This is a genomic window from Steroidobacter denitrificans (genome assembly GCF_001579945.1).
GTDB lineage: Bacteria > Pseudomonadota > Gammaproteobacteria > Steroidobacterales > Steroidobacteraceae > Steroidobacter > Steroidobacter denitrificans.
In genome coordinates, this window is record NZ_CP011971.1 from 1749289 (window position 1) to 1806959 (window position 57671).

Sequence of the window (57671 nt, forward strand, 5' to 3'; positions counted from 1 at the left end):
GCCGATCGCTTCAAGCGTTGCGTCGTTCTGAGTCTGAATCGCCTGATCCGAGAAGTCCTGCACCAGCGGTTCGTTGCCTCGGGCAAGATCGAAGCCGACACGCTGCGTCCGGGTTGCCAGCTCCTTTCGGCGCTGTAGTAGCGCTGCGCGTACTTCCTCGAGTGATGACGCCTGCGTCATTGCATCGCTCCTCGTGCCCGGTCGGGCCATCCCAATCCATGAAAATCAGTCATGTTCGTCGACGCACGTTCCGGGTTGATTCCGATTGGTTAGATTTTTCGTGTGCGCCACTCGCGCTGCTGTTGATGTCGAATCGATCCGGAGACATCGGCCAGCAGCCCGGCGATGACCTCTATGGCATCGTCGACGGAGATGATGCCAACGAGTGCACCTTGGGAATCCACCACGGGAACGCGGCGAATACCCGCCAGGCGCAGGCCCTGTAGCAATTCACCCAGATCATCTTCCTCCCGTGCGATCATGGGCTCTCGCGTCATGATATCCCCCACCGTCAGCGCTGCAGGATCCACGTTCTTGGCCAGCACCTGCAAGACGATATCGCGATCGGTCAGTACCCCCACCGGCTCCCTGACGGTCTGTCCAGGAACCACTACGATGAGGAAACCGACATGGTGATCGCGCATCATATGCGCTGCCGCCGTAAGATCGGCGTCCGAGTCGATCGTGATGACCGCCCGGCTGCAATACTCACCGACTTTCATGATGACTCAGGCTCCGTTGGCGAGATGGAGACACTCGATTGAAGGCATTCTTTACTTTGAAATTCATGCCAACAATGCGGGGAAGAACGTAGCTTTTAAGGGATTCAGCCGCCTTGCAGCGATTACGGATCTTGCGGTCCGCTCAGTATCCTTTGCGTCCGAGGATTCGCACCTCCTGCAGCCTTTGTTCGCGTTTCTCCGCCGGCAGCGTGCCGATGCTGCCGATGAGGGTGGCTCGCGTACGTCTGAATCCCACGAAACGAAGAATGCTGCGCAGGGCCCGCAGGCTGTGCGCCCTGAAGTACCAGCGATAGACGAATACCGGCATCCCCATGGTGACGATGATGCGTGCGCTCTTGCCGGTGAGGAACTTGACCGGCGCACGCCCGGGCGTCTCGGTACTGAAGGCGAATCCTGGACGAAGCGTTTGCTCCAGCAGCGCTTTCAGCGCGGCAGGCGGAGACATCAGCCATAGTGGAAACAGCAGCACGACATGATCGGCCCAGTCAAAGGCATGCTGTACTTGGCGCACCGCCTCGGAAGGTTCACCCCGTTCATAGTCGGCCTGCGTGCGCAGCAGCGAAAATTCGATATCCGCGAGGCGGATCGTCAATATATCGTGTCCAACCTGCGCCGCGCCGGCATGATAAGCTTTGGCGAGCGCATGAATGTAGCGCTCCTCGTCTGCATCGGGGTGCCCATCGAGAATCAGGATATTCCGGGTCATCGTGTTTCCATGACTGTCTATCGGGCGACTGTTTTATCGGGGCTGTTCATGGGGCAATACAGTATTCTCGCGACTTCCCGGCCAACTCCTCCTCTATGCTACCGCATGGGCAAAAGACTATGAATCGGCATCTCCCACTGATCGCAATGCTTTCCTTGGCCTTGCCGCTGGTTGCCTGCCGGCAGGCGGATAACCATGCCAACGAGCCTCTTGCGACGCATCAAAACGATACCGCAGCGCCGGACTTCAGACATCATGATGATGCCCATGATGAAGACCACGATGTTCATGCCCATGGAGATGCTCATGAGCATGAGCATGAGCATGCATTGACTCATGATGCATTGACTCATGGCGAACAGGCGCATGAGCATGGCATGCCTCCGCAACTCGCTGAAGGACAGTCATGGGCAACCGATGCGCCACTGCGCGCGGCCATGATGCGTATCCACACCGCGGTCGCAACGAATATGCCGGGCTACCGGCAGGGAACACTTCAGCCTGCCGATGCACAGACGCTGGCAAGCGCGATCGAAACCGATATCGCCTACATGGTGGCCAACTGTAAACTCGAGCCCGAGCCGGATGCCGCATTGCATGGACTGATCGCTCGCATGATGGCTGCGGCAACCGTCCTGAAGGCCGAACCGATGTCCGAGACGGGACTGCCTCAGGTCGTATCGGCCCTGAGCGAGTATGGAGCGACATTCGATCATCCGGATTGGAAGCCCATTCCATAGCTACCGAATCGTGGGCGCCCATGTCCCACGTGCCGGCTCTTGAACCCGGACGGGTATGAAGGTGTTCATGTCCGACACGAAGTCCCTATGTATGCGGCTGCATCAGCCCGGTACGCCGCTGGTGCCGGAAACCCGCGAGTTGCCATATCCCGGTCCCTCTCAGGTTCTTCTCAAGGTGCGAGCCTGCGGCGTGTGCCGTACAGACCTGCATGTGGTGGACGGTGAATTGCCCGGAATCTCTCTGCCCATCATCCCCGGTCATGAAATCGTCGGCGAAGTCGTCGAGAGCGGCCTGGGCGTACGCTGGCCCCGCGGCACCCGCCTGGGAGTACCCTGGCTCGGTCTGACCTGCGGTCAATGTGCGTTTTGCATGACCGGACAGGAAAACCTGTGCGATGCGGCTCGATTCACCGGCTATCAGCTCGATGGCGGGTATGCCGAGCATGTCCTGGCGGATGCGCGTTATTGTTTCGAACTGCCCGAGGCGTTCGATGATGCTCATGCTGCGCCGCTGCTGTGCGCCGGGCTTATCGGCTATCGTTCCCTGCAAATGACCGGATCGGCGCAGCGCATCGGTCTGTATGGCTTCGGCGCCGCTGCACATATCGTGGCGCAGATCGCCCGTTGGCAAGGCCGGCAAATCCATGCCTTCACCCGGCCCGGGGACACGCGGGCACAAGCGTTCGCCTCCAGCCTGGGGGCATCCTGGGTGGGTGGGAGCGATCGCTCGCCGCCGGTCGCCTTGGATGCGGCGATCATTTTTGCACCGGTCGGCTCGCTGGTTCCTGCCGCCTTGCAGGCGGTGCGCAAGGGGGGCGTCGTCGTCTGCGGCGGCATCCATATGAGCGATATCCCCGCGTTCCCCTACTCCCTGCTGTGGGGAGAGCGAGTCGTTCGATCCGTGGCCAATCTTACGCGCCGCGATGCAGAAGAATTTTTGCCTCTAGCCGTCCAGGCTGGTGTCGAGACCGAGATCGAGCGCTTCGCACTGCGCGAGGCCAACACTGCGCTGGAACAGCTTCGCGCCGGCCGGCTGACGGGCGCCGCGGTGCTGATTCCCTGACGGCTTGTTTCTTGACGGCTTGTTTCTTGACGCCGCACCGGCCGCGATCGATCCGGCGGCGCGCGGCAGCCCGATCGATACCGCGCTCGCCGGATAAACGTCCGGATCGGTTGACCCGATCAAATCCAGGTCGTGATACCGTCCTCGGGTGCCGTCACCAAGGGTCCCGGAGTCTCGATCGCGCCCAGATGCAAAAAGGCCACGATATGATCCTCCGGCGCCAGGCCCAGCACCTGCTTCACACCCGCATCGTGAGCCGCCGGACCCGTTTTCCACATGGCTCCCAGACCCATTGCATGAGCGGTCAGCAACATATTCTGTACGGCGGCGCTCACGGCACACACCTGCTCGATCTCCGGCACCCTGGTCTTGGTGATTTTTGCAGCAACTACGATGATCAGCGGTGTGTGCAACAGCCTGGTCCGTTCGGTCTCGAGCCGCTCCGGGGCGATGTCGGGGTTTTTCTCGCGCAGCAGCTGCACCACCGCATCACCGAACTTGGCCCGCCCCTGTTCCTCCAGCACCACGAAACGCCAGGGGCGCAGGCGGCCATGATCCGGCGCGCGAATGCCGGCCCGAATGATCTGCTCGACCTGCGCACGCGTCGGCGCCGGGGCCTTTAGTTTGAAAGCAGACGTTCGGGATTCAATTGCAGTCGGAAGATCCATTATTTACCTCGAAATTCAACGGTCATCTCTAGACTAGAGCCTGCGCACCTGCATTGCCAGGTGCAGCCGGTCGCCACGCGTGGTGCACATCGAAATATCCACTCCATCGTCAGTCGACCAGATTCTCGCCAGTGCTTGCGATGGAATATAGACAGGCAGCTTGAATTGAGTATCGATTTGCATGGGTGCCTGCGGCAACTGCGCCGCGGCGGCCGACAAGCATCGGCCCAGCGACCACATACCATGGGCAACCGCCTGTTTGAAGCCGAATACTTTTGCCATGCGCGTCGTAAGGTGGATGGGATTGACGTCTCCGGAGACGCGAGCGTAGCGCCAGCCGATTTTTTTCGGCACTTCCAGGACCGTCGTGCTGACGCCCGATGACGGATGCATCGAGCGTTCGATCACCGGACGCTTGCTGCCCTCCTTCGGCACCGCCTCGCCACGAGCGAACATGGTACTGATCTCCTCCCATACCACCTCGCCATCCTGCTCATAACGCGTCGTGAAATCGTATTCCTGCCCGAAATCGGTCAGCCGTATCGTGTCGAAGAATATGCTCAGGCGCAGCGGCCGATGCAGTTCGATTTCGCGCATGACCCGGATCGTATTGCGCAGGTGAATGAGTCCAAGCACCTTGACCGGAAAGTCCTTGGCGATGAACAGTTGCATGTGCATGGGCATGGCCACGACATGCAAATACGCCGCTGGCAAGCCTGCCGAAGGAGGTACAGCACAAAGTTCACAATAGCGGGCGAGATGGGCGGCGGACAGCTTGACCTGCTGTGCCTCCAGTTCGATCGGGCGGGTTCCGGAGTGAGCCAGCGCTCGATAAGGCTTGCTGCCCAGCATGACGCGAGCATAGGCCGGCACCGTCGAAGGCAGACCGGAGAAAGAAATCCTGGTGGGAGCAGGCGTCAAGTGCAGATCTTCCTAATGATTCAAGGAACGGCGTCGAGCTGCTGGTCCAGACTTTGAATCTGCCGCTCGATCACGCCACGCAGTTCATCCGGCGGATTCTGCGCCAATAGTCTTTGCAGCCGGTCGCGGCCCAGGCGCAATTCGTCGGCCTGCAGCGCGGCGATACTCCCATACCACAGAGCCTTGGGATGATCCGGGGCCAGTCGCAGCGCCTCTTCGAACAAGACACGCGCACGATTCGCCAACGTAGTCTCGTCGCTCAATACCAGGGCTTCACCCAGACCGACCAATGCTTCCACATTGCGGCCCTGGGAAAGTTCATAGGCGCGTTGATAGGCATCGACGGCGCGCCGATAGTGTCCCATACCGGTATGCGAGCGTCCCAGCAACAACCAGCCCTGTATGTCCGAGGGATTCTGCGCTAATTTTTGTTCCAGTTGCTGCAGCAGATCATCCATTTTTGCAGTGTGCTGCTCAGCCTCCTGTACACCGCGCCAGTCCCATTGGCTCAAAGAGGCATACATGAGGATGGCGAGTATCGGCAGCAGCCCGACCACGATCCCCGCGATCAAACGCTCGTGAGCCGGCGGCGTCCCAACCGTTGCATCGGAGGAGGCTGCAGATGCCGCCGCCGCCGCCGGGGCGGCCGCCGATGGACGCCAGAGCGGTACCAGGAGCCACAGTGCAGCCGCCGTCAGCATCGCGGCACAAGCCAGAATGAACCCGGTCACGATGCACCCAGGCCGGGATCGGAGGGATCCGTGTCGGGCAATCGGGACTTGCGTACGATCACTGCAACCGCCGCCGCTGCGCCGCCGAACAGCAGCAGGAACGGTGCGCCCCATAGCAGCCAGGTGCGCGGCACCAGCGGCGGCTTGTACAACACGTAGTCTCCATATCGATCCGTCATGTACTGGAGGATCTGGAGATCGCTTTGGCCGGCCGCCATCAGCTCCCGCAACTGCCGACGCAGGTCGGTCGCCAGCGGCGCGTTGGAATCGGCGATCGTTTCGCTGCGGCACACCAGGCAGCGCAACTCTCGCGCCAGGCGCTCGTAGCGGGCCTGCAGAGCTGGATCCTGAAATGCCGGCGCCTCGTCGATGGCGTATGCCGGGCTCAGCGCCAAGGTCATGCCGACGATCATTAGACACGCCGTCAGACAGACCATCCACGGGCGCATCGAAGCGCACTGAAATGTCTTCATGGATTCGCCACCCCACCAGCGGGGCGCCCGGAACGAATCAGCGGCATGAAGTCGCGCTCCCAGATCTGCAGGTCCAGTGGTCCGATCTGCTTGTGAATGATCCGGCCGGTCGCATCGACCAGGAAGGTTTCCGGTGCGCCGTAGACGCCCCAGTCGATCGCGACGCGTCCCTCATCATCAAAGGCGGAGGCGATATAGGGATCGCCCAGAGTCTGCAGCCAATGCAGCGCCGCCTCGCGCTCATCCTTCCAATTCAATCCCAGGATAGGAATTTCTGCGCGCCGCGCGAGTTCGACCAAGGTCCCATGCTCTTGCCGGCAGCCTACGCACCAGCTTCCCCAGACGTTCAGGATGTACATCCGCCCCGCCAGTTCGCGATTGGCGATCATTCGGGCAGGATCTTCCAGGCTCGGCAGTTCGAACTGCGGTGCCGGCTTGCCGATCAGCGGCGAGGGCAAGGTCTGCATGTCCCGGCCCAGACTCAGATAAAAGAACACAATCAACCCCAGCAGGGCTGCCACCGGCAACAGATAGCGCCACAGGCCGCGCGGGGGATTCGGCGTCGAAATCATCGTTGTTCGTGCATCATTCGTACTGGGCGTGCCCTTTTCATGCCGTCTTGGCGACAGCCTCCGGCGCTACGGGGACTTTGTCACGAACGGTGACACGCTGCCGGTAGCGCCGATCGAAACAGGCGACCAGACCACCCAGCGCCATCACCACCGCGCCCAGCCAGATGAATCGCACCATGGGTTTGTATTGCAGGCGCAGGCTCCAGGCTCCATCGCCCAACGGTTCCCCCATGGCGACGAACAGATCTCGATGCCAGTCGCCGGCGATCCCCGCTTCGGTCATGGGGTTCGTTTGTACACGGTAGGTACGTTTTTGAGGATGCAGGATTGCGACCGGCTTGTCCGCGCGGGTAATCACGATCTCGCTCTGGATGGCCTCATAGTTCGGTCCGGAAACCGGACCGAGCTTCGTCATCGTAAAGTCGAAGCCCGCCAGTCTCGTGCTTTGGCCGGGCTTGAGGCTCAAATCCGTCTCCTGGTTCCAGGACTCAACCGTCGTCGCACCCAGAATGAACAGAGCCAGGCCTAGATGCGCCACGCTCATGCCGACGATGCTGGCTGGTAGCGAGTGTCCCTTGCGCAGTCGCGAGAGCGGCTCCACCAGCGAAGAGAACGCCAGCCATAAAGCGATGACGATCCCTACGGTCGCAAGCAGCGAATGCCAGCCGTAGGCCACAAGGGTCACGCCCACGCCCAGCACCAGCGCCAGCAGCCCTAGCCAGGCCAGCAGCACCTTCCGGCGTTCGAAGGCAGCGCGTTTCCAGGAAGCATGCATGCCGATGATCAGCAGGAACGTCATCGGCAGCATCGGAATCAGGAAGGTCACAGTGAAGTACGGCGGGCCAACCGAGATTTTTCCCAGATTCAGCGCATCCAGGAACATCGGGTACAAGGTTCCCAGCAGAATCAATGCCGTGGCGGCGACCAGCAGAATATTGTTCAGCAACAGGAAGGACTCGCGCGATACGGGAGCAAAGCCTGCGTTGGAGCGAAACTGCGGTGCCCGCCAGGCGTACAAACCCAATGCGGCGCCGACACACAGGGCGGTGAAAATCAGGATGAACAAGCCGCGGGACGGATCGCTTGCAAACGCATGGACCGACTCGATGACGCCGGAGCGTACCAGAAAGGTGCCCAGCAACGACAAGGAGAAGCCCGTGATCGACAGCAGCAGGGTCCAGCTCTTGAACAAGCCGCGCTTTTCGGTAACTGCGAGCGAATGAATCAACGCCGTGCCGATCAGCCACGGCATGAATGAGGCATTCTCGACCGGATCCCAGAACCACCAGCCGCCCCATCCCAACTCGTAGTAAGCCCACCAACTGCCCAGCGCGATCCCCAGCGTCAGAAACATCCAGGCGATCGTCGCCCAGGGGCGCACCCAGCGCGCCCAGAGCGAATCCAGCTTGCCTTCCAACATGGCGGCAATGGCAAAAGCAAAGGGTACAGACAGGCCGACGTAGCCGATATAAAGCATCGGCGGATGCAGCGCCAAGGCCGGATCCTGCAACAAAGGATTGAGATCACGGCCATCCAGTGCCGCCGGCCACAGGCGTTCGAAGGGATTGGAGGTCGTCAGGATGAAGAGCGCGAATCCCGCGCTGATCACGCCCAGCGTGCCCAGCACGCGGCTGGTCACAGTCCGCGGCAGATCGGCGCTGAAGGCCACCACCGCCAAGGTCCAGGCCGCTTGCGCCAGCAGCCACAACAGCAGCGAGCCTTCGTGCGCTCCCCATACGGCGGCGAAGCGATAGAACGTCGGCAGCTCGGAATTGGAGTTCTGCGCGACATACAGCACGGAAAAATCATTCTGGTAAAAAGCCCAGGAAAGACAGCCGAAAGCGATCGAAGCGAAGACGAAATGTCCGACGACGGCGCGGACCGCCAAGGCCATCCACGAGGGCCGCCGCCAGGCGGCGCCCGCCAGACCGAAACAAGCCTGCGGCAGGCTCAGGCAGAACGCCAAAATCAGTGCGAAATGTCCCAGTTCGGCTGCCATCATCGCTCCTCAACTCGTCGGCAGCGGTGCGGCGGCCTGCTCGTCGCGCGGTTCGCGCAGACTATCGGCCACGCTTGGCGGCATGTAGTTCTCGTCGTGTTTGGCCAGCACTTCCTCGGCGACGAAGGTGCCGTCAGCGCTCATGCGTCCGCGCGCCACGATGCCCTGCCCCTCCCGAAACAGATCCGGCAGGACGCCTGTATAGCTCACCGTGATCTCATGGGCATAATCCGTCAGCACGAAGCGCGCCTCCAGGCTCCCGGCGGCGCGCTGAAAACTGCCTTTCGGGACCATGCCGCCGACCCGGAATACCCGATCCGTCGGTGCCTCGCCGGCCGAGACGTCCGAGGGCGAATAATAATAAAGAAGATTTTCCTGGAACGCGGTCAGGGCGAGCGCCACGGCTCCACCCACTCCCAGGAGAATCAGTCCCACCAGTACCATGCGCCGCCGTCGTGGTGTCATGACGGGCCCTCCACCACCTGCGTCCCGCCCGGTGACGCGGACTGCTGCGCCAGCAGGCGCCGCTGTGCCTGTCGGAATTGTTTCTGCAGCTGAGCGCGTGCCGACCATAGATTCCAGCCGAGCACCAGGGCGGTCAATCCATAACAGGACCAGACGTATGTGGCGTAACCGCTCATGTAAAAAAAATCTTGTAAATACATGATTCAATTAATATTTACTAACCAGCTTGCAGCGCGCTCCCGCCTCAGGATCTCGCTGCGCAGACGATCGCACATGATGGCGGCAAAGTAGAGCGCAAAGGCGAGCACCAGTATGTACAGCGGCCAACCCATGGAAAGTGTAATGGACGGGGTACCGATCTTCGAGATCGTCGGCGCCTGATGCAGGCTGTTCCACCAGACCACCGAGTATTTGACGATCGGTACATTGACCACACCGACGATGGCCAGCAGCGCACCGGCCCGATCGGCACGCTGCGTATCGTCGAAGGAACTGCGTAGCGCCATGTAGCCCAGATACAAGAACAGCAGGATCAGCTCGGAGGTCAGCCGCGGATCCCATTCCCACCAGGTGCCCCACATCGGTTTGCCGTAGATCGATCCGGTGAGCAGCGCCAGCACCGTGAACCAGGCCCCCACCGGCGCACAGGCCGCGGCGAAGGCATGCGCCAGCTTCATACGCCAGATGAGTCCGATCGCCGCGGCGACTGCCATCGCTACATACACCTGCAGGGACAGGATGGCGGCGGGCACATGCACATAAATGATGCGAAAGGCGTCCTTTTGTTGGTAATCCGCCGGCGCCAACACCAACCCTCCGTAGACCCCCACGAGCATCAGCAGTAACGCCGTCCAGAAAAACCAGGGTCGCAGCCGCCCTGCCAGTCGATAGGCATGCGGCGGTGATCCTAATTTATGAAACCACAGCCAGCGCGAGGCAGGCCGCCTCTGTGGGGTGGAATCGCGGCGGATGGACGTTGAGTTCATGATTCGACGCTGATACGCATGGCGGCCGCCATCGCGAACGGCCCCAGACTGATGAAAAACAGCAGCAATGCCCCCAGCAAGTTCAAGGGGCCTGCCACGGCATCGCCGTGCATGGCCAGATCGACGGCACGCGCACCGAAGATCAGTACCGGCATTTCCAGCGGCAGTACCAGCAGCGCCAGCAGCACATTGCCGCGGCGCACGCCGACCGTGAGTGCCGCACCGATCGCCCCGAGCATGCTCAGTGAGCCCGTCCCCAGCGCCAAGGTTGCCGCCAGTACCGGCCATACAGACTGCGGCATCCCCAAGGCAGTTCCCAGGATCGGCGCCATGAACACCAGCGGCAGGCCCGACACCAGCCAGTGCGCGGTGGTTTTGGCCAATAGCAGCACTGACAAAGGCTGCCCAGACAATACCCATTGTTCCATCGTGCCGTCCTCCACATCCGGCCGGAACAGGGACTCCAGCGCCAGCAATGAAGACAGCATCGCCGCCACCCACAGCACCCCCGGTGCGATGCGCCGCAATTCATCGAGGGCGGGACTGATGGCCAAAGGGAACAAAGTGGTGATGATCACGAAAAAGATCAGCGGCTGTATCACTTGATCCCAGTGACGCAGCGCCAGGCGCAGGTCGCGGCCGATGACCAATCCGAAAATTTGCCACAGACCGGTATCCCGGGTGTCCGGGCCGGCGCGATCACCATCACGACCGGCGGTGGCCGCACCTTGGATGCCGATCCAAGGGTCTGGACGACTCGTCCCGGTGCCAGGCGAAATCTCGTTGTGGCGCGCGCCGCCGTGCGCCGAACCGGCCTGCATCAGTGCAACTCCAGGGCGCGCGTGCCGGGATGGCCTTGCAGCAGCCGTTGATGTGCCGCGGCGATGATCATGCCGCCGCTGCGCAAATGTTCATCCATGCAGCGTTCCACCAGGGAAACGCCTGCCGCATCCAGATTCGTGATGGGTTCATCCAGGATCCACAGCGTCGCGCGCAACAACAGGATGCGCGCCAGGGCGACGCGGCGTTTTTGGCCGGCGGACAGGACACGTGCCGGCAGCTCGGCGCAGGCGCCGATGCCCAGCCGCTGCAGCATATCCAGCAGTTCGGCATGGGGACGCCTGCCCTTGATCACCGTGCCATAATGCAGGTTCTCGAGGGTGGTCAGCTCGGACTTGATCGCATTCGCATGTGCCAGATAGGCCAGTTGCCGGTGGAATTCATCCCGGCAGCGGTCGATGCTCTGTCCACCCCAGAAGATGTCGCCCGACTCCCTGGGCAGCAATCCCGCGATGCATCGAAGCAGGCTGGTCTTGCCCACGCCGTTGGGGCCGACCACCTGCAGCAGTTCGCCACCGGCCAAGGTGAATGTCACGCCTCGCAGCAGATGCCTTTCCCCACGCCATAGATGGACGGCGCATGCTTCGAGTAGCGGCTGCGCGCCGATGGCAGCGAGCGGTTCGGGCATGGAGGATCCACCTGTCTTGAGCATGCGATGCGTGGCGTCGCGGGTGGCCGACTGCCAAGTCTGGACCCCACGAGCGAGCGGTAATGATGTTCGCGAGTTTAGCAGAGATCCTGCCGCCGCCCTTGATGCATCGCCCTCCTCAGCCGCGCTCGCGACCGATATATTGCCGAGCGCCTGCTCGACACCAGTCGCCGCACCATGGACGAGCAGGTAGAATCTCTCCTAGCGCTCAAGACGCATCCCGGGTTACAGCCGACGACAGCTGGACCGCCAGGTGATGAAACTGAATCAGCAGCAGCGTGGCTGGTGACAGCCTGACTGGATGCGTGTCATGCCCGAGTGGCGAAATTGGTAGACGCAAGGGACTTAAAATCCCTCGACCTCATGGTCATGCCGGTTCGATTCCGGCCTCGGGCACCAAGAAAAACAATAACTTAAAGATTGACGCTGACTCTTGGCAGTGACTTCGTAGGACAACTACGGGACACAACCACCCACTGCGACCCATGGCTAGCACGGAAAAGCGACACACGGCGAACGACTCTACGAGTGATCGCCTCAAGGTGCGAATTCATTCGGATACAGTGCTCTTTTCATGCCCTGCCCCTCTTCGCTTCTTCCGGCTTCACAGCACGGGCCGCGAAGGTGGGCAGCACTATCAAGGTCAATACGGTGGCTGTGATCAGACCTCCAATGACGACGGTGGCGAGCGGCTTCTGTACTTCGGCTCCTGACCCCGTCGCTATCGCCATTGGCATAAAGCCGACAATCGCCACCAGCGCTGTGGTCAGCACGGCGCGAAGGCGGCTCGACGCGCCGGCGATAGCGGCCTCCAGAGGCAGATCACCGGCCATCAGACGCTCACGGATCGCCTGCATCAGCACCAGCCCGTTGAGCGTGGCTACACCCGACACTGCGATGAAGCCCACGGCTGCCGATACGGAGAACGGCATACCACGCACCAGCAGTGCCAGTGCACTACCCACCAAAGCCAATGGCACGCAGACAAAGACAAGCGCGGCTTCACGAATAGTGCCTAGCGCCATGTACAGCAGGCTTCCGATCAACAGAAACACGACCGGAACCACCAGCATCAACCGTGCTTCCGCGCGCTGCAGATTTTCGAACTGCCCCCCCCAGGTGAGATAGACACCAGCGGACAGCGGAACCTCTGCCACGGCGGCCTGTGCTTCCTGCGCGAACCCACCCAGATCCCGTCCGCGCACGTTGGACTGCACCACGATGCGGCGACTGCCGTTGTTGCGACTGATCTGGTTGGATCCTTCGCGCACGTCGATACGCGCCACCGATGACAAAGGCACCACCGTGCCATCGGGTGCAACGATGGGTAATGCCGCCAGTTGCGTTGGATCATTCCGGACGACTTCTTCCAGTCGAATCACGATGTCGAAGCGGCGGTCGCCCTCGAAGATCTTTCCGGCGGATGTACCACCGATACCGATTGCCACGGCCTCACTGACATCAGCGGCGCTCAATCCATATTGGGCCGCGGCCGCGTGATCGATCTGGACCGTGAGCGTAGGCAGCCCGGAGACTGGCTCCACACGCACGTCGGCAGCTCCCGGAATGCCACGTAATTTGACTGCTATCTGGTCAGCTGTTCTTTGCAGGATGTCGAAGTCGTCACCAAAAACCATGATAGCCAGATCGGTCCGCACGCCGGAAATCAATTCGTTGAAACGCAGTTCGATCGGTTGACTGAATTCAAATACATTTCCGATCTGATCATCCAGCTGTGATTCGAAGCGCTGGATCAGTGCTTGCTTATCCAGCGATCCATCCGGCCACTCGGACCGAGGGCGCAGTACGATGACAGTGTCGGTAATATTAGGCGGCATCGGATCGATGGCCACTTCGGCGGTACCCGTACGCGAGAAGATGGTTTTGACTTCCGGTTCATTCGCCAAAGCCTTCTCCAAGGCAAGCTGCATCGATAGCGATTGCTCCAGGGAAGTCGAAGGCACCCGCAGGACCTGCATGGCGAGGTTGCCTTCATCAAGCGTCGGCATGAACTCACGGCCCAGTGAAACGAAAGTCGTCAATCCGACAGCGAGCATGAGAACGGCACCAGCAAATACTGCTCGTGGCCGCCTCACCACTCGACGAATGATCGGTTCAACCCTGGCACGCACGAAGCGGATAAGGCGGGTCTCGTGCTCGTCTTCATTCGCATGCTCGCGCTCATCGGCCTGCATCTTTGGCTCACGCACGAACAGGGCGGCCATCGCCGGTACGAAGGTGAACGAAAAGATGAAGGCGCCGACCAGTGCCAGCATGAACGTCGCTGCCATGGGCTGGAAGGTCTTGCCTTCCACCCCCTCCAAGGTGAGGATGGGGGCGAATACCAGCAGGATGATGAACTGACCGAATGCGGCCGGACGCACCATCTTGCGCGCAGCCTGAACCGCCACTCGCAATCGCTCAGTGACAGACAGGGCACGGCCCAGTTCGGTACGCATCTGCCCGAGCATGAGCAAGATCGCCTCGATCACGATCACGGCGCCATCGACGAGAATACCGAAATCGAGTGCACCGAAACTCATCAGGTTGCCACTGATTCCGCAGCGGTTCATGCCGATCACCGCGAACAGAAAGGACAATGGGATGATCAGTGCCGTAATAGCTGCCGCGCGTAGATTGCCCAGCAACAAGAACAGCACAGCGATGACCAGTAACGCGCCTTCGGTCAGGTTCTTGGCCACCGTCTTGATCGTTGCATTGACCAGTTCACTACGATTCAGCACCGGCTCGGCAACGATGCTCGGTGGCAATGAACGGTTGACTTCGACAAGTCGCGCCGCGGCCGCCTGTGCGACCGTCCGGCTATTGCCGCCCGCGATCATCAAGGCGGTGCCGAGTACTGCCTCATGACCGTCGTGTGTCGCCGCGCCCAGGCGCGGTGCCCGACCCAGACCCACACTGGCTACATCAGAAACCCGAACAACAAGGCCGTTGCGCTGAGTGACCGGCGACTGCGCCAGGTCATCAACAGTTAGCGCGAGCGCATCGGTGCGGACGATCAAGCCTTCGCCCGCACGCTGAATGAATCCGGCACCCGCCTGAATGTTGGATCGTTCGAGTGCGAGCACGAGATCGCCAAGGCCAAGCCCATAGGCCGCCAGTTGCTCCACTTTGGGCCTAACCGCGTACTCTTTGACGTAACCCCCGATCGTATCGACGCCGGCAAGCCCTGGTGTAGAGCGCATCAGCGGGGCGATGATCCAGTCCTGGACTGTTCTGAGGTAGGTGGCACGCTCTTCGAGCGTCGTGAGCCGCTCCCCTTCCGGCGTCAGATAGATCTCGTTGGCCTGCCAGCCCGGCTCGCCGGGAGAGGTAGTTTTATCCGGAGCGAATGGTGTGAAATCCACCGTCCACATCAGGACTTCGCCAAGCCCCGTGGTGACAGGTGACATCATCGGCGTCACCCCTTCAGGCAGATCCCCAGCCACCTCGCGCATGCGCTCGCCCACTTGCTGACGCGCAAAGTAAATGTCGGTCTGGTCGGTGAAGATGGCCGTGACCTGCGAGAACCCATTGCGTGATATGGAGCGGGTACTGGTCAGCCCCGGTATGCCGGCGAGTGCGGTTTCAAGCGGATAGGTCACCTGGCGCTCGATTTGCGCGGGCGCCAGCGCGGGTGCGAGGGTATTGATCTGCACCTGACGATTGGTGATGTCCGGAACAGCATCGATGGGAAGCCTGCTGAGCTGAAACAACCCATAGGCCATGACAAGCGTCGCGGCGAATACCACAGCCCAACGAAACTGGACTGATTTCTCAATAATCATCTTGAACATGGGATTCGCCTCAATGACCGTGCTCGGCCTCGGCCTTGGCGAGTTCGGCTTTCAACAGAAAGGCATTGGTGCCAGCAATACGTTCATCACCGGACAGGCCATTGAGGATTTCAATGAATCCACCCGCACGCCGGCCAACAAGCACCGGTGTGGCGCGAAAGCCGCTGTTTCCTACCACGAATACGACGGATCGTCCTTCCACCGTTTGCACGGCATCGGCAGGTACAGTGAGTCCGGCTTCCTGTCGGTCCGTGACGACAATTGCCGTGAGGGGTGAACCGGCCGGCGGCAGATCTTCGGCCGTTGATCGCGCTCGGATCACCGTGGCACCAGTGTGCTCGCGGGCGCTGGCGGCAACGCCGATCACGACCGCTTCAAAGTTGCGGGATACTCCGGTCACTTGGATGCGGGTTCCCGCGGCGACTTCGGATGCCAGCGCCGGAGGCGCGTTGAACACCAGTTCCACCCGAGCCGGGTCGGCGATTTCCGCCACAGCGCCGCCCGCCGCCACAACCCCACCGAGGGTGATATTCACGGCGCTGACGATGCCGGCAATCGGGCTGTTGATGATGAGTCGTCCAGAGGTATCAGGCGACCCGCTGGCAGCGACTTGTGCTTGCGTTGCCCTCGCTGTCGCGTCAGCGGCAAGAGACCGTGCTCGGGACGCTTCCATCTCCTGACGGGCGACGATACCTTGTGCAACGAGATTCAGGTCCCGCTGATAGACAAGTCGTGCAGCCTCCGCCTCTGCCGCGGCAGCATCGGCATTGGCGCGTAATGTTGCAGCTTCACCGCTGACGATGATGGCAAGAGATTGACCCACTTCCACTGATATGCCGGGAGCAATGAATATTTGTTCAACCCGGCCGCTGGTGACCGCCGCGACAATGGCCTTGGCGTCAACCGCCGATTCAACGCGGCCGGACAGTCGGTATTCACTCCCTCCGCCACGACTGACGCTGACGATACCGATGCCCGATGCCTCGATCTGCCTTTGCGTCAGCGCGACAACATCTTCTTCTGACCACTCCTCCTCGTACTCGTCATGGTTATCGTGTTGTTGGTTTTCTTTATGACTCTCATCATGAGCGGCATGATTGCCATGCTCTGCATGCGGCATGAATCGGGCGGCGCTGAAACCAAGACCAAGAGCGATCAATAAAGCTGCTCCAATGAGGAGTCGGTTTTTGTTTGGGTTCATGAATGCTTCCTCAGAACGGAGCACGGCCATCAAGGCCTGCAAGTTCAACTTCCGCACGGACGCGTACCAACCGCGCATTGACGGCTGTATTGCGTGCACTGATCAGAGCCGATCGGATACTGCGCAGCTCCAGTTGCGAGATACGCCCGACGTCGAAACCCGCACGCGCGAGTTGATAGGCTTTCTCAGCCGAAGTAACGCCATTGTCGGCAGCACGTATGCGGGTCATGGACGCATCAAGACGGGCTTGGGCAGCAGTGCGATCAGCCTGGATTTGCAGCTTTGCAGTGGTCAATCTGGCGGCGGCGGCGCGCTGCTCAGCCTGGGCGGCACTGATTGCGCCCTTGTTTTTGTCGAACAAAGGGAGGGATACATTGATGCCGAAGGTGAATGCCTCGGTGTTGTATTCCTGGAACCTCCGCACACCAAGCGATACGCTTACCGCGGGACGCGCACGCAACCGCTCGACACTGACCGATTTAGTCGTAGCCTCCAGTTCTGCCTCGGCAATCTGAACGGTGAGAGGAGTGTCCATGCCCTGGAACAAGGCATCAGGAGAGCGGTTCAATAAACTGGGTTCGATGGCGGTCACTGGCTCAACCAGCATCGCAGCGGCGGTCAATCTGGCAAAAGCGGCATCGCGGTTCGCCCGCGCTTCATCCGCTGCAGCACGGGCGGCCTCAACTTCGCTGTTCGCCTGAATGCCGCGCAGTGAGGGTTCTCGACCTTCTTCAATCAGCAGCATGACTGCGTTGGCGTCCGCTTTCGTCAGCTCCAGCGCCTCGACAGCCAGCTCACACTGCAGAGAAGCCGCTTCCGCTTCAGAATAGATCAGCGCAAGACCACCGGCGACCGTCCACTGTGTTTGATCGCGTCGCAGCGCCGCGACCTTCGCCTCCGCTTGCGCGGCATCGATGCGTGCGCCTCGCTGGCCCCACAGCTCCAACGGTTGACTGAGGGTCAATGTCGATTCCGCTGCGTCGTACCCAAAAAAGGGGGCACGACCGTAGACGTTTTCAGTCTCCACGGAGACAGAGGGATTGGGCAAAGCTCGCGCCTGTTGCGCGCGCGCATTGGCAGCGTCGAGCAACGCCTCCACTTCAAGCGTGATGGGAATGCGATCGAGGCTCTCGATCAATGATTCATAAGGCGGAGCCGGTTTGGCCCGCGCAGATAATGCGAATAAGATCGCTGTCACGGTCACAGCAAACTCAACCGCCCACTGCGGTCGACTGAACGACATAAGCATGAGAAAATCCCAAAGCTGAACGAGTTGACGAAACGGTCGCACGAAGGGTGCGGCCAGGAGTCGTCAGGCTTTGGGCGGGCGCATCAACTCGTCGGGAGTGCGAGATGCAAGGGCAGTACTAGCTGGCCACTGGTGCGTTAAATTGAGGGGCTCGGTTTTGGGGGCTGTGCCTGGGGGAGCGTGAGCGTAGATATGGTGACAATGCCCATGGCTGCAGGCGTCATGATCTTTGTCTGAGTCCGAACCGTTGTTCTGGCTGTCCCCACCCTCATCGTGGGAGTCCGCCATGACATAGTGGGCATCAATACTCTCGAATGCACACAGGAACATGTCAGCCACAGGAATAGCAACGAACGTTGCAAGCAGCAACGCCATCACCATGAGCCTGTGCCTGAGAAAAAAATGTACCATTACAACATGACCGGCAGCCGGCCTATGAGGCTCGCCTGTAAGGCAGGTAGCGCGGCGTCCACATCTTTTCATCGATGCGATGGATGAGTTCCTCATCGGTCATCGCCGGCGCCAAATCCGCTCTCTCGGCTTCGCGAGCCACGGCGAGCGCAACATGCCGTGACGCCTCACGCACCTGCTCCACGGTCGGCAGCAAGGGGGCCGAGGCGTCGGCGAGCGCCGGTGAAAGCCCACTCAGCGCCCGGGCCGCGGCAACGAACATGGCATCCGTGATCCGCGCTGCGCCGGATGCAAGCACACCCAGGCCCAAGCCTGGAAAAATGAAGGCGTTGTTGCACTGAGGAATCGGGATGCTTCGGCCCGCATACTCGACGGGTGCGAACGGGCTGCCCGTCGCAATCAAGGCGCGAGCATCGGTCCAGCGAACCAGGTCTTCCGGAAGCGCTTCGCAACGCGAGGTCGGATTCGACAATGGAAAGATGGCCGGATATTCGACATGGCGCGCCATTTCACGCACAATTTGCTCATCGAACGCACCCGGCTGTGCGGCGGCGCCGATCAGCACGGTCGGCCGTACCTGACGCACAACCTCGAGCAATGAAGGAATCGTCGAGTTCGAACCGCTGAATAGTGCTTGCGGCTGCGCATAGAGGCGCTTGCCGGCGTCCAGATCCTCTCGTCCGTCGTGCACGAGTCCCTGGCTGTCGATCAAGCAGATTTGTGCTCTCGCGGCATCAGGGGAAAGACCGCTCTCGACCATTGCAATAACGAGTTGAGTAGCGATTCCCACCGCGGCCGAACCGGCGCCCAGCAAGACGATGCGCTGCTCGGCAATGCTCGTCGCCGTCGCTGCGGACGCCGCCATCACCGCAGCCAGTGTGACTGCGCCCGTACCCTGGATATCATCATTGAAGCTGCACAGACGATCTCGATAACGCTCCAGCAACCGCCCGGCGTTGTTTTTGGCAAAATCCTCCCATTGCAATACCGCGTGAGGAAATCGTTTCGCCACGGCGGTGACGAACGCTTCCATGAACGCATCATAGCGATCGCCCCGAATGCGCTCGTGACGGCGTCCCAGGTACAGTGGATCCTCGAGCAACTCTCGATTGTTGGTTCCCACATCGAGCACGATCGGCAAGGTCGTTGCAGGATGGATCCCGGCGCAAACGGTATAGAGAGAGAGTTTGCCGATCGGTATGCCCATCCCGCCGATCCCCAGATCGCCCAGCCCCAGGATGCGCTCGCCATCGGTCACACATATGACCTCGACATCCCGACGTACCGCCGCCAGCAACTCATCGAGCATGTCTTGCTGATCGATCGAGATATAGAGCCCGCGCGGACGATGATAAATGCGGCTGTATTCCTGGCACGCGATGCCCACGACCGGCGTGTAGATGATCGGCACCATTTCCGTAAGGTGCTCGCTCAAGAGGTGATAGAACAAGGTCTCATTGCGATCCTGGAGCGCAGTGAGACATTGGTAACGCTCGAGATCGGTCGTCTTGCTCTTGTAGTTGGCATAGTTGCGCGCGAGCTGATCCTGTTCACTCGATACGGCGGGCGGCAACAACCCGGCCAGGCCGAATACGCGGCGTTCCTGCTCGGTGAACGCAGTACCTTTGTTCAACAGCGGATCTTCGAGCAGGGCACGGCCGCTCAACGCGGTTTCCAGATAAGCCTCGTTGCTGTCGGCGTCGCGCCGAATCCTGTAGGGCATGTCGATCAGACTCCGATCCTCAAATCATGCCGACATCGTATCGATCAGTGATCGTGCCGGGCTTGGTTGAATGGCAGCATGGCATGCCTGGCTATCCGGCACGGTACCCAGAGGGTATCGCGATAGGATAGGTTCGGCGGGTATTATCCACGAACGCGGCGACCATCGATATCTGCCGTAACGATGCGCCGGGCACGGCACCCAAGAGCCGATCATGAAAATTCATCCCCTGTACAAGCGCCATACGCTTGACAGCCCGGCCGCCAGCCCTAAAATAGCTGATTCATCCGGAGTGATCTTCGGGCGGCGTGCGGGAATAGCTCAGTTGGTAGAGCGCAACCTTGCCAAGGTTGAGGTCGCGAGTTCGAGCCTCGTTTCCCGCTCCAGTCCTTGCCGGTTCTTGATATTCCTCCAGTGCCGACCCCGGGCCATCGGTTCGGGGTTTTGTGTTTCAGGCGCCGTCTCGATGCCTGCCGGATCCGGTTCCGACCGGAGGGGACTGTGCTTGTCGATTGTCGCCTCAGGCTAGGTGGCAGAGTGGTCATGCAGCGGCCTGCAAAGCCGTGTACGCCGGTTCGATTCCGACCCTAGCCTCCAATCAAATCTATAAAGCCCCCGAACGCATCAAATCGGGCCAGGCCGCCTTCAGATACAGCACCATGGACCACAGGGTCAGGGCGGCGGCGGCCATCAGGCAATAAACTCCCATTTCGTACGCGGGCACGAACCACACGTCGCTGCGAAACAGCATCATGGACAGCCCCGTCATCTGGAAGATCGTCTTCAGCTTGCCGACCGACGAGACCGCAACCTTGCCGCGTGCGCCGACTTCGGCCATCCATTCCCGCAGTGCCGAGATCGTGATTTCACGACCGATGATGATGGCTGCCGTGAGTGTGATCAGCAGATCCGGATTGAATGGGATGAGCTTCAGATCCTGGGATCTGTGACTGACCAGCAGTACCAGTGCAACGGCCACCATCAGCTTGTCCGCAACCGGATCCAGGAAAGCGCCCAGACGAGAGGTTTGCCCCAACCGGCGGGCCAGATAGCCATCCAGCCAGTCTGTCAGCGCCGCCAGGATGAATGCGATCGCCGCTGCGGGGTTGGACCAGGAATACGGCAAATAGAACAGCACGACCACCAGCGGAATCATGAGCATCCGCACCAGGGTCAGGACATTCGCGACGGGGAAACTCACCGCCATCTACTCGATCGCCTGATTCTGGACATATGCAGGAATCCTTATATCGACGTCACCATTGCGAGGTCATTGCGGTTCGCAGTGGTGACGAATGGCGTATTCGCGCCGAAATTCACGCAGCGTATCGATTGTAAGTAATTTTCAGCCGCTGGAGTGCAGGGTATCGTAGATCGACTGTGCCAACCGGCGTCCTATGCCCCGAACCCTGGCCAGATCATCGATGCCGGCGCGAGAGATGCCCTGCAGGCCGCCGAACTGGCGCAGCAGCTCACGGCGCTTGTGCGGTCCCAGGCCCGGTACGTTTTCCAGCACGGAACGGGTGCGAGCCTTGGCCCGCCGCTGACGATGACCGGTGATCGCAAAGCGATGTGCCTCGTCGCGCACCCGCTGGATCAAGTGCAATGCCGGTGAATCCGGAGGCAGGATCATGGCGGGCTCATGGCCGGGCCGAAACAAGCGTTCCTGTCCGGCGCGCCGATCGGCTCCCTTGGAAACGCCGACCATCGTCACCCCTTGAATATCCAGCGCCGCCATGACCTTCACGGCCTCGGCGAGCTGTCCCGGTCCGCCATCGATCAATAGCAGATCGGGCATGGGCGCTTCACCCTTCTTGAGGCGTGCATAACGGCGGCCCAAGGCCTGGCGCATCGCACTGTAATCATCGCCGGGCGTCAGGCCTTCGATATTGAAACGGCGATAATCGCTCTTGATGGGCCCTTCGGGTCCAAAGACCACGCAGGACGCCACAGTGCGTTCACCCAGGGTATGGCTGACATCAAAACATTCGATGCGCGCCGGTATTTCCGGCAGCATCAGCGCCTCCGCCAACGCTTGCGATTGCTGCACGGCGGTGGCCTCGGTCGCGCGGCGCAACTTGAGCCCGATGCCGGCATTGGTACGCGCCATCTCCAGCCAGCGCGCACGCACACCTCGTACCGAGGCGCGGATGCGCACGGTGCGCTGCATACGCTCGGACAACGCCGCCGCCAGGAGGCCGGCCCCCTCGATGCGTTGCTCCACGAGGATTTCCGCCGGCGCCTCGCAGCCCAGGTAGTATTGCGCCAGGAACTCCGCCAACAACTCGCCGGCCTCGGCGATACCGCCGCGCGGAAAGAAATTCGAACTGCCCAAATTGCGCCCGCCGCGCACGAATACAATCGACACGCAGTGGTCGTTGCCCTGGGATGCAAGAGCGACCGCGTCGATATCTGCGCGGACACTGCGGGTGACGGATTGGGTCGCATGAATGGCCTTGATGCCGTTGATTTGATCGCGGATGCGAGCGGCACGCTCGAAGTCCAGTGCGGCTGCGGCTTGCTCCATACGCTTGGCCAGTTCATCGATCAGGTCGGTACCCCGCCCTTCCAGCACCTTGATCGCATCCGCGACATCCTGTGCATAGGCCGGCTTGGAGATGAATTCCACGCATGGCGCCGAGCAGCGTTTGATCTGATATTGCAGACAGGGGCGCGAGCGATTGGCGAAAAAACTGTCGCTGCACGGTCTGAGTAGAAATAATTTCTGCAGCAGCAATAGTGTCTCGCGGGTAGCTCGCGCATTCGGATAGGGTCCGAAAAAGCGCCCCGGCAGCTTGCGGCTGCCGCGATGGAAACTGATGCGCGGATAGTCGTGTTGGGTGGTGATGTATAAATAAGGAAAGCTCTTGTCGTCGCGCAAGGTGACGTTGTAGCGCGGCCGGTGCTGCTTGATAAGATTGTATTCCAGCAGCAACGCTTCGGTCTCGGAGGCGGTTGCCGTCACTTCGACATTCACGACCTGCGCAATCATCGCCATGGTCTTCGCCGACTGCGCCTTGCCCACGAAATAGCTGCTCAGGCGATTTTTAAGGTTGCTTGCCTTGCCGACATACAACAGTTCGCCATTTGCGCCGATCATCCGGTACACCCCCGGACGCCGGCTGACATTGGCGAGAAAACGCTTGGCATCGAACGTCGTCATGCGGTCATTCTAACCAGCCTGGCCGGCGGCTTCAGGCTCATCGCTGCCCTGCCCGCCGCGGTGCCGGCCGCAGCCTGGGTGCCAGTGAGCGGCGCCGGAAACGAACCAGGTTCTGGAGCCGCTCTGTTCAGTCCATTGCATCCAACAATGAACGGGCCCGCGCAAAGACCGCTTCGAACATGGCCGTCGTGAGACGGCGGGTCTGGGTGTTGTAGCGGCTGCAGTGATAGGAGTCGAGCAACACCTGCCCGCCGGGCAAGCGAAACTCCGCTGCATGCGCGAATTTGTAACGTGCCGGCGGCAAGGACAGGGCGCGCAACACCGCGCCATGTGCGATCGAACCCAGCGCCAGCAGGACGACTTGTCGTGGTGCCTGGGCCAGTTCCGCTGCCAGGTAGCGATTGCAGGTCCGGATCTCGGTGGACGTCGGTTTGTTCTGGGGCGGGACGCACTTGACGGAGTTCGTGATACGGCAATCGAAGAGTTCGAGACCGTCGTCGATCGAGACCGAGACCGGCCGGCTGGCGAAGCCGAACCGATGCAATGTCTGATACAACAATACGCCGGCATGATCTCCCGTGAATGGACGCCCCGTGGCGTTTGCGCCATGAAAGCCGGCGGCCAGACCCACCAGGATCAAGCGCGCGTTCGCATCACCGAAGGGTGCCACCGGTGCGCAATAATAATGAGGATACTGTTTACGGCCTTCCGCCAGATATCTTGCCAGGCGTGGACAGGCGGTGCAGCCGCGGTCGAATACCACACCATCGGAGGGCCACAGCCCGGGCGCCTCGCCTGCTTCGCGCACCGCTGCAGTTGGACGATCCGGCGAGCCGCCCATGTGGGAAGGATGCCGGCGCGATGCTCCCGGCTGCGCGGCTCCGCTGGGCGACGCGGCGCTCGGGGGCGCAGTGACGCTTGAGGAAACCGTAGCGGCGCCCCCAGCGGCGATTGCGCGCATATTCTCCCTGGAGGACTCGTTGTTCCTGGAGGACTTGCCGCCGTCGGCAAGCAGCTGAGGAAGCAAGGGTTGCCCGGTGCGCCTGGGCAAGGCGAAACGGACGCGTGAGGATTTCGCGGCTTTCATCGCTACAGTCTAGCGGAACAATTTGGCGAAACAGCTAGCGAACCTGGCGATCCGGCGGTGCGGCGCATCCCGCGCTCCCGCTCCGCCGGAATATCGGCGGAACGAGGAGCGTCCCCAGGGGAGCGCCCCCCGAGGAGTATCCCCCGAGGAGTACCCTCCTGAGGAGTACTCCAGGGGCATACCAAGGAAATCGACGATTTACGGCGCCGAAACTCAACCGCGCTGGTCGAACTGCGCCTCCTCGGTCGAGCCTTTCATGGCCGTGACCGAGGAGCGTCCGGCCGTCACGGTCTGGGTGACATCATCGAAGTAGCCGGCTCCCACCTCGCGTTGATGCTTGGTCGCCGTGTAGCCGTCCTTCTCGGAGGCGAACTCCAGTTCCTGCAATGCCACGTAAGCCGACATCTGCGTGGCCTTGTAGCCGCGCGCCAGTTCGAACATGGAATGGTTCAATGCATGGAAGCCGGCCAGGGTGATGAACTGGAACTTGTAGCCCATCGCACCCAGCTCACGCTGGAATTTTGCGATCGTGGCATCGTCGAGTTTCTTTTTCCAATTGAAGGAGGGCGAACAGTTGTAGGCCAGCAGCTTGCCTGGAAAACGCTGGTGGATCGCCTCGGCGAAGCGCTTCGCCTCGCGCAGATCGGGCGTGGCGGTTTCGCACCAGATGAGATCGCAGTAGGGTGCGTACGCCAGTCCGCGGGCGATCGCCTGCTCCAAGCCTGCCCTGACATAAAAGAAGCCTTCGCTGGTACGCTCCTGCGAGGAGATGAATTCCCGGTCACGCTCATCCACATCGGTGGTCAACAGGTTTGCGGACTCCGCATCGGTGCGCGCGACCAGCACCGTCGGCACACCGCAGGCATCAGCTGCCAGACGCGCCGCGATCAGCTTGCTGACGGCCTCCGAGGTTGGCACCAGCACCTTGCCGCCCATGTGGCCGCATTTCTTGGCGGAAGATAACTGGTCTTCGAAATGCACGCCGGCCGCGCCCGCCTCGATCATGCCTTTCATGAGTTCGAAGGCATTGAGTACGCCGCCGAAACCCGCTTCTGCATCCGCGACGATGGGTTTGAGCCAATCGATCGAACGGTCGCCTTCGGCATGGTGAATCTGATCGGCCCGCAGCAGAGTGTTGTTGATCCTGCGAATCACCGACGGCACCGAATTGGCCGGGTACAAGGACTGATCCGGATACATTTCACCGGCAAGATTGGCATCGCCGGCGACCTGCCACCCCGACAGATAGATGGCGTCCAGACCCGCCTTCACCTGCTGCATCGCCTGATTGCCCGTGAGCGCGCCCAGCGCGTTCACGAAGGGCTTTTCATTCACATACTTCCACAGCTTTTCCGCACCCAGGCGCGCCAGCGAGTGCTCGATATGCACCGAGCCGCGCAGCCGGACCACATCTTCGGCCTGATAGGGGCGTTCGACACCCTGCCAACGTGGGTTGTTTTGCCATTCTTTGCGAAGCTGCTCGGCATTGAGCTGGGTCATCGGAAATTCCTCGTGCGTTGGGGTTAAGAGATCGATGCCCTCGAAGCAGCCTGAAGTCGGTGGGTCCTGGCATGCTCGGGACGGATGAGCCGGCGATATGTATCGGGACTCCCGGCGAGACGGAGAGGAGTGCAATGCATCGGCCATCGAGCGGACTCAATCTGGCTGTCGAGGTGCATCGCCCGAACCGTCTCGCTAAATGGAAGTGAATTCCGACTGGCAGTGCCATATCACTGGCCGCTACCTTAACCATTTCTATTTTGATCGTAAAATATATGGTAAATTGCTTATCAATATTTAATAGATATATCTAATGGAATTACGTCACCTGCGCTATTTCATTGCGGTCGCCGACGAACAGCATATGACCCGTGCCGCCGAACGCCTGGGGATCCAGCAACCTCCCCTGAGCATCCAGATACGTGCACTGGAGCAGGAATTGGGCGTGCAGCTACTGCGCCGCAAGCCGCGCGGGGTGGAATTGACCGAGGCAGGCGGCGTTTTCCTGGCGCGCGCGCGCGCGATCCTGGATGAGGTCGACCGCACCATCGCCTCGGTACGCCGCACGGCCCGCGGTGAACAAGGCCGGGTCGTCGTGGGCTTCACCAGCTCCGCCCCCTTTCATCCGTTCGTGCCCCGAGTCATTCGCGCCTTCCGGGAAATGTCACCCCGGGTCTCGCTGGAACTGGCGGAAAGCGGCAGCAGCGCCCTGGTACAGGCGCTGCATGAGGAGGAGATAGATGCGGCGTTCATTCGCTCGCCGGTGGTCGACATCGTCAATCTCATCGTGGAGCCGCTGCTGGAGGAAAGAATGCTGCTGGCGCTGCCGGCGGGGCATGCGCTGGCGAATATCACACCTCAGGATGAGGACGCCGGGTCTCTTGGCCGCACCGCTCCCCTGCCCTTGTCCGCGCTCGCAAACGAAACCTTCATTCTGTACAAACGTCCCGGCGGTCCGGGGTTGTACGACACCATCATTGCCGCTTGCCGTCATGCGGGATTCAGTCCCCGCGTAGGTCAGGAAGCGCCGCGCATCATCTCGACCTTGAATCTGGTTGCAGCCGGCCTGGGCGTCTCGGTGGTACCCGAGTCCCTGCAGCGGCTACAGATGGACGGCGTGGTGTATCGGCGTTTCGAAGAAACCGTGCATCTCAATGCACCGTTGCTGCTTGCTTGCCGGCGCACCGAGAGCGCCGCGGCGGCGCAACGCTTCATCGAGCTGGTGCGCAGCACCGCCCGGCATATCGATCCAGCCGGTGAATCCGCGGTAGATCAGTCGCATTTCCGAGAGCCGGCTCCCTCGCCTTGCGGTACGAACCAGTCCGAATGACGCTCTCCTGGACGGCGCCATGATGCATGCCCCTGCCCTGCTGCTATTCAACAAGCCTTTCCAGGTGCTGACGCAATTCACCAGTTCGGACGGTAAATCGACCTTGAAAGACTGGATCGACGCGCCGGGGATGCGCCCGGCCGGTCGGCTGGATCATGACAGTGAGGGGTTGGTACTGCTGACCGACTCCGGCCGGCTGCAGGCCTATCTGGCCGAGCCGCGCTGGAAGGTTCCCAAAACCTACCTGGCGCAGGTCGAGGGCGAGTTGAATGAAGCGGCGCTGCGGCAGTTGAGGGCCGGCGTGCGCCTGAAGGATGGTCTGACGCTGCCGGCACTGGCCGAGCAGGTGCCGGAGCCGGCATGGCTGTGGCCGCGCGATCCGCCGATCCGGCATCGCAAGGCGATCGCCACGTCCTGGCTGCGCCTGACGATCAGCGAGGGTCGCAACCGGCAGGTGCGGCGCATGAGCGCCGCGGTGGGCTATCCGACCTTGCGGCTGATTCGCTGGTCGGTGGGCCAGTGGTCGCTCGATGGGCTGTCGCCCGGTCGATGGCGTCACGTGCCGGAAATACAAGTCATGCGCTTCATGGACGAACGATACGAAGCCGCCTGCGGCACTGCGCGAGGCGCGCCTAGGTTCCGGTATCGATCAGGTGCTGTTCGCGCAGGACCACGATCAACACGCCGATGAGCGTTGCCGTACCGCCCAGCAGCATGCGCACGGTGAGTTGATCGTGCAGCAATGTCACGCCGAAGAACACGCTGCATACCGGTGACAGCAAGGTGGCGGGCGCCACGCTGGTCACCGGATAGCGCGACACCAGGTGGTACCAGATGGTGTGGGCAACCAGGCTGGATACGAGGGTGGTGAAGGCCAACGCGGACCATCCCCGGATATCCGCGTTTTGTATCGCAGCCCATTGTCCGGATTCCAACATCAGACTCATCAGCATCAGCATCGGCCCGCCGACCACGGCAATCCAGGCCTGCAGTTCCAGCGGGCGAACACCACGCAGTCGCTTGATGTAGACCAGGCCGAGGGAACCGAAAAAACAGCTCAGCACCACCAACGCCACGCCATCCCAGGCGGCAAACACGTGCGGATCGAAGCTGATGATCGCGACGCCGCCGAACGCCAGAGTGATACCCAGGCGGCGACGCCAGCGAATCGTCTCACCCAGCAGCCACACTCCCAGCAGGGTCGCGATCGGCACACTCAGTTGCGTGACGATCGCCACCGTAGAAGCATCCTCGACCATGGACAAACCGATGAACAACAACGCGAAGGCCACCGGACCGGTCAGCATCGCCGCGGCCAGCAACTGTTTCATCTGTCCGTAATGCAATTTCAGGAACGGCAGAAGGAACAGGGCGAGCAAACCGAAGCGCAGGGCGGTGAAAAAGATGGGTGGAAACTGGATGACGCCGGTTTTGGCGGCAACCAGGTTGAACCCCCAAATCAGGTTCATGGCGATGAGCAGCGCAAAATCACCGGTCGAGATCGACGCCCGGTCGATCGCCTGGATAGAACTAGCAGACATGCGAAAATGAAGGCGGACGCAATCTCGACGGATCCCTTCGGCTCGGTTTGCGACTTTTGGATTCAGGCCAGTACGCCGGCCAATGATCTCATAAAATCATGATTTCCATCGTGATGAATGCCTGCCGGCGGCGTCCGGCAGAGCTGAAAATCCATGGAATTCTTCGCATTCGATCGCAAGCCGTTGCGGCACGCCGCGGGATGCGCATCCGTATGGCGCAGCTTGCCAAGCAGTGTGCTCATATCTTGACAAGTTACGCACCCATATGTTGGTATCTTAAAGTTTTCTCCGCCGGTATGAGGTCTCCAAGCAACTCTATCGGGATGCGATGGCTACCGTCTTCAAGGCAAAGGTCACGGCGTGCGGCAGGATGATTTACAGAGCATGCCGGATGGAAGTGACATGAGTGCCGCCGACATCATCGTACGAGCAGGCATTGACGCATCGGCTCTGTCCCCGAAGCCGGTGTGCGGGATCGACGGCTGAGCGCCTAGCAGGCAGACGAATTCGCCACATGAACCCCGCACCGGCCAGTCCGAGGCGGGGTTCTTTCATTTTCAATACACGCTTTCAGGAGCGCACATGCAGATCTACTCGCAGAAGGACGTCAAAAAGAAGGCTCTCAAGGGTGCACGTATCGCCATTCTCGGCTACGGCAGTCAGGGTCGTGCACATGCGCTGAACCTCAAGGACAGCGGTTTCGATGTCGTCGTCGGCGTACGCAAGAACGGCGATAGCTGGAAGAACGCCAAGAAGGACGGCCTGCCTGTGGCCGAGCCAGCCGATGCCGTCAAGGGCGCTGCGCTGATCGCGTTCCTGACCCCCGATCTGACTCAGAAAGATGTGTATGCGGAAGTCATCGACAACATCGCCAAGGGCGCAACGATCCTGTTCGCGCACGGCTTCAATGTCCACTTCAAGCAGATCAAGCCGCGCCAGGATCTGGACGTCGTACTGATCGCCCCCAAGGGCCCGGGCGGATTGGTGCGCCGCCAATATCAGCAGGGCCGCGGTGTACCGTGCCTGATGGCGGTGTACCAGAACGCCACCCGCAAGGCGAAGGACAATGCGCTGGCCTATGCCGACGGCATCGGCGGAACCCGCGGCGGCGTCCTCACGACGACCTTTGCCGAAGAGACCGAAACCGACCTGTTCGGTGAGCAGGCGGTACTGTGCGGCGGTGCGACCGAACTGGTCGTGAAGGGTTTCGAGACGCTGGTGGAAGCCGGCTATCAGCCCGAGGTCGCCTACTATGAATGCCTGCATGAATTGAAGCTGATCGTCGACCTGCTGCATGAAGGCGGCCTGGCCAAGATGCACCAGTTCATCAGCGAAACGGCCAAGTACGGCGACCTCACCCGCGGCCCGCGCATCGTCAACGCCGCGACCAAACGCGAGATGAAGAAAGTCCTGAAGGAGATACAGGACGGCAAGTTTGCCCGTCAGTGGATCGCCGAAAACAAGCGTGGCCGCAAGCGGTACAAACAGCTGATGAACAAGGATCTCAAGCATAAGATCGAAAAGGTCGGCGTGAAGCTGCGCCGCCGCATGCCCTGGCTGCAGGAAACAGCCTGATCCCCGGGTCCGAATACTTACCGCCGAACGCCGCACGCACAGGAGCACAGCGTCATGCCCATCCAGGCTGCCAAGCATATTTGGTACAACGGCAAACTCGTGCCCTGGGAGAAGGCGACCGTTCACGTACTGGCGCACGCCCTGCATTACGGCTCGACCGTTTTCGAGGGCGTGCGCTGCTATGCGACCGCGCAAGGTCCCGTAATCTTTCGCTTGCGCGACCATACGCGACGGCTGTTCGATTCGGCCCGGATCTATCGCATCGACATTCCCTACACGCCGGATGAGATCAATGCGGCATGCAAGGAAATCATCGTCGTCAACGGACTCGACAAGGGCGCCTACATGCGGCCGTTCGCCTTTCGCAGTTATGGCGAAATCGGCGTGGCGCCCAAGACGCCGCCGCCGATCGATACCGTCGTGGCGGCGTTCGAATGGGGCGCCTACCTGGGGGCGGACGGCCTGGAGAACGGTATCGACGTGTGCGTCTCCTCCTGGCAGCGTCTGGCGGCGAACACCATTCCCGCCTTGGGCAAGGCGGCCGGTAATTATCTCTCCAGTCAGTTGATCAGCATGGAAGCCAAGCGCCTGGGATTCGCCGAGGGCATCGGTCTGGGCATCGACGGCAGCGTGAGCGAAGGTGCCGGCGAGAATCTGTTCGTGGTCCGGGACAATGTGATCTATACCCCGGGACTGGCCAATGCGATCTTGCAGGGCATCACCCGCGACACGGTGATCACCCTGGCGCGTATCCATGGCTTCGAGGTACGTGAGCAAGCGCTGCCGCGTGAATTTCTGTATCTTGCCGATGAAATCTTCCTGACGGGATCCGCCGCCGAGATCACACCGGTGCGTTCGGTCGACCGGATCGAAGTCGGCAGCGGCAAGCGCGGCCCGGTCACGGAAGCACTGCAGTCCGCCTTCTTCGGCCTGTTCGACGGCAAAACCGAGGACAAGTGGGGTTGGCTGGAGCGCTGCGACGATATCGGCGCCAAAACCGCGGCCAACGCCTGATCAGGCCAACGAGAGCGATACCGCTCCTTTCGGGGCGGTCCTCCGGAATCATTTCAGGGCAATACGCCAAGCGTATCCACCAGGGCCGCCGCCCAGGGCATCGCTGGAAGTCAGGACATCCCCCAGACATATCACCCAGACATATCACCCAGAGATAACAACCAGAGACATCGCCAGAAACGATGGCTGCCTGAACAATGGTCAATCCGCCAGCTCAAGAGCTTGGCATGCTGGTATCCGGCGCAGTCACCGAGGTGCCGCCGGAGGCAGCCCGAGCCGGATACGCCGTCATATGTGCCGGCGCGCAGCTCAGCGAGGAAAGTCATGAATACACGCACCGATCCCCGACGTAGCGAACCGCTGACCCTGTTCGAAAAGGTCTGGAAGCAGCACGAGGTGGTGCCGCAGACCGCGGATACACCGGCTATCCTGTATATCGACCTGCATCTGATCCATGAAGTGACCTCCCCGCAGGCCTTCTCGCTGCTGCGCTCGCTGGATCTGAAACTGCGGCGTACCGATCGCACCTTGGCAACCATGGATCATTCCACCCCCACCGATCCGGACGAGATATCCGGCCGGGTGCCGATCAAGGTCGAATCGGCCGCCCGCCAGCTGAAGCAGCTGGAAGTGAACTGTCGCGAATTCGGCGTCAACCTGCGCGGTCTGGGCAGCGATCAGCGCGGCATCGTGCACGTGATCGGCCCGGAACTGGGCGCGACGCAGCCCGGCAAGACGATCGTCTGCGGCGACAGTCATACTGCGACTCATGGCGCATTCGGCGCACTGGCCTTCGGTATCGGCACCACCGAGGTCGGCCACGTCCTGGCGACGCAATGCCTGCTGCAACGCCGCCCCAAAACCATGGCGATCGAGGTAAGCGGCCGGCTGGGACCCGGTGTCACCGCCAAGGACCTGATCCTGGCGATCATCGGTCGGATCGGCGTATCCGGCGGCACCGGACATGTCATCGAATATCGTGGCACGGCGATCGAGGCGCTATCCATGGAAGAGCGCATGACGGTCTGCAACATGTCGATCGAGGCCGGCGCGCGCGCCGGTATGATCGCGCCCGATGACACTACCTTTGCCTATCTGAAGGGCCGGCAATACGCCCCCACGGGCGCCCACTGGGATGCCGCGGTGGAACGCTGGCGGGCGCTGCGCACCGATCCGGGCGCCCTCTTTGACGAGATCGTGCATATCGATGCGGACTCGATCGCTCCCATGATCACCTATGGAACCCATCCGGGCATGGTCGTACCGATCGGCGCCGCGGTTCCGCAGCGGCCCGGCGATGCGGCACACGCAAAGTCGCTGGCCTACATGGGACTGCAGGAGGGCGAGGAAATCATCGGCAAGGCGATACAGGTGGTTTTCCTCGGCAGCTGCACGAACGGTCGCCTCTCCGACCTGAAACAGGCGGCGCAGGTATTGAAGGGACGCAAGATTGCGCCCGGGGTGCGCATGCTGGTCGTACCAGGTTCGCAACAGGTGAAGCGCGAGGCCGAAGCGATCGGACTGGACAGGATCTTCATCGAAGCCGGCGCCGAATGGCGCGAGCCCGGTTGCTCGATGTGCCTGGGGATGAATGGCGATCTGGTCGCGAAAGGCGACTATGCGGTCAGTACCAGCAACCGCAACTTCGAAGGACGCCAGGGGCCGGGCGCACGCACATTGCTCGCCAGTCCGGCGACGGCGGCGGTGGCGGCGCTGACCGGACGTATCACCGATCCGCGTGAATTTCTTGCCGGCGCCGCGCCGGCCGCTCATTGAAGGAGCCGCGACATGGAACCTCTGCGCACGATCGAATCGCGTACCGTCGTCTTGGCCACGACCAATATCGACACCGACCAGATCATCCCTGCGCGCTTTCTCACAACGACGACCAAGGAAGGCTTGGGAAAGCAATTATTCGCAGACTGGCGCTACGATGCTGCCGGTATGCCGAAGCCGGATTTCATTCTGAACCAACCTGCCGCCGCGGGCTGCGAGATCCTGGTGGCAGGACGTAATTTCGGCTGCGGCTCGTCGCGCGAGCATGCGCCCTGGGCGCTGCACGACTACGGCTTTCGTGCAGTGATCAGCACCCAGATCGCAGACATCTTTCGCAACAATGCGCTCAAGAACGGCGTCGTACCGGTGGTGGTGGACAAAGACACTCACCTCTGGCTGTTGAACAATCCCGGGACGCTGGTGCGCATCGATGTGGAAAGCAGCAGCCTGACTCTGCCCACGGGTGCGCGGACCGGCTTCCCGCTGGAACCCTTCGCACGCTACTGCCTGCTGAACGGTATCGATGAACTCGGCTACATCCTCAAGCAGGCCGATACCATCAGCCGATTCGAACAGAGTCACGACCAAATCTATCCAGCATGAGCAACTCTCACAAGATCCAGGCCACCATCGTGGTACTTCCCGGCGACGGTGTCGGTCCGGAAGTCACCCACGAGGCAGTACGCGTACTGGAAGCGGTAGCGGCACGCCGCGGACACAGCTTCGATTTCGAATCGCATCCGATCGGTGGCGCAGCCATCGACGCCTGCGGCAGCGCCTTGCCGCCCGGCACGACCGCCGCCTGCCAGCGAGCACACGCGGTGCTGCTAGGCGCGGTGGGCGGCCCGAAATGGTCGGATCCAGCTGCGCCGGTGCGTCCCGAGCAGGGTTTGCTGGCACTGCGCAAGGCGCTGAACCTGTTTGCCAATCTGCGCCCGGTGACGCTGCACCCCGCCCTCCTCGATGTTTCTCCTCTCAAGGCGGACATCCTCCAGGGCACCGATATCATGGTGGTACGCGAGTTGACGGGCGGCATCTACTTTGGTGAAAAGCAGCGTACGGCAACCTTCGCGAGCGATCTGTGTACCTACAGCGTGGAAGAGATCGAACGTGTCACACGTGTGGCCGGAACGCTGGCGCGCTCACGCCGCCGGTCCATCGTCTCGGTCGACAAGGCCAACGTGCTGGAGACCTCGCGTTTGTGGCGCAGTACCGTGGAATCCTTGCTGAAGACGGAGTTTCCCGATGTAAAGTTCGAACACATGCTCGTCGATGCTGCGGCCATGCATTTGATCCGTCGGCCGTCGAGCTTCGATGTGATCCTGACCGAAAACATGTTCGGCGATATCCTGACCGACGAAGCCTCGATGCTGGCGGGCTCGCTGGGCCTGCTACCATCGGCATCGTTGGGTTCCGGTACACAGGGTCTGTATGAGCCCATCCATGGTTCGGCACCCGATATCGCCGGCCAGGGCGTCGCCAATCCCTACGGCACGATTCTGAGCGCTGCCATGCTGTTGCGCCATTCCCTCGGCCTCCACGAGGAAGCGGCACTGGTTGAAAAAGCGGTAGCCGAGGCGATCGTAGCCGGCGTGCGGACTGCCGATATCGGGGGCTCCGGCAAGGCGGCCACGACGGCTCAGGCAGGCAGCGCCGTCGTAGATCGAATCTAGAATCTCTGACTAAGCTATTGATTTCTAGTTAAATCTAAGCTTAAAAGTCTGGAACCGAAGATTCTTGCCCAAATTATCGGCCAGACCGGTTATCATCGTCCCTGCGACAGGTGCTGATTCTCCTGCCGCAGCCTTCGGGCAAATCTCCATATCTCGGCCAACGGTCGAGGTGTCTTTGGTGGAACAGGGCTCGTGTCGGGTTAGTCCCCAAGGTTGACGCCGGTTCAACCGGCGTCGGCCACGACGGTAGTTCTTAGTTGCCACACCCCAGGCCGGCTATGCCGGCCTGTTTTTTATCTCCAAACCGGCTATGCGGCCTATCCTTCTCCATCGAACGGATTCGGAACGGCAGGCTATGCCACGCAGCTGTCGGCCGCTGCCTGCGTCAATGCCCGCGCGGCACGATCCAGGCCCGCCTGCAGATCATTCAGCAGATCCTGCGCCGTCTCGATACCAATCGACAGACGCAGCAGCGAGTCGCTGATACCCGCGGCCTGCCGAGCCTGCGCGTCCATGGCCGCATGGGTCATGCTGGCCGGATGAGCGACCAGACTCTCCACTCCGCCGAGGGATTCGGCCAGCGAGAAACACTGCAACCCGTCCAGAAACGCGCGCACTGATGCAAGACCACCGTGCAATTCAAAGCTCATCATGGCGCCGAAACCAGACTGCTGGGTACGGGCGAGATCGTGCTGGGGGTGGGTCGGCAATCCGGGAAAATAGATCTGACGCACGGCCGAATGTCCGTTCAGCAGCTGCGCGACCTGAAGCGCATTTTCGCCGTGCGCACGCATGCGGGCGTGCAAACTACGCACTCCGCGCAGCGTCAGGAAACTGTCGAACGGCGCTCCGGTCACACCGATGCAATTCGCCCACCACTGCACCCGCTCGTGCAGCTCTGCGGTGGCGCTGACGAGCGCACCGCCGACCACATCGCTGTGGCCATTCAGATATTTTGTCGTGGAATGCAGTACCAGGTCGGCACCGAGCGCGAAGGGTTGCTGCCACACCGGTGATAAAAAGGTGTTGTCCACCAGCAGCAGCGCACCCGCTGCATGTACCTGCCGCGCTGCCGCGCGAATATCCACGATGCGCAACAGCGGATTGCTCGGGGTTTCCACCCAGACGAGCTTCGGTCCGCCCGCCAGCGCTGCGGAAAAAGCCGCATCGTCGGTCTGATCGACGAAGACGACGCGCAGCGCGCCACGCGCGGCCAAGGAACTCAACAGGCGATAAGTTCCGCCATAACAGTCGTGCGGCGCAATCAGCAGGTCATCGGCGTGCAGCAATTGGCAGGCGAGCTGGGCAGCCGCCATACCGGAGGACGTCACCGTGGCACCCGCTCCACCCTCCAGGTCTGCGAGTGCGGTCGCGAGCGCATCCCGAGTGGGATTGCCCGATCGGGAGTAGTCATATTGGCGCCGTTCGCCGAAGGCCTTGAACGCAAACGTCGAGCTCAGATGCAGCGGCGGCACGACCGCACCATGCTGGTCGTCGGTTTCGAGTCCGGCGCGCACGGCGCACGTGGCGCCGCTCCAGGCAGTAGGGGTCGGGGAATGAGTCGTCATGATTCACCATCGTTGTCGTTCAGAGCTACGGCGTTGTCGTTCAGGGCTGCGGCGAAGACTTGGCGCAGTGCATCGGTTTCTTTCAGGAAGGCATCGTGCCCATACAGGGAGGACAGCTCGACAAGTCGAACCGGACCGCCCAGGCGCTGTTGCAGCCTGCGCATGTCCGCAATAGGGACCAGCTGATCCTCCACGATACCCACCAGCGTCGTGGATACCCGGACCTGGCTGGCATCGATGCGGTGCAGATCGATGGATTCCGACAGGCACACGAAGGCTTCGGGAATATAGTTCGCCGCATAGGCATCGCCACGCGCCAGCAAGTAGGACTCGACCGGGAACTGATAGCGTCCATCGATACGGACCGCGGGTTGATCGAACCGGTCCGCGAATTCCCGCGCGCTGCGATAAGTCGTCATGGCCAGAGCCCGCGCCAGACGCAGGCCCTCCGGCCCGTCACCGCGTGCCGTGGCATAGCGCACCACGGCGCGCTCCACGCTGCGCCAGGCGGTGGAGAGTGGATGCGGCTGGTCGGCGGCGCTGATCACCACGATGCGTTCCACCAGTTGCGGCCAACGCTGCGCGAACGCCAAGGCCACCATGCCGCCGTAGGATGCGCCGATGATGGCGGCGAGTGGATGGATGCGCCCGGTGGAAGCACCCTTGCCGGGGATCGCGGACTGGCGCACATGCGCCAGCACCTGTCTGAGAATTTCCGCCTGATCGGTGGTACTGATGGAAGGAAAATCCACCTGTCCGGGGCGCGGACCCGTTGTCGTGCCGCTGCCGCCCAGAAAATCGATGCCGAGCACTTGATACTGGTTCAGATCGAGCGCCTTGCCTACGCCGATGATGCCGCCCCACCAGCCCTTCTGTGTCTTATCGACATCGGCAACCGCCCGGCCGGCCGAGATGCCGCCCAGGGCGGCCACCAGGGGAGCTTGCGGATTTCCGCTGACGCGCCAAGCGACGCTGACCGTATCGAGGCGCCCCCCGAATGTCAGAGTCAGGGGTGCGGAGAGTTTCAGGATGCCCTCACGCACGGGCACCGGCGCATATTCGCCTTCCTTTTGATTCACTAGACTCATGACCCGGACACTCCAATACCGAATCCTGCCGGACAGGATTCGAATCCAGCCTTGTCGGCCGGACAGGGTTTGCACATCGCAGAAACCCTACGGAGCACCCGTAGTGGAAGGAGGTCGCCGGGCCCTACCGCCAGCACAATACACCGGCAGCTACACGGCAACTCATCTGCCGGGCATGTTCCCGCCGTTTGGCAGGAACACCCGCAGGAGTTGGCACCTTTTCGAATGGGTTGGATTCGACGGTTGCCCCGGCGTCAATGGGCCTGACCCTCAGCCGGTCTCGATGAGCGGCTGGCAGTGTAGGTGGGACAAGGCCGAAGCGTCAAGGCACGCCGTCCGCATCCTCGGTCTCGCGATCCGTCACCGCACCCAGCGACGCACTGCTGACCACGCGCGCATACTTCGCGAGCACACCGCGGCGGGTATAGGGTGGCGGCGCCTGCCAGGTTTTGCGGCGCCGGTCCAGGACGGACTGCGGCACATTCAAGTGGATCTCGCGGGTCTGAGCATCGATCGTGATCTCATCGCCATCCTCCACCAGCGCAAGCGTTCCGCCTACGGCGGCTTCGGGCGCCATGTGCCCGACGACAAAGCCGCGGCTGCCGCCGGAAAAACGGCCGTCCGTGATCAGGGCGACCTTGTCGATCAGGCCGATGCCCGCCAGGGCGCTGGTGGGACTGAGCATCTCGCGCATGCCCGGACCGCCCTTGGGCCCCTCGTAGCGAATCACGACGACTTCACCGGCTTGCACTTCACCATCCAGGATCGCCTGTACCGACTTTTCCTCGCCATCGAATACGCGAGCACGACCGGTAAACGACAGGCCCTCCTTGCCGGTGATTTTTGCGACTGCCCCTTCGGGGGCCAGATTGCCATACAGGATGACCAGGTGGCTGTCCGGCTTGATGGGATCGGCGAACGCTCGAATGATGTCCTGGTTTTTCGGATACGGCTTGACCTTTCTGAGGTTCTCGCCCAAGGTCTTGCCGGTCACGGTCAGACAATCTCCGTGCAACAGCCCCCGGTCCAGCAGCATCTTCATCAGCGGCTGGATGCCGCCGATGCGAATCAGCTCCGACATCATGTACTGACCGCTGGGACGCAGATCCGCCAGTACCGGTACGTGCTTGCCGATCCGCGTGAAATCATCCAGTTCCAGCGGTATTCCTGCGGCATGTGCCATTGCCAACAGATGCAGTACGGCGTTCGTGGAGCCGCTGAGCGCAATGACCACCGTGATGGCATTCTCGAAAGCCTTGCGGCTGAGGATCTGTGATGGGGTGATGCCGAGTTTCGTCAGCTTCACCACCGCCTTGCCGGCCGCCTCGCAATCCTTGATCTTGGTGCGCGAAACAGCTTCCTGTGCCGAGCTGTTCGGCAAACTCATGCCCAGCGCTTCGATCGCCGATGCCATCGTGTTCGCCGTATACATGCCGGCACAGCTGCCGGCGCCCGGTATCGCGGTGCATTCGATCTCCTTGAGTTCGCGTGCGGAAATCGCGCCGCTGGCGAATGCACCGCGCGCCTCGAACACCGAAATGATATCCCGGTGTTTCGGGCCGGGTCGTATCGTGCCACCGTAGACGAACACCGCGGGGCGATCCAGACGCGCCAGCGCCATCATGCAGCCCGGCATATTCTTGTCGCAGCCCCCGATGGCAACGATGCCATCGAAACCCTGTGCGCCGGTGACGGTCTCGATGGAGTCGGCGATCACTTCGCGCGACACCAGAGAATAGCGCATGCCCGGCGCGCCATTGGTGATACCGTCGGAAACGGTGATCGTGCCGAACGTGGTGGCCTTGCCGCCGCTGCGATCGACCGCTGCCGCTGCCGCGCGTGCCAGACGATCGATATGCATATTGCAGGGAGTGAGATTACTCCAAGTCGAGGCGATGCCGATTGCCGGCTTCTTGAAATCCGCATCCGTATAGCCGACCGCACGCAGCATCGCTCTGCTGGGTGTCTGTTTCAGGCCATCGACGACCTCGCTGGAATAGCGGCGTGGATTGACCTTTACATCGGCGACATGCTTGACGCCGGCTGAAGCCTGACGTCGAGCCGTGGTTCGGGAATTCTTTTTCAAGGACTTTTTTACGGACTTTTTCACGGGATTCTTTACGGACATGATACTTCCGGCCGGGTGATCTCGAATGATTCGGACAAGAATGGCTTGAACAATGGAATCAGCGCAGTTTCTCGCAGCAGATCCTCGTCTGCCGCTTCCCTGTAGCCGCCTTTTTCATCGTCCTCTCAGGGGAATATGCAATCCGGCGATACGCATGGCCAGTTCCAGGGACTGCTCATAGTTCAGACGCGGATCGACTTGCGAGCGGTAGGCCCGTGCCAGATCGGCGTCGGTGAGACCACGCGCGCCGCCGGTGCATTCGGTAACATTGTCGCCGGTCAGTTCGATATGCACGCCTCCGAGGCGCGATCCGGCTTCGTGATGGAGCCGGAATGCCGCTTCCAGTTCCGCGAGGATGTTATCGAAGCGGCGCGTCTTGAGCCCGGAGCTTGCCGTTTCGGTATTACCGTGCATGGGGTCGCACAGCCATAGCACCGGACTGCCGGTGGCGCTCACCGCCTGGATCAACGGCGGCAGATACTTGTCGATATCCTTTGCACCCATACGGTGGATCAGCACGATACGGCCGGGTTCGTTGTGCGGATTGAGCGTCGCGATCAGGCCCTGGATCCATTCGGCATTCATGGCCGGGCCCACCTTGATGCCGAGCGGATTGGCGATGCCGCGAAACAGTTCCACATGCGCGCCATCGAGCGCCGCCGTGCGCATGCCGATCCAGGGCATATGGGTCGACAGGTTATACCAGCGTCCCTGCCGAGCGATGTAGCGCGTCTGTGCCTGCTCGTAATGCAGATGCAGTCCTTCGTGGCTGGCATAGAACCTGGCTCGCGAGGTTTCGTGAATCGGGCTGCGCGTCATGGCCTCCAGAAAGCTCAGTGAGTCGGAAATCGATTGTACGATCCTTTCGTAGGCCTCTTTGAGGGGCGAATGCTGTACGAAGTCCAGATCCCAGTACCGAGTGTGATGCAGGTCGGCGAATCCGCCATCGATCAGCGCCCGCACGAAATTCAGCGTCAACGCGGCGCGCTCGTAGCCGCGTAGCAATAATTGTGGATCCGGCCCCCGTTCCTCGGCGCTGAAGCCGGGGCGATTGACGATCGCACCACGATAGCTGGGCAGGCTCACTCCGCCGCGTATCTCGGTGTCGGCCGAGCGCGGTTTTGCATACTGTCCGGCCATGCGGCCGATGCGCACCACCGGCTTTTTGAGCCCATGCACCAGTACCAGGCTCATCTGCAGGAGAATTTTCAGTTTCTTGGCGATCGTGTCGGAGGCGCAATCCTCGAGGGTCTCGGCGCAATCCCCTCCCTGCAGCACAAAGCGCTCCCCGCGCTGCGCCGCAGCGATTTCCTCCTTTAACATTTCGATTTCCCCAGACACCACCAGCGGCGGCAGGCGGGCAAGCTCGCTGACGACGGCGTCCAGGGTGACCTTGTCCGGATAATTGGGCTGCTGTTGAGCGGGCTTGCCTTGCCAGTTCGCCGGATGCCATTCGGCCAGATGAGAATGACGCGTCATGCCGGCAGATTAGCACTCGAACGACCTGGCGCAAAAGCGCGTAAACCACGGCGGTTTGGCATACTTCATTTGGAGTTACGACGCAGCACCGGCTGTTCTCAAATGGCCGTCCGGCCAAACAGCCCTGGAGAAGTACGGATGATTCGAGTCCTCATTCTGGGCGCCGGCAAGATCGGCGCCCTCATTTCCGGTCTGCTGGCGGATTCAGGCAGCTATGAAGTGCATCTCGCGGATATCAATCCGGAGGCCGCCCGGGCCGTCGTCAAGGCTCATGCCTTGGCGCAACTGCACGCCCATGTCCTGGATGCCGCGAGTCCGGCCGCGCTGAAAGCGCAGCTGACGCAATATCCCGTGGACGCCGTGGTTTCCGCTCTTCCCTATTATTGCAACATAGCGGTTGCCGAAGCCGCCCGGCACGCCGATTGTCATTATTTCGATCTCACCGAGGATGTGGAAGTGACGCGCGCGGTGCGCCGCATCGCCATGGGGACTGCCCAGGCGTTCGTACCCCAGTGCGGGCTGGCGCCGGGCTTCGTGTCCATCGCCGCCAGCGAGTTGATCGGCCACTTCGATGAGTTACGCTCGGTCAAGCTGCGTGTGGGCGCCCTGCCCCAGCATCCGAACAACGTACTCAAGTACTCGCTGACCTGGTCCACCGAAGGTCTGATCAATGAATACGGCAACCCCTGCGAAGCCATCGTCGAAGGAAGGCGCGTGGAAGCCGCACCGCTGGAAGGCCTGGAGGGGATCGAGATCGACGGCACGGCCTACGAGGCCTTCAACACTTCCGGTGGCCTGGGCTCGCTGAGTGAAACTTACGGGGCACACTGCCGCAGCATGGACTACAAGACCATGCGCTATCCGGGGCATTGCGCCCAAATACGCCTGTTGATGAACGATCTCAAGCTCAACCAAGACCGCGGCACGCTCAAACGTATTCTGGAGAATGCGATTCCCCAGACCTTGCAGGATGTGGTGGTGATCTATGTGGCGATCACCGGCACTCAGGATGGCGAATTCCGCGAGGAAAATTACGTCAACAAGATCTATCCCCAGGCGATCGCCGGCCGCCTGTGGTCCGCGATCCAGGTCACGACGGCTTCCAGCCTATGTGCCGTGCTCGACCTGGTCGTCAACGCGAACGGCCGCTATCGCGGCTTCGTGCGTCAGGAGGATTTCGGCCTGCTGGAAGTTCTGCAAAATCGCTTCGGCAGCCACTATACCGCCGGCGTCGGCAAGGAACTCTCCAGCCGCATGGTGGTGAGCGGACAGGCAGGTCATCAGCGCAGCACCGAGCATCGCGCGCCGGCACGATGCGGCTGAAGGAGCCATGCATGAGCAGAAACGAACACACTGACACGCGGCAGGATGCCAGGAAAAGTTCGCCGGCAAGCACGCCGGAAGCCACCTGTGACCGGCAGGCGCGCCAGGCGATATTGCGTGCCCTGGATCTGCAGGACAGCAATGCCGGTGTGTGGTGTGCCCGGGACGGCTGGTCGCAGGATCCCGCGGCGCCGTCTATCGAGTCCATCGACCCGACCACCGGTCAGCCCCTGGCAAGTGTGCGCTGCGCGACGGCGGCCGACTACGAGCGCCTGCTGCGGAGCGCAAATGAGATTTTCACTCTCTGGCGCCAGGTGCCGGCGCCGCGACGCGGCGAGGCGATTCGGCTGATCGGACAGATCCTGCGGGAAAACAAGTCTGCCCTGGGCAGCCTGGTGAGCCTGGAAACCGGCAAGATCAAGCCCGAAGGCGACGGTGAAGTCCAGGAAATGATCGACATCGCGGATTTCGCCGTGGGCCAGTCGCGCATGCTGTACGGCTCGAGCATGCACTCGGAACGGCCGCAGCATCGCATGTATGAGCAATGGCACCCGCTGGGTACGGTCGGAATCATCAGCGCCTTCAATTTTCCGGTCGCGGTATGGTCCTGGAATGCCTTTCTCGCGGCGATCTGCGGCGATGTCTGTGTCTGGAAACCCTCCCCCAAAGCGCCTTTGTGCGCCATTGCAGTCCAGAAACTGGTGAATCAGGCGCTGGCTGCGGCAGGCTTTCCCGGCATCTTTCAACTGCTGGTCAGCGCCGATGAGGCACTGGCAACTCGTCTGGTCGAGGATCGGCGAGTGGATCTGGTATCGTTCACCGGCTCCACCGAAGTCGGCCGCAAGGTGGGTGAGCGCGTGGCGGCACGCCTGGGGCGCAGCCTGCTGGAACTGGGCGGCAACAACGCCATCGTCGTGGACCAGCATGCGAACCTGGACCTGGCCGTACCCGCCATCGTGTTCGGCGCGGTCGGCACGGCCGGCCAGCGCTGCACCAGCACGCGGCGTGTGTTCGTGCACGCCTCCCGGGCGCCGGAGTTGGAGCGACGTCTGCTGCAGGCCTATCGCCAGGTGCAGATCGGCGATCCTTTGCAGACCGGTACGCTCATGGGACCGTTGATCGATGCGGCCGCCGTGGAACGCTACCGGCAGGCGATCGAATCCGCGCAACGCGCCGGGGGCACGCTGCTATGCGGCGGCGGCACGCGCGGCCCAGGCTACTTCGTGGAACCGGCGATCGTGCTGGCGCGCAACGAATGGGAGATCGTACAGACCGAGACCTTCGGGCCGATCCTGTATCTGATCCGCTACGACACCCTGGAGCAAGCGATCGAGATGCACAACTCGGTGCGTCACGGCCTGTCCTCGGCCATCTTCACCGACAAACTGCAGCATGCCGAGCAGTTCCTCTCGGCCGTCGGCAGCGATTGCGGCATCGCGAACGTCAACATCGGCACCTCGGGCGCCGAGATCGGCGGCGCCTTCGGCGGCGAAAAGGACACCGGCGGCGGCCGTGAATCCGGCTCCGACAGCTGGAAGGCCTACATGCGCCGCCAGACCAACACCATCAACTGGAGCCGTGAACTGCCGTTGGCGCAGGGAATCGATTTCAATGCCCCTTGCACCAAAAGCGTTACATGTAGCGCAATTACATCATGAAGCAAGCCGGCATGCCGTAGTACTGCATGGCGCCTGGCGATACAGGCCCCGCATTCTATTTTTTCATTGTCGCATCGACGGCGGCCCAGTGATCGGCGTGCGTCCAGGTGCGCACGAACCATTCTCGCTCGATCGCACGACGCTCCTCGCCGGACAAACCCTGCTGTGCAGCCGATGCCATCGCCTTGTAGGCGCGTATGACTTGAGGCTGCTGTCCGAGCAAAGGTTCGAGAAACCCGGCGACGCAGCTCTCCAGTCTCTCGCCCTCCTCGGCCACCCTATCGAACAAGCCGGCTCGCTGCGCTTCCAATGCCGGCAACGGCTTTGCCGTCAAGCCGTGAAGCATTGCGCGTGAACCGCCCAGCAGCTGCATCAGATCCGCTCCTCCGCCAAAGCCGCAGGTAATGTTCAAGCGTCCGTGAATGTAGCCGATCGAGGCATGCGCGGCGGCGACACGAAAATCGCATGCCAACGCAAGTTCGGCACCGCCTCCCAACGCCCAGCCGTTCACGGCAGCCACGACAGGCGTTGGGAACTTGCGGATCTTGTCCAGCACGCTGCTGGCCAGATCGAATAGCTGCTCGGTCTGCGCCGCAGTTCGAATTGCGGAAAACTCCTTCAGATCGCCGCCCGCCGCGAAGGATTCATTGCCTTCCCCGGTCAACACGACAGCCTTCAACGCCGGCTCGGCGGCATACTCTGTACACGCCCTACCCAACTCGCCGAGTGTCGCCAGACTCAAGGCATTGCGTACCTTGGGCCGATTTATTTTTACCCACAACACCTGATCGCGGATCTCGACGATGAGATTCTTGTAATACATCATCAGACAACTACATCCTCGACATTATCGCCGACGGTACCGGAACATCTGCGCCGCAGCGTCATTGCTTGCCTGCGCGTATACGCTCTGCCAGCGAGGCGAGCACCGTCGCGGTGTCCGCGCCCAGCGCAGGAACTGCCCCCAGTGTACCGGTCTCGCCGTCGACCACCGGCGCCGGTCGCGGACAGGAAACGGCGCCGGTCGCGGTCCGTATCTGTACACGACGCAGATGCGGATGGCGGGCAAGACCATGCATGTCGTGAATCTCCGCGAACGCCAACTCTGCATCGGCCAGACGGTGCATCAATACCGCCGCATCCCGCTGGGCAAATGCTTGGGCGACCAAGGTATCCGTATCGCTGCGCCGCCGGACGCGTTCGAGATTCGTGGCAAATCCCTCGCACTCGGCGAGATCCGGACGTTCCAGGACACGTTCGCAGAACACACGCCACTCTCGATCGTTCTGAATCGAAATAAGCACCGCATGCCGATCTTTTGTAGTGAATGCACCATAGGGAGCAATGGAAGGATGCGCCAGTCCAATACGTTGTGGATGACAGCCGCTGTCGGCATGCAGCAGGGGTACGGTGAGCCACTCCGCCATGACATCGAACATGGCTATCTTGATGTCCGCGCCGACACCCGTGACGCTGCGGGAAATGAGTCTTTCGAGCACCGCGCCATAGGCGGTGGCGCCGGTTGCAATATCCGCTATCGAAATACCTACTCGCGCCGGGCCTTCGGCTCCGCCTGTGATCGAGCACAGGCCCGTATCCGCCTGAATGAGCAGATCATAAGCCTTGCGATGCGCATAGGGGCCGTCATCACCATACCCGCTGATGGAGCAGCAAATAAGACGAGGATGCCGGGCGCGCAATGCCTCGATCGGCAATCCCATGCGATCGAATGCTCCAGGCTTGAGATTTTGCACCAGGATATCCGCTGCCGCGATGAGTTCCTGGAGCGTGTCGCGATCAGACTGTTGCGTCAGGTCCAGCACGACCGATTCCTTGCCGCGATTCAACCAGACGAAATAACTGCTTTCACCGCCCGCTGCCGTATCGTAAGCGCGAGCAAAGTCTCCGCTGCCAGGGCGCTCGATCTTGATGACTCTGGCACCCGCATCGGCCAGGCGCGAGGTGCAGAACGGTGCAGCGACCGCCTGTTCGACCGCAACCACCACGATCCCATGGAGTGGCTTATCCATAGCGGATCAACAGGAGCACGGCAGACTGAGCACCTGTCCGGCGAGGTACTTCGGATGTATGGCTATCACCTTGGTAGCTGGAGTGCGGCAATGGCGGCTGGAGTGCGGAAAAACGCTTTATCCTCGCCGAAAACAACTCTCCGCGGAAGGATATCATCGTTATTATCCCGCCCCGCTCTCCTGGCGCAATTGCGCCCGGGCACGTTCGAGCTGTGCGGCCAGCCGCTTGTCCGACACCGGCACCGCGGTGCGTAAATCCTGGGCAAACAAGGACACGCGAAACTCCTGGAGCATCCATTGCAGCCGGTCGAGCTCCATGCGCAACGCCACGCCGCGTGCCTCGCGTTCCAATTGCTCGCAAGCGGCGGCGAACGGTGCTGCACGGGCGAGCAGCTCGGCATCGCGCCGTGCATTGCCGGCGGCCTTCTCGATGCGTCGCGTGAGTGCCTTCATGTAGCGCGCCAAGTGAGGCCACAGCAGTTCGGGAACATCTCGTGGGAAATCCTCGGGCATCAGTTGCTGCAATTGCAGCTGCACATCACGCTGCAGCTCCTGATATCCCGGGGCGCTCAGCTGCGCCAGGCCCTGTCGTATGCTGCGCAGCTCACGCAATACCTGCAACACCTGCGCCAGCACGCGCTCAGTCACTTCGGCGAGGCCGGCCCGACGCCGATCCAGCAGTGATTGGAACTGCGCTGCATTGCGCGGCAGCGCATCGGTCGAGGTACGCGGCAGCGCATCCTGTTGCAGATCGGCCAGGATCGCCATTCCCGTACCGGCACCACCTTGCGATCCACTCTCCCACAATCCGTCTGCGAACACTCGCCAGGCCAGTGCATCGGCCAGCGGCTGCCGGGCATTGACGCCCTGTCCCAGCAGCGCCAGCTCGCGTTCCCGCTGGAATCGGCTGCGTGCATACTTGTATTGATCCGGCAAGGCCAGGATCGCCAGCCGTATGATGCCGGCGCGCAGCGCCTGCTGCGCCGGGATGGGATGGGCAAACTGCGCCGGCACGACGCCGTCGCCGCGATCCAGCAGACCTGGATATACCGTGTAGCGCAGTCCCTGGCGTTCCAGGATCCGGCTGGCAGGCAACTCGCCAAAGTCCCAGGCACGATGATACCGCTGCTCCGCGGTGGGCGAAACCGGCGCTGGGTGTGTCGCTTCCGGCCTGCGTGCGGCCGGTATCGAACGAGGTGCAGGTGCTAGTGCTGCCGATGCCGATATTGGTGCCGGATGCGCCCCGATCACAGGCTGTCTCGCCTTTCCGGCTGCGGACCGATGGCCGCAAGAGGCGGCCATCGGGGACGTTTCAGCCGGATCGTTCATCAATGCCGCCGACTCGAACTCATGCTCGCGCAGACGGCGCTTCAGCACCTGCAGATCGCGGCCCTGAGCAAGCAATCCGCCGTCGAGATCCACCACCCGCACGTTCATGCGCAGGTAATCCGGGATCGGCAGATCCGCAAGCATGGCAGCAGACAGTCCCGCCTCGCCCGCAAAGGCCGTCAGAGCCGCCGCGCCGCCACCGGCGCGCACCGTCGCATTGATCCAGTCAGCCAATACGGCATGGTAGTCCGCACCGGCGCGGATTTGTCCGGCGGCAAGCGCCGCGTGCTCCGGGACGGGTACGAAGTATCTCCGTATCGGCTTGGGCAGCGCGCGCAGCAGCGCCGTGATCGCCTCCTCGCGCCAACCCGGGATCGGCGCCAGATGCGCCGGCAGCGTGGCGGCCAGCAACGGCAGCGGTAGCGACAAACTCACACCGTCGTCGGCCTCGCCAGGCTCGAAACGATAAAGCAGCGGCAGGGCATTACCGGCGATCGACAGCGTATCCGGATGACTGTCCGCAGTCATTTCCGGCGTGCCGCGCCGCATGAGATCGCTGCGGGTCATGAACAACCGGCGTGCCCGATCCCCTTCAGATTCATGACTCGATGAGACTGAACGCGAACGGCCGCCACCTTTCAGCCATTTCTCCAGCGCCGCCGTGGAATGCACCTGTTCGGGCAGATGCCGCAGGTAGAAATCGCATATCGTCTGTTCGTCTACCAGGATGTCGCGCCGCCGTACCCGGGCCTCCAGGGCCTCGAGTTCGCGGCGCAGCCGGTGGTTGTGCTCCAGAAACGGCGCTCGCAGGCGAGTGCGCCCTTCCACCAATGCCTCACGCACGAAAATCTCGCGCGCCTCCCGCGGCGCAACGCTGCCATAGTTGATCCGGCGGCGTGCAGCCAGCGTCAGCCCATACAGCGCCACGGCCTCATAGGCGGCGACGAAGCCGCGCTCCGGCACCCAGTGCGGCTCACTGTAGCTGCGCCTGAGCAGATGCGCACCGGCCGACTCGATCCAATGCGGTTCCACCGCGGCGACGCTGCGGGCATACAGGCGCGTGGTCTCCATCAGACTTGCGGCCACCACCCATTTCGGCGGCTTGGCAGCCAGGGGCGTTCCGGGAGCGATCACGAAACGTGTGCCGCGTGCGCCTTCGTATTCCCGGCGCTCATCCAGCACACCGATGCCGCCCAGGAAGCCGGTCAGGATGGCCTGATGCAGTTCGTCATACCGCGGAGGCGTATCGTTGGGCCGCAGATCCAGCTCGCGCACGGTCTCCTCCAACTGGCGGCGCAGATCCTGCCACTCTCGCAGGCGTAGATACGACAGGAAATGCTCGCGACACCACTTGCGCAGCTGACTGCCCGACAGATTCGCCGATTGTTCGGTAAAGACTGTCCACAGATTCAGCACCATCATGAAATCCGAGCGCGGATCGGCGAACAGCGCATGCTTCTGATCGGCCTGAGTCTGCTGGTCCGAAGGCCGCTCACGAGGATCCTGTACGGCGAGGAAGGCGGCGATCACCAGCATCTGCGCCAGGCAGCCATGATGGCTGGCGCTGATCAGCATGCGTCCCAGGCGTGGATCCAGCGGCAACGTAGCGAGTTGGTGCCCCAGGCGGGTCACTTGCCGAGCATCATCGACCGCCTTGAGCTCCTGCAGCAGGCGATAACCATCGTTGATGAGCCGGGTATCGGGTGGATCCAGGAACGGAAAGGACTGCGGGTCACCCAGCTCCAGCGCGGCCATCTGTAGAATCACGCTGGCCAGGTTGGTACGCAGCACCTCCGGCGCGGTGAAGGCGGCGCGCTGTTCGAAGTCTTCCTCGCCGTACAGGCGAATACAGATACCGGCGCGCTCGCGCCCGGCCCGGCCCTTGCGCTGATCGGCACTCGCCTGCGACACCGGCTCGATCGGCAGGCGCTGCACCTTGCCGCGCACGCTGTAACGGCTGATGCGTGCCAGCCCCGAGTCGATCACGTGGCGGATGCCGGGGACGGTGAGCGAAGTCTCCGCGACATTCGTCGCCAGCACGATGCGGCGCGGCCCATGTTTCTCGAAGATCTTTTCCTGGTCGCGTGTGGACAGGCGCGCATACAGCGGCAACACCTCGGTGTGGTGCAGATGTGCCTTGTCGAGCGCGTCGGCGGCCTCGCGAATCTGTTTTTCTCCAGGCAGGAACACCAGCACGTCGCCACGGTCGCGGCGATCCAGTTCCTGGACCGCTGCGATGACGCCCTCGCTCAGCGACAGCTCCAGGTCATCCTGGTCGCCGGACAGCGGGCGATAGCGTACTTCGACCGGATAACTCCTGCCGGAGACTTCGATGACGGGAGCACCGCCGAAGAATCCCGCGAAACGCTGCGGATCGATGGTCGCGGAAGTGATGATCACTCGCAGCTCGGGGCGCCGCGGCAGCAGTTCCTTGATCACGCCCAGCAGAAAATCGATATTGAGGCTGCGCTCGTGGGCCTCGTCGATGATCAGGGTATCGTAGCGGCGCAGCAGCCGGTCGTTCTTCAGTTCGCGCAGCAGGATACCGTCGGTCATGAGCTTGACACGGCAATCCGGACCGCTGCGATCCGTGAAGCGCACCTGGTAGCCGACGGCGCCACCCACGTTCGTACCTAATTCGTTGGCCAGGCGTGCGGCGATCGCCCGCGCAGCGATGCGCCGAGGTTGCGTGTGGCCGATCAATCCGAAGCTGCCGCGTCCAGCTTCCAGGCAGATTTTGGGCAACTGCGTGGTCTTACCGGAGCCGGTCGCACCGCAAACCACGACGAGTGGATGCTGATGCAGGGCCTGCGCGATCTCATCGCGATGCGCGGTGATGGGTAGCGCCGGATCGTACTGAAGCCGCAGCGGCAGTGCGCGTAGACGCTCCACCTGTCCAGCCGAGTGCCGAATCGCCTGCGACAGCATCTCGGCAGACTGGGCCGACGCGCTCGAAGCGCCGCGCGCGAACAAGCGGTCCAACTCGCGTGCGAACCTCGTCCGATCGACATATCGCGTCATGATCAGGCGTTCGCGCAGATCGAGCAGCGTCGTGTTGAAATCAGCCGGTGAGATCATCGGTTCTGCATCGGGCCGGATCGAAACGGCAGACGCATGGTCGAGGCCAGATCCACGACGCATTCGACCAGGACGAATCGGCGGGTCAATTGGGTGCCAACTGTACTGCGATGCATGCTCCGCCCAGCGGCGATATACCGATCGACAGGCTGCCGCCGTTGAGCCGCACCAATTCGCGTACCACGGATAGCCCGATACCCTGGCCGCTGATGTGTTCATCAAGACGTGCACCGCGCTCCAGGACACGGCTACGTTCCTCCTCCGGAATCCCGGGCCCGTCGTCTTCGATCAGCAGCTGCAGCCCATCGCGCCGTGCCGCCGGCCGAGGCCAGCGCTGCGCACTCATGCGCACCCGGCCGCGGCACCACTTGAAGGCATTGTCCAGCAGATTGCCGGCGATTTCGGTCAGATCCTCGCGATCGCCCCTGTACATGCAATCCTCGCTCACCCTCAGCTCGCAGTCGATATCACGATCCGCATATACCTTGAGCAGCGCACCGCGCAGTGCCTCCAGGGCCGCACCCACATCGACGGGAGCATTGCCCAGCCCTGTTCCACCGGCTGCCGCAGCACGCTTGAGCTGATAGTTCACCATCTCATCCATGCGGTCGACCTGTTCATCGAGCTGCCGCGCCATGGGCAGCAAACGCGCCGGCGAGCTGCCCAGCAGGTTGCGCATCACCGCCAGCGGCGTCTTGAAGCTATGCGCCAGGTTGCCGAGGGTATTGCGGTAGCGGGCCATGCGCTCACGTTCACTGTGCAGCAGGGTATTGAGGTTCGTGGTGATACCGAGCAGCTCGCGCGGATAACCGCCGCCCAACTCGGTCAATTCGCCGGCCTCGATCGCCTCGATTTCCTGCTCCACCCGACGCAAAGGTGCAAGCAGACGGCGCAACAGCAGAGCCAGAGTCCCCAGCAACAGAGCCATCAGTATTCCGAACCCGCCGAACAGTCCGCCGCGCAGGCGGCGCAGCTGCGCGTAATAGGGCTCCAGGCTTTCGGCGACGCTGTAGACGAACGGGCGCATCGTGCCGTCGCTGAACTGCCAGTCGATGCCCATGCTGAAGCCCAGCACCAGGGTACCGTCATCACGCCTGAGTTCACCGAAACGGCGTTCGCCGATCCTCAGATAGGCAGGGAAAACCAGACCCGACCCGGTCAAGGACTTGGAACGCCACACGCTTTCGTTGTGCCTATCGGCCGGCGTCACGACCTGTCCGCCGGTACCGGCAGCGCGAATGCCGGCGATCTGCGCATACAGGCCGGAGCCGGGATTGTCGAACCGCGGCTCGGCGAGCTGCTGCGGCCGCAAACCACCTTCCTCGTCCTCCTCGGAGGCCGACAGCAGGGCGATCACCTGCACCTCGAGGCGATCACGAATCGCCCGCTCGCTTAAATCGCGAAATACGAAATCCAGCGCCAGGATCGTGATGCCGAAAAACACCACCAGCACCGCGCTGACCGACAAGAGCAGGCGGGTACTCAGCGAGCGAGGTTGCATATTCGGGTTCAGGCGGATTCGGACGCCGACCGAATCCGCCGTGGGCGGATCCGTCGCAGCCGTGCCTGCCGCACATTGGTCCATCGTCGGCGCAAACTCAAGCCGCACTCTCGCGCTGCAGGGCAAAGCGATAGCCGCGGCCACGCAAAGTCTCGATGGGCTTGATCGTATCGTCGGGATCGAGCTTGCGCCGCAGGCGGCCGATGAACACTTCGATGGTATTGCTGTCGCGATCGAAATCCTGGGCATACAGACGCTCGGTGAGCTCGGCCTTGGAAATGACCTCGCCAGCCCGATGGATCAAGTATTCCAGGATCCGGTACTCGAAGCTGGTGAGCTCGACCTTGAGGTCCCGGACCGTGACATCCTGGGTCCGGGGATCCAGTGCCACCGGCCCGCAGCGCAATACCGGCTGCGCCCAGCCGCCGGAACGGCGCAACAGCGCCTGCATCCGCGCCAGCAGTTCCTCGAAATGAAACGGCTTGACAAGGTAGTCGTCAGCGCCCGCCTGCAGACCCTCCACCTTGTCCTGCCAGCGGTCGCGCGCAGTAAGGATCAGGATCGGATACGTTTTGGATCCTTCGCGCAGCTTGCGGATCAGTTCCAGGCCCGGCAGCTTCGGCAACCCCAGGTCGATGATGGCCAGATCCAGCGAGTATTCCCGACCGTAGTACAAGCCCTCCTCGCCATCGGCTGCGGCATCCACATTGAAACCGGCTTCCCGGAGCTGCCGGACGATCGATTCGCGCAGTATGGTTTCGTCTTCGACGATCAGGATACGCATGGGGTCAATACCGATCGGAGCGGATCAGTTCATGTCGCCGGAATCGGCGTCCACATACACGGTCCAGACCTTGCCTTCGCTGTTGAGCAGGCGAATCTGGTGCATCCGCCGGTTGCCGCTGCGCACGGTTTCAGCCCGAACCGCCTTGGCATGATAACGTCGCTGCGCCATACGTACCGCCTGGTCCAGGGATACCTCGGAGGATTCACGCGCCTCGTGGCGCGGCCGCCGATCGAGCAGTTCCTGCGCGTGCGCGGATGCGATACCCCATAGCGCACATGCTGTCATCAGGGTCAGCAGGGTTGCTGGAAATGGCCGGCCAATGTGCATGGGGCTCGTAGTGTACGTGCGACGAGGCGTGACTTCACGCCTCGAGGTGCAATCGGCCGTATCAAGGTGCCGGAACGACCGACACGCGCACCCGAATGCGGTCGCCCGGATCGTAGGGCATCTGGGTATCGTACTCGCGGCCATCGACCCGATAGCTCACCCGGTAGCCTTCGATGCGCTCCTGATACTCCTGTCGATAGCTCACTTCGCAGCGCTGTACGACTTCCTCGCGCACACCCGCAGGATAGCGCTTTGCCGCGCTGTCATAGCCCACACCGGCGCCGATCGCGGCGCCCGCTACGGTCGCCGCGTCACGGCCGCGCCCGCTGCCGAACTGGTGCCCGATGACGCCGCCGATGATGCTGCCCAGCAAGGTGCGTCCCCCTACCGCGGGATCGGAAATATGCGCGCGCGACTCCACATACCGCGCCTCATCCCAACACTCGCGCCGCGGCGTATCGACGCGCACCTGGCGAATGATGGGTTCCACGCGCGTCACCGGCGCGTACTGATAAGTCCCTTGGGAGGGTTGAGAGGAAACAGTATGGCGCGAATTCGCCCAGGACGGCGAGGCTGCCAGCGCCGAACCGATCATGCCGGCAACGCCCGCTGCGACCGCCAGGATCTGCACCGTGCTCTGTTTGTTGCGCATTTTCGTTCTCTCCAAGCCCGAACAGGATTCTTGCCGCATTCGGCACGGACATTTCCGAGCCTGGGAGACAGGGTAGAGGTCGAGGTCTGAATGAAGCCTGAACTGTCCCGGACATGGGGCTCCGGCGGTCGCGAACACTACGCACAAGGCATTGCGGACAATCCCCCCCGCTCATGGCTTGCTCCAGCGATGCATTTGCCTTTCGATGCTTCGCCGGGAGGAAGCCGGAGACGTTACGGACAATCCCCCCGCTCATGGCCTGCTCCAAGGATGCATTTGCCTTTCGATGCTTCGCCGGGAGGAAGCCGGAGACGTTACGGACAATCCCCCCGCTCATGGCCTGCTCCAAGGATGCATTTGCCTTTTGATGCATCGTTGGAGCAGGCCATGAGCGGGAGGGCCAACCCCTGGATGACTCTCAGCAGCCATGCGACAGGCTTCAATGTCCCAGCCGCTTGCCCTCCTCCCACAATGCATCCATCTCCTCCAGGCTGGCGTCCTGCAGACTGCGCCCGCGCTCCCGAAGCCGCCGTTCCACATGCCGGAAGCGGCGCTCGAACTTGGCGTTCGTGCCGCGCAGGGACGTCTCGGGATCGATCTGCAGATAGCGGCAGACATTGACCAGGCAAAACAATACATCACCGATCTCCGCGGCGATCGCCTCGGGATCCGCGCCGCGTGCCAGCTCCGCACGCATTTCGGCGATTTCCTCATCCAGCTTGTCCAACGCACCGGCGACATCCGGCCACTGAAAACCGGCCTGTGCGGCACGCCGGCCAAGTTTTGCAGCACGCGTCAGTGATGGCAGGGCCAGCGGCACGTCCGACAGCAGGCTTGCCGCATCGCTTCCGGAACCGTCAGCAACGCCGCTCGCCGAATGCCCGCCGCGGGGGGCGCGCTCACGCTGCTTGATCTGTTCCCAGGCAAGGTTCTGTTGCGCAACTGTATCGATCCGTTCATTCCCGAAAACATGCGGATGACGTCTTTGCATCTTTTCACAGATTCCTGCGACGACCTCCTCGAAGCCGAAGATTCCCTGCTCCTGTGCGATTTGCGCATGGAAGACGATCTGGAACAACAAATCTCCCAGTTCCTCGCGCAAACCCTGCAGGTCATTGCGCTCGATCGCATCGACGACTTCGTAGGCCTCCTCGATCGTGTAGGGCGCGACGCTGCGAAAATCCTGTTCCAAATCCCATGGACAGCCCCGCTGCGGATCACGCAGCAGCGCCATGATATTCAGCAAACGTTCGATCGACATGCGAATCCCGCCTCTTGCGATGCATTGCCAAGGTTCGCCAATCCCGCTTAGCGCAGCAGCTGATACAACTCCATCAGCATGCCCGCGGTCGCTCCCCAGATACGATGCCCGCGGTAGGGAATGTCATGTACCTGCAGGCGAAGTTCACCGAGCATACGTTCCTGCGTGTGATGGTTGCGACTATCCATGATGTGCTCCAAGGGCACTTCGAAGGTCGATTCCACTTCGTGGTGATCGATATTCAGGGTGAACCCGGGCCGTACGAAGGCAACCACCGGCGTGACCCAAAAGCCGGTGAACACCGGTTGCGGATCCAGGTAGCCTGCAATCGTAATGTGCTCGCGTGCCAACCCGATCTCCTCCTCCGTTTCGCGCAACGCTGCCGCCAGCGCTCCGTCATCCCCGGGCTCGATGCGCCCGCCAGGAAAACTGATCTGTCCGGGATGATTCTTCAAATGCGCGGCGCGCTGAGTGAGCAGTATCGACAGCCCGTCCGGATGATCGATGATGGGCACCAGGACCGCGGCAGCCACGGGTGGCGATAAATAGTATTGTCGCAGGACGGCGGCGGCCCCAGCGAACAATTCAGCCGGCGGCGCCGTGCCGGAACCCGTGAGAGGGCGGGTATCTTTCAGCCGTTCCTGGATCAGGTACCGCAGCGCGCTGCGGCGCGCGAGTACGGCGCTCGTCGGCAGAGTCTTCACAAGACCTCAACCGCCGCGCTGCGGCGCATCCGCCGGCGACGGTCGGGTCAGCGCCTGAGGATCGAGCAAGCTTGCCAGTTCATCGGCGGACAGGCCGGTCTGCTCCGCCGCCACCTCTCGCACCGGCCGTTCCTGCGCATAGGCCTGCTTGGCGATCTTCGCGCCCATTTCATAGCCGATCACTGGATTCAGCGCAGTCACCAGGATGGGGTTGCGTTCCAGCGCCGCACCGATGCGCGCCTCGTTGACCGTGAAGCCGGCGATCGCCGAGTCGGCCAGAACCCGCGCGCCGGCGGCAAGAAGTTCGATACTCTGCAGCAGATTGTAGGCGATTACCGGCAGCATCACATTGAGCTGGAAGTTGCCTGACTGTCCCGCCACCGCGATCGTCGCGTCGTTGCCCATGACCTGCGCCGCCACCATCGCCACCGCCTCGGGGATGACCGGATTGACCTTGCCGGGCATAATGCTGCTGCCCGGCTGCAGCGCGGGCAGCGCGATTTCTCCCAGACCCGCCAATGGGCCGCTGTTCATCCAGCGCAGATCGTTGGCGATCTTCATCAAGGCGACCGCCAAGGTGCGTAACTGCCCGGACACCTCCACCGCGGTGTCTTGAGAAGATAGAGACTCGAAGTAGTTGTCACTGGGCCGCAATTCCAGACCGCATTTTACCGCCAGGTAGCGCGTGACCCTGCCGGCGAAACGCGGGTGTGCGTTGATGCCCGTGCCGACCGCTGTTGCACCGATCGCCAAAAGCTGCAAGCGGGCGCGCGATTCCATCAGACGCGCACTGGCATGCTCGATCTGACCGCGCCAGCCACTCATCTCCTGTCCGAGGGTGACCGGCATGGCATCCATGAGATGGGTGCGGCCGGTTTTCACCAGAGTTCCGACCTGGCCGATTCGCCGGGCGATGATCGCACTGAGATAGGCCAGCGCCGGCAGCAGTTGCTGCTCGATGCCCAGCAAGGCGCTCAAATGAATGGCGCTGGGGATCACGTCATTGGAACTCTGGCCCATGTTCACATGATCGTTGGGATGAACGGATTGACCCGCATAGGTGCCGGCCAGGCGCGCGATCACCTCGTTCGCATTCATGTTGCTGCTGGTGCCCGAACCGGTCTGGAACACATCGACCGGGAAATGCGCATCGTGATGCCCTTCGGCGACTTCCAAGGCGGCCTTCTGGATGGCCGCGCCACGCTGGGTATCCAGCAGCCCCAGATCCATGTTGGTGGTGGCCGCCGCCCACTTGATGAAACCCAGAGCGCGAATGAATTCCCGCGGTAGGCGCAGAGTGCTGATCGGAAAGTTCTCCACGGCACGCTGGGTCTGCGCACCCCACAAGGCGTCAGCCGGGACTGCGAGGTCCCCCAGGCTGTCGCGTTCGGTCCGAAAACTGCCGCTTTCCACAAGCACCTCGATGCCGCCCCATGATAGGCCGGTCAATTAGGACGAGACCCCGCCGGGCGCACTGGCCGGGCTCACTGGCCGGACGCGCAGTGAAATCACTCCACAGTATCGCCTATCCGGGATCCTCGGGCGTATCCGGCTCGGGGTATATCAACCACCTGGCGTACCGGACGCTTCGGCGCTACCGGATGCCCCCGGCGTATACCCGGCACCTCGGCGGATCGAATGCCTCGGATGCCGCCGGAACCCCCGGATGCTACCGGATCCCTAGGTGTTTGCGGGAACGCCGCCGGGTCCGGCGGCGCTTCAAAAAGATCTCGGGATGTTTTCGCCGCGGGCCTCATCGATAATGCCCGGCTCTACCGTCACGGCGACCCCTTGCATGAACCATAGCTCCCTGAACGCGATTTCCCCCATCGATGGCCGCTACGCTGAAAAAGCCGCCGAACTGCGCCCGCTGTTCAGCGAGCGAGGACTCATCCGTCAGCGCGTGCGTGTCGAGGCATTGTGGCTCAAGGCGCTGAGCGCCGATGGCGGCCTCCCGGAACTGGGTGGCCTGCCCGCCGAGGCGCTCGCCGTCCTGGATGCGCTGGCTGCCGAGTTCACGGAGGACGATGCCGCTGAGGTCAAGCGTATCGAGCGCGAAACCAACCACGACGTCAAGGCCGTCGAATATTTTGTGAAAAACCGCCTGGATGCGGTGCCCGCCTGGCGTACACGGCGCGAGTTCGTGCATTTCGCCTGCACGT

The 57671-nt window shown here is 61.9% G+C and carries 50 protein-coding genes, 3 tRNA genes, 1 pseudogene and 1 riboswitch (2 of these 55 only partly in view); of the genes and pseudogenes, 15 read left to right on the plus strand and 39 right to left on the minus strand.

The features are described from left to right. The 4 genes from ACG33_RS07920 to ACG33_RS07935 all read right to left on the minus strand — a co-directional run. On the minus strand, positions 1–180 hold the 5' portion of the coding sequence (locus ACG33_RS07920) for a TraR/DksA family transcriptional regulator (protein WP_066920187.1). Its footprint begins 165 nt before the window's first position; only the first 180 of its 345 coding nucleotides appear in the window; the start codon lies at positions 178–180; the stop codon falls past the left edge of the window. A gap of 89 nt (positions 181–269) precedes the next feature. After that, entirely contained in the window at positions 270–722 is a 453-nt protein-coding gene (locus tag ACG33_RS07925) for a CBS domain-containing protein (RefSeq protein ID WP_066920188.1), read from the minus strand. Positions 723–864: 142 nt separating this feature from the next. Further along, complete coding sequence (locus ACG33_RS07930) at positions 865–1449, minus strand: NAD(P)H-dependent oxidoreductase (protein WP_066920189.1); 585 nt, start codon at positions 1447–1449, stop codon at positions 865–867. A gap of 98 nt (positions 1450–1547) precedes the next feature. Continuing rightward, positions 1548–1745, minus strand: a complete 198-nt coding sequence (locus ACG33_RS07935) for a hypothetical protein (RefSeq protein WP_210398975.1) — start codon at positions 1743–1745, stop codon at positions 1548–1550. Between the two features lie 33 nt (positions 1746–1778). On the opposite strand from ACG33_RS07935, the gene ACG33_RS07940 reads away from it, so the two are divergent. Continuing rightward, positions 1779–2189, plus strand: coding sequence for a hypothetical protein (locus ACG33_RS07940; RefSeq protein ID WP_157071715.1), 411 nt, complete (start codon positions 1779–1781; stop codon positions 2187–2189). Positions 2190–2256: 67 nt separating this feature from the next. Next, positions 2257–3252 carry a zinc-dependent alcohol dehydrogenase family protein gene (locus ACG33_RS07945; protein WP_237392587.1) on the plus strand — a complete coding sequence of 332 codons (996 nt, stop codon included), beginning with the start codon at positions 2257–2259 and terminating at the stop codon, positions 3250–3252. Positions 3253–3371: 119 nt separating this feature from the next. Here the strand turns inward: ACG33_RS07945 and ACG33_RS07950 are convergent, their stop codons facing one another. The 11 genes from ACG33_RS07950 to ccmA are packed head-to-tail and all read right to left on the minus strand — an operon-like array spanning position 3372 to position 11535. Further along, complete coding sequence (locus ACG33_RS07950; RefSeq protein WP_066920192.1) at positions 3372–3920, minus strand: nitroreductase family protein; 549 nt, start codon at positions 3918–3920, stop codon at positions 3372–3374. Positions 3921–3953: 33 nt separating this feature from the next. Continuing rightward, a complete protein-coding gene (locus ACG33_RS16730) occupies positions 3954–4841 on the minus strand; it encodes a MaoC/PaaZ C-terminal domain-containing protein (protein ID WP_157071716.1) in 888 nt (295 codons plus the stop codon). Positions 4842–4861: 20 nt separating this feature from the next. After that, positions 4862–5572, minus strand: a complete 711-nt coding sequence (locus ACG33_RS07960) for a tetratricopeptide repeat protein (protein ID WP_066920194.1) — start codon at positions 5570–5572, stop codon at positions 4862–4864. Further along, positions 5569–6045, minus strand: coding sequence for a cytochrome c-type biogenesis protein (locus ACG33_RS07965; protein ID WP_066920195.1), 477 nt, complete (start codon positions 6043–6045; stop codon positions 5569–5571). Before ACG33_RS07965 ends, ACG33_RS07960 begins: the two co-directional genes overlap by 4 nt. Continuing rightward, positions 6042–6617 (minus strand): DsbE family thiol:disulfide interchange protein, encoded by a 576-nt coding sequence (locus ACG33_RS07970; RefSeq protein ID WP_210398976.1) that lies wholly within the window; start codon positions 6615–6617, stop codon positions 6042–6044. The genes ACG33_RS07965 and ACG33_RS07970 overlap by 4 nt, the downstream gene beginning before the upstream one ends. Positions 6618–6654: 37 nt before the next feature. Next, positions 6655–8616 (minus strand): heme lyase CcmF/NrfE family subunit, encoded by a 1962-nt coding sequence (locus ACG33_RS07975; RefSeq protein WP_066923027.1) that lies wholly within the window; start codon positions 8614–8616, stop codon positions 6655–6657. 9 nt (positions 8617–8625) lie between these two features. After that, positions 8626–9081, minus strand: coding sequence for a cytochrome c maturation protein CcmE (gene ccmE, locus ACG33_RS07980; protein WP_066920197.1), 456 nt, complete (start codon positions 9079–9081; stop codon positions 8626–8628). Then, positions 9078–9281, minus strand: coding sequence for a heme exporter protein CcmD (ccmD, locus tag ACG33_RS07985; RefSeq protein WP_066920199.1), 204 nt, complete (start codon positions 9279–9281; stop codon positions 9078–9080). The genes ccmE and ccmD overlap by 4 nt, the downstream gene beginning before the upstream one ends. 3 nt (positions 9282–9284) lie before the next feature. Next, positions 9285–10067 carry a heme ABC transporter permease CcmC gene (gene ccmC / locus ACG33_RS07990; RefSeq protein WP_083536593.1) on the minus strand — a complete coding sequence of 261 codons (783 nt, stop codon included), beginning with the start codon at positions 10065–10067 and terminating at the stop codon, positions 9285–9287. Next, positions 10064–10888: a heme exporter protein CcmB gene (gene ccmB, locus ACG33_RS07995; protein ID WP_083536595.1), complete on the minus strand. Its 825-nt coding sequence runs from the start codon at positions 10886–10888 to the stop codon at positions 10064–10066. The genes ccmC and ccmB overlap by 4 nt, the downstream gene beginning before the upstream one ends. After that, entirely contained in the window at positions 10888–11535 is a 648-nt protein-coding gene (gene ccmA / locus ACG33_RS08000; protein WP_066920201.1) for a cytochrome c biogenesis heme-transporting ATPase CcmA, read from the minus strand. The genes ccmB and ccmA overlap by 1 nt, the downstream gene beginning before the upstream one ends. A gap of 333 nt (positions 11536–11868) precedes the next feature. Between ccmA and ACG33_RS08005 the strand changes: the two genes are divergently transcribed. Then, a tRNA-Leu gene (locus ACG33_RS08005) sits at positions 11869–11955 on the plus strand. 173 nt (positions 11956–12128) lie between these two features. Here ACG33_RS08005 and ACG33_RS08010 read toward each other — a convergent pair. The 4 genes from ACG33_RS08010 to ACG33_RS08030 all read right to left on the minus strand — a co-directional run bounded on the left by ACG33_RS08010 (position 12129) and on the right by ACG33_RS08030 (position 19937). Beyond that, positions 12129–15353 (minus strand): efflux RND transporter permease subunit, encoded by a 3225-nt coding sequence (locus tag ACG33_RS08010; protein WP_066920202.1) that lies wholly within the window; start codon positions 15351–15353, stop codon positions 12129–12131. A 10-nt stretch (positions 15354–15363) separates the two neighbouring features. After that, positions 15364–16554 carry an efflux RND transporter periplasmic adaptor subunit gene (locus tag ACG33_RS08015; protein ID WP_066923035.1) on the minus strand — a complete coding sequence of 397 codons (1191 nt, stop codon included), beginning with the start codon at positions 16552–16554 and terminating at the stop codon, positions 15364–15366. 10 nt (positions 16555–16564) lie between these two features. Next, entirely contained in the window at positions 16565–17803 is a 1239-nt protein-coding gene (locus tag ACG33_RS08020) for a TolC family protein (RefSeq protein WP_066920203.1), read from the minus strand. A 433-nt stretch (positions 17804–18236) separates the two neighbouring features. After that, the gene (locus ACG33_RS08030; protein WP_066920208.1) at positions 18237–19937 is read right to left on the minus strand and encodes an NAD-dependent malic enzyme; all 1701 of its coding nucleotides are present in this window, start codon (positions 19935–19937) and stop codon (positions 18237–18239) included. A gap of 310 nt (positions 19938–20247) precedes the next feature. Here ACG33_RS08030 and ACG33_RS08035 point away from each other — a divergent pair. Continuing rightward, positions 20248–20323, plus strand: a tRNA-Gly gene (locus ACG33_RS08035). A 137-nt stretch (positions 20324–20460) separates the two neighbouring features. Next, positions 20461–20534, plus strand: a tRNA-Cys gene (locus ACG33_RS08040). Positions 20535–20541: 7 nt separating this feature from the next. On the opposite strand, the gene pgsA is transcribed toward ACG33_RS08040, so the two are convergent. The 4 genes from pgsA to aceA form a co-directional block, all read right to left on the minus strand. Further along, positions 20542–21099 (minus strand): CDP-diacylglycerol--glycerol-3-phosphate 3-phosphatidyltransferase, encoded by a 558-nt coding sequence (gene pgsA / locus ACG33_RS08045; RefSeq protein WP_322109344.1) that lies wholly within the window; start codon positions 21097–21099, stop codon positions 20542–20544. Between the two features lie 183 nt (positions 21100–21282). Next, complete coding sequence (gene uvrC / locus ACG33_RS08050) at positions 21283–23100, minus strand: excinuclease ABC subunit UvrC (RefSeq protein ID WP_066920213.1); 1818 nt, start codon at positions 23098–23100, stop codon at positions 21283–21285. A 127-nt stretch (positions 23101–23227) separates the two neighbouring features. Beyond that, a complete protein-coding gene (locus ACG33_RS08055) occupies positions 23228–23881 on the minus strand; it encodes a uracil-DNA glycosylase (protein WP_066923038.1) in 654 nt (217 codons plus the stop codon). A gap of 519 nt (positions 23882–24400) precedes the next feature. Beyond that, on the minus strand, positions 24401–25687 hold the full coding sequence (gene aceA, locus ACG33_RS08065) for an isocitrate lyase (protein ID WP_066920215.1): 1287 nt from the start codon (positions 25685–25687) through the stop codon (positions 24401–24403). 313 nt (positions 25688–26000) lie between these two features. Between aceA and ACG33_RS08070 the strand changes: the two genes are divergently transcribed. Together ACG33_RS08070 and ACG33_RS08075 are read left to right on the plus strand one after the other, a co-directional pair. Next, entirely contained in the window at positions 26001–27017 is a 1017-nt protein-coding gene (locus ACG33_RS08070) for a LysR family transcriptional regulator (RefSeq protein WP_083536599.1), read from the plus strand. A 19-nt stretch (positions 27018–27036) separates the two neighbouring features. Continuing rightward, positions 27037–27582: pseudogene (locus ACG33_RS08075) on the plus strand (pseudouridine synthase); the annotation flags it as partial. Positions 27583–27649: 67 nt separating this feature from the next. Here the strand turns inward: ACG33_RS08075 and ACG33_RS08080 are convergent. After that, the gene (locus ACG33_RS08080) at positions 27650–28558 is read right to left on the minus strand and encodes a DMT family transporter (protein WP_066920216.1); all 909 of its coding nucleotides are present in this window, start codon (positions 28556–28558) and stop codon (positions 27650–27652) included. A gap of 62 nt (positions 28559–28620) precedes the next feature. After that, complete coding sequence (locus ACG33_RS16515) at positions 28621–28800, minus strand: hypothetical protein (protein ID WP_066920217.1); 180 nt, start codon at positions 28798–28800, stop codon at positions 28621–28623. A 340-nt stretch (positions 28801–29140) separates the two neighbouring features. On the opposite strand from ACG33_RS16515, the gene ilvC reads away from it, so the two are divergent. The 5 genes from ilvC to leuB all read left to right on the plus strand — a co-directional run bounded on the left by ilvC (position 29141) and on the right by leuB (position 34596). After that, positions 29141–30133 (plus strand): ketol-acid reductoisomerase, encoded by a 993-nt coding sequence (ilvC, locus tag ACG33_RS08090; RefSeq protein ID WP_066920219.1) that lies wholly within the window; start codon positions 29141–29143, stop codon positions 30131–30133. Positions 30134–30187: 54 nt separating this feature from the next. Beyond that, complete coding sequence (locus tag ACG33_RS08095; protein WP_066920221.1) at positions 30188–31147, plus strand: branched-chain amino acid transaminase; 960 nt, start codon at positions 30188–30190, stop codon at positions 31145–31147. A 324-nt stretch (positions 31148–31471) separates the two neighbouring features. Continuing rightward, a complete protein-coding gene (gene leuC, locus ACG33_RS08100; RefSeq protein WP_066920223.1) occupies positions 31472–32923 on the plus strand; it encodes a 3-isopropylmalate dehydratase large subunit in 1452 nt (483 codons plus the stop codon). 12 nt (positions 32924–32935) lie between these two features. Then, a complete protein-coding gene (leuD, locus tag ACG33_RS08105; protein WP_066920227.1) occupies positions 32936–33526 on the plus strand; it encodes a 3-isopropylmalate dehydratase small subunit in 591 nt (196 codons plus the stop codon). A 14-nt stretch (positions 33527–33540) separates the two neighbouring features. Then, positions 33541–34596 carry a 3-isopropylmalate dehydrogenase gene (gene leuB / locus ACG33_RS08110; RefSeq protein WP_066923041.1) on the plus strand — a complete coding sequence of 352 codons (1056 nt, stop codon included), beginning with the start codon at positions 33541–33543 and terminating at the stop codon, positions 34594–34596. 353 nt (positions 34597–34949) lie between these two features. Here leuB and metB read toward each other — a convergent pair whose 3' ends face one another. The 4 genes from metB to ACG33_RS08130 all read right to left on the minus strand — a co-directional run bounded on the left by metB (position 34950) and on the right by ACG33_RS08130 (position 40859). Then, a complete protein-coding gene (metB, locus tag ACG33_RS08115) occupies positions 34950–36164 on the minus strand; it encodes a cystathionine gamma-synthase (RefSeq protein ID WP_066920229.1) in 1215 nt (404 codons plus the stop codon). Next, positions 36161–37252, minus strand: coding sequence for a homoserine O-succinyltransferase MetX (metX, locus tag ACG33_RS08120; protein WP_083536601.1), 1092 nt, complete (start codon positions 37250–37252; stop codon positions 36161–36163). The genes metB and metX overlap by 4 nt, the downstream gene beginning before the upstream one ends. A 159-nt stretch (positions 37253–37411) precedes the next feature. Further along, a riboswitch (SAM riboswitch) is annotated at positions 37412–37542 on the minus strand. Positions 37543–37574: 32 nt separating this feature from the next. After that, a complete protein-coding gene (gene ilvD, locus ACG33_RS08125) occupies positions 37575–39380 on the minus strand; it encodes a dihydroxy-acid dehydratase (RefSeq protein WP_083536603.1) in 1806 nt (601 codons plus the stop codon). Positions 39381–39494: 114 nt separating this feature from the next. Next, positions 39495–40859, minus strand: coding sequence for a class II 3-deoxy-7-phosphoheptulonate synthase (locus ACG33_RS08130; protein WP_066920233.1), 1365 nt, complete (start codon positions 40857–40859; stop codon positions 39495–39497). Between the two features lie 138 nt (positions 40860–40997). On the opposite strand from ACG33_RS08130, the gene ACG33_RS08135 reads away from it, so the two are divergent. Both ACG33_RS08135 and amaB read left to right on the plus strand, forming a co-directional pair. Continuing rightward, entirely contained in the window at positions 40998–42182 is a 1185-nt protein-coding gene (locus ACG33_RS08135) for a saccharopine dehydrogenase family protein (RefSeq protein WP_083536604.1), read from the plus strand. Positions 42183–42193: 11 nt separating this feature from the next. Further along, a complete protein-coding gene (gene amaB / locus ACG33_RS08140) occupies positions 42194–43840 on the plus strand; it encodes an L-piperidine-6-carboxylate dehydrogenase (RefSeq protein WP_083537220.1) in 1647 nt (548 codons plus the stop codon). A 55-nt stretch (positions 43841–43895) separates the two neighbouring features. Here amaB and ACG33_RS08145 read toward each other — a convergent pair whose 3' ends face one another. From ACG33_RS08145 to ACG33_RS08190, 10 genes are all read right to left on the minus strand, one after another. Beyond that, positions 43896–44666 (minus strand): enoyl-CoA hydratase/isomerase family protein, encoded by a 771-nt coding sequence (locus ACG33_RS08145; RefSeq protein WP_066920234.1) that lies wholly within the window; start codon positions 44664–44666, stop codon positions 43896–43898. 58 nt (positions 44667–44724) lie between these two features. Further along, positions 44725–45870 carry a CaiB/BaiF CoA transferase family protein gene (locus ACG33_RS08150; RefSeq protein WP_066920235.1) on the minus strand — a complete coding sequence of 382 codons (1146 nt, stop codon included), beginning with the start codon at positions 45868–45870 and terminating at the stop codon, positions 44725–44727. A 162-nt stretch (positions 45871–46032) separates the two neighbouring features. Beyond that, the gene (gene hrpA, locus ACG33_RS08155) at positions 46033–50277 is read right to left on the minus strand and encodes an ATP-dependent RNA helicase HrpA (RefSeq protein ID WP_066920237.1); all 4245 of its coding nucleotides are present in this window, start codon (positions 50275–50277) and stop codon (positions 46033–46035) included. Positions 50278–50362: 85 nt separating this feature from the next. Continuing rightward, positions 50363–51778: an ATP-binding protein gene (locus tag ACG33_RS08160; RefSeq protein WP_168160049.1), complete on the minus strand. Its 1416-nt coding sequence runs from the start codon at positions 51776–51778 to the stop codon at positions 50363–50365. 97 nt (positions 51779–51875) lie between these two features. Beyond that, the gene (locus tag ACG33_RS08165; protein ID WP_066920247.1) at positions 51876–52562 is read right to left on the minus strand and encodes a response regulator transcription factor; all 687 of its coding nucleotides are present in this window, start codon (positions 52560–52562) and stop codon (positions 51876–51878) included. Positions 52563–52586: 24 nt separating this feature from the next. Continuing rightward, positions 52587–52892 carry a PepSY domain-containing protein gene (locus ACG33_RS16095; protein WP_168160050.1) on the minus strand — a complete coding sequence of 102 codons (306 nt, stop codon included), beginning with the start codon at positions 52890–52892 and terminating at the stop codon, positions 52587–52589. Between the two features lie 61 nt (positions 52893–52953). Beyond that, positions 52954–53544 (minus strand): glycine zipper 2TM domain-containing protein, encoded by a 591-nt coding sequence (locus ACG33_RS08175; protein ID WP_066920251.1) that lies wholly within the window; start codon positions 53542–53544, stop codon positions 52954–52956. 439 nt (positions 53545–53983) lie between these two features. After that, positions 53984–54805 carry a nucleoside triphosphate pyrophosphohydrolase gene (gene mazG, locus ACG33_RS08180; RefSeq protein WP_066920254.1) on the minus strand — a complete coding sequence of 274 codons (822 nt, stop codon included), beginning with the start codon at positions 54803–54805 and terminating at the stop codon, positions 53984–53986. A 47-nt stretch (positions 54806–54852) separates the two neighbouring features. Beyond that, a complete protein-coding gene (locus ACG33_RS08185) occupies positions 54853–55509 on the minus strand; it encodes an NUDIX hydrolase (protein WP_066920256.1) in 657 nt (218 codons plus the stop codon). Between the two features lie 6 nt (positions 55510–55515). After that, positions 55516–56922, minus strand: a complete 1407-nt coding sequence (locus ACG33_RS08190) for a class II fumarate hydratase (protein ID WP_157071853.1) — start codon at positions 56920–56922, stop codon at positions 55516–55518. 382 nt (positions 56923–57304) lie between these two features. Between ACG33_RS08190 and purB the strand changes: the two genes are divergently transcribed. Next, on the plus strand, positions 57305–57671 hold the beginning of the coding sequence (purB, locus tag ACG33_RS08195) for an adenylosuccinate lyase (protein WP_066920260.1). 1001 nt of this gene lie beyond the right edge of the window; only the first 367 of its 1368 coding nucleotides appear in the window; its start codon is at positions 57305–57307; the stop codon falls past the right edge of the window.

Coding starts and splice junctions, on each gene's coding strand:
- ACG33_RS07925 (WP_066920188.1), bottom strand. CDS start 722: ATGAAAGTCGGTGAGTATTGCAGCCGGGCGGTCATCACGATCGACTCG.
- ACG33_RS07930 (WP_066920189.1), bottom strand. CDS start 1,449: ATGACCCGGAATATCCTGATTCTCGATGGGCACCCCGATGCAGACGAG.
- ACG33_RS07935 (WP_210398975.1), bottom strand. CDS start 1,745: ATGGGCATGAACATCGTGGTCTTCATCATGGGCATCATCATGATGTCT.
- ACG33_RS07945 (WP_237392587.1), top strand. CDS start 2,257: ATGTCCGACACGAAGTCCCTATGTATGCGGCTGCATCAGCCCGGTACG.
- ACG33_RS07950 (WP_066920192.1), bottom strand. CDS start 3,920: ATGGATCTTCCGACTGCAATTGAATCCCGAACGTCTGCTTTCAAACTA.
- ACG33_RS07965 (WP_066920195.1), bottom strand. CDS start 6,045: ATGAAGACATTTCAGTGCGCTTCGATGCGCCCGTGGATGGTCTGTCTG.
- ACG33_RS07970 (WP_210398976.1), bottom strand. CDS start 6,617: ATGATTTCGACGCCGAATCCCCCGCGCGGCCTGTGGCGCTATCTGTTG.
- ACG33_RS07975 (WP_066923027.1), bottom strand. CDS start 8,616: ATGGCAGCCGAACTGGGACATTTCGCACTGATTTTGGCGTTCTGCCTG.
- ccmE (WP_066920197.1), bottom strand. CDS start 9,081: ATGACACCACGACGGCGGCGCATGGTACTGGTGGGACTGATTCTCCTG.
- ccmD (WP_066920199.1), bottom strand. CDS start 9,281: ATGTATTTACAAGATTTTTTTTACATGAGCGGTTACGCCACATACGTC.
- ccmC (WP_083536593.1), bottom strand. CDS start 10,067: ATGAACTCAACGTCCATCCGCCGCGATTCCACCCCACAGAGGCGGCCT.
- ccmB (WP_083536595.1), bottom strand. CDS start 10,888: ATGCAGGCCGGTTCGGCGCACGGCGGCGCGCGCCACAACGAGATTTCG.
- ccmA (WP_066920201.1), bottom strand. CDS start 11,535: ATGCCCGAACCGCTCGCTGCCATCGGCGCGCAGCCGCTACTCGAAGCA.
- ACG33_RS08010 (WP_066920202.1), bottom strand. CDS start 15,353: ATGTTCAAGATGATTATTGAGAAATCAGTCCAGTTTCGTTGGGCTGTG.
- ACG33_RS08015 (WP_066923035.1), bottom strand. CDS start 16,554: ATGAACCCAAACAAAAACCGACTCCTCATTGGAGCAGCTTTATTGATC.
- ACG33_RS08020 (WP_066920203.1), bottom strand. CDS start 17,803: ATGCTTATGTCGTTCAGTCGACCGCAGTGGGCGGTTGAGTTTGCTGTG.
- ACG33_RS08030 (WP_066920208.1), bottom strand. CDS start 19,937: ATGCCCTACAGGATTCGGCGCGACGCCGACAGCAACGAGGCTTATCTG.
- pgsA (WP_322109344.1), bottom strand. CDS start 21,099: ATGCTCATGATTCCGCTGGTGGTCGTGCTGTTCTATTTGCCGTATTCC.
- uvrC (WP_066920213.1), bottom strand. CDS start 23,100: ATGACGACGTTCGATGCCAAGCGTTTTCTCGCCAATGTCAGCCGGCGT.
- aceA (WP_066920215.1), bottom strand. CDS start 25,687: ATGACCCAGCTCAATGCCGAGCAGCTTCGCAAAGAATGGCAAAACAAC.
- ACG33_RS08070 (WP_083536599.1), top strand. CDS start 26,001: ATGGAATTACGTCACCTGCGCTATTTCATTGCGGTCGCCGACGAACAG.
- ACG33_RS08080 (WP_066920216.1), bottom strand. CDS start 28,558: ATGTCTGCTAGTTCTATCCAGGCGATCGACCGGGCGTCGATCTCGACC.
- ACG33_RS16515 (WP_066920217.1), bottom strand. CDS start 28,800: ATGAGCACACTGCTTGGCAAGCTGCGCCATACGGATGCGCATCCCGCG.
- ilvC (WP_066920219.1), top strand. CDS start 29,141: ATGCAGATCTACTCGCAGAAGGACGTCAAAAAGAAGGCTCTCAAGGGT.
- ACG33_RS08095 (WP_066920221.1), top strand. CDS start 30,188: ATGCCCATCCAGGCTGCCAAGCATATTTGGTACAACGGCAAACTCGTG.
- leuC (WP_066920223.1), top strand. CDS start 31,472: ATGAATACACGCACCGATCCCCGACGTAGCGAACCGCTGACCCTGTTC.
- leuD (WP_066920227.1), top strand. CDS start 32,936: ATGGAACCTCTGCGCACGATCGAATCGCGTACCGTCGTCTTGGCCACG.
- metB (WP_066920229.1), bottom strand. CDS start 36,164: ATGACGACTCATTCCCCGACCCCTACTGCCTGGAGCGGCGCCACGTGC.
- metX (WP_083536601.1), bottom strand. CDS start 37,252: ATGAGTCTAGTGAATCAAAAGGAAGGCGAATATGCGCCGGTGCCCGTG.
- ilvD (WP_083536603.1), bottom strand. CDS start 39,380: ATGTCCGTAAAGAATCCCGTGAAAAAGTCCGTAAAAAAGTCCTTGAAA.
- ACG33_RS08130 (WP_066920233.1), bottom strand. CDS start 40,859: ATGACGCGTCATTCTCATCTGGCCGAATGGCATCCGGCGAACTGGCAA.
- ACG33_RS08135 (WP_083536604.1), top strand. CDS start 40,998: ATGATTCGAGTCCTCATTCTGGGCGCCGGCAAGATCGGCGCCCTCATT.
- amaB (WP_083537220.1), top strand. CDS start 42,194: ATGAGCAGAAACGAACACACTGACACGCGGCAGGATGCCAGGAAAAGT.
- ACG33_RS08145 (WP_066920234.1), bottom strand. CDS start 44,666: ATGATGTATTACAAGAATCTCATCGTCGAGATCCGCGATCAGGTGTTG.
- ACG33_RS08150 (WP_066920235.1), bottom strand. CDS start 45,870: ATGGATAAGCCACTCCATGGGATCGTGGTGGTTGCGGTCGAACAGGCG.
- hrpA (WP_066920237.1), bottom strand. CDS start 50,277: ATGATCTCACCGGCTGATTTCAACACGACGCTGCTCGATCTGCGCGAA.
- ACG33_RS08160 (WP_168160049.1), bottom strand. CDS start 51,778: ATGCAACCTCGCTCGCTGAGTACCCGCCTGCTCTTGTCGGTCAGCGCG.
- ACG33_RS08165 (WP_066920247.1), bottom strand. CDS start 52,562: ATGCGTATCCTGATCGTCGAAGACGAAACCATACTGCGCGAATCGATC.
- ACG33_RS16095 (WP_168160050.1), bottom strand. CDS start 52,892: ATGCACATTGGCCGGCCATTTCCAGCAACCCTGCTGACCCTGATGACA.
- ACG33_RS08175 (WP_066920251.1), bottom strand. CDS start 53,544: ATGCGCAACAAACAGAGCACGGTGCAGATCCTGGCGGTCGCAGCGGGC.
- mazG (WP_066920254.1), bottom strand. CDS start 54,805: ATGTCGATCGAACGTTTGCTGAATATCATGGCGCTGCTGCGTGATCCG.